Genomic DNA, 57,671 nt, shown 5'->3' with positions numbered 1-57,671 from the left:
TTATCCCAAAGCTCATAACCGCCTTGATCCATAACTGTTTTCGTTAAGGTTGCAACTTCCTGTAAATAGGCGTTTATTTTACCAGTATCGAACCCAGCGCTGCCAGCTCCCGTGCTAATACCATCACCATCCGTACTATCACCTACATATTTCATCCAAGTTGCTTCATGTAATAGAACTTCTGCTTTAAAAGCCATGGCAGCCCATTTACTAATCTTTCCTTTATCAGAAGAGCTAATTTCCTGTTCTGAAGGTAACCCGGCTATAGCATCATCCAAGTCGGCTATTATTTGAGCAACAACTTCATATCTACTATTGCGTGTCCCATATAATTCTTCAGAATCAACATCTAGAGGTTGAGTAACCAAAGTAACTCCTCCAAAACGCTGTACTAAAAAGAAATACTGCCAAGCTCTATGAAATTTAGTTGCTGCCACATATTCTCCAATAGTTCCTTCTCCATCATAAGTCTCAGCTCGTGCAAGTAAAAGGTTCATATCTCTAATAGCCGAATAAGCGTCTGAATAATAATCATCAGCTTCTGGCGCCTGAGTGTCTCCCCTACTATATTCCTGCATCTCACTGTCTTCGGTATACCCGACCAAATCGGAACCGTGATCTGCATATACTCCTTGGTCCCTCCATCCTATTAAGTTTGTATAAAACCTGTTGGAGCCTGTTAAAAAATGCTCCGCTTCGGTATAATAAACTTCATCCGTGATGGATGCTGGCGGTGCTAAATCTATAAATTCGTCTGCACATGATGCAAAGAGTACCATAACACATGGTAGTACTTTATATATTAATTTTTTCATTTGAATGTTTTTTAATTTAAAATATTAAATAGCTAAACCTTAAAGGGATACTTTTAAACCTAAGGCCCATGTACGCATGAATGGATAGGCGCTGTTATTAGAACTACGCTGAAATTCGGGGTCATATCCATCTTTTACACTGGTAGACTCAAACAAGTCATTTCCTGAGAAATAAATACGCACTGTATTAATAGGTGTATTTCCGATTTGTAATCCTTTAAAGTTATATCCCACAATAAGCGATTTTAATCTCACATATCTATTATTTTGTAAAATGTGGTCCTTACTTCTATAGTTCCATCTAGATAGTCCACGTTGGGTAGTTAACCTAGGAAACTCAGCATTACGGTTATCTTCCGTCCATGTTCTGCCTAACCACGTATTGGATTGGTTCTGCCATTCTGCTTGAAAAGGTTGTGCAAAATAACCTTCCCTATATATTTGATGATCAAGAGCCCCCTGGAAAAATGCGCTTACATCAAAATTCTTGTATTTAAAATCAAAATTCAATCCGTAGACATAATGTGGAGCAGCATCCCCTTTGTACGTTAAATCATCATTATCAAGGTTACCATCCCCGTTGGAATCTACAACAATCATATCTCCTGGTCGCAAGGCATCATTTGAGCTTTGTGATGGCAATATGCCTCCTGGGTTAAGACTGGCATAATAAGCGTCAACTTGAGCTTGAGAATCAAAATAACCATCAGTTTCCCATAAATAAAACGAGTTGATTGGTTTTCCTAAGATGTTTCTAGATCTATCAGTATCATTTAGGTTTTCAAAAATTGTTTGAGCCCCATCATATTCAGTAATTTCATTTCTGGAATCACTCATATTAGCACTTATAGTGAAGTCCAAATCACCCACTTTACCTTGCCAACCCAACATAGCTTCCCAACCTTTAGTTTCCAAGGTACCTATATTGGTAAACGGAGTCGCTGTTCCTAGCACATCTGGGGTAATACCTCTAACAAGCATCCCTACATTGTCTTTCTGATAAAGGTCTAATGAACCGAATACTTTGTTATTAAATAATCTAAAGTCCAAACCAATCTCTTTTGAAACAATACGTTCCCATGTTGTAGTACTACTAAATAAACTACTGGCTCTTGAAGTTGCTTGTTGATTTGCGTTTGTTTCACCAAAAACAGTAGTACCAAAGCCAACAGTTGATAAATACCCAAAATTACCAATACCGGAAGTACTACCTAATTCGCCATAACCACCTCTTATTTTTAAGAATGATACGATGTCGCTATCATTAAGAAATTCTTCCGCACTTAAAACCCAACCACCGGATACACTACCGTAGTTAGACCATTTGGCACCTTTTGCAAATCTTGAAGATCCATCTCGTCTACCTTGGAATTCCAATAGATATTTTCCTTTATAATCATAATTTACACGTCCGATATATCCGAAAAAGCCCCATGTATTACCACCTCCTGAAGTTGTAACAAGTTGATCTGTAGCGCCTAAGTCAATATCGTATACACCATAATCAACAAAGCCATTTCTCCTAATGTTATACTCATTTAGTTCATTTTTCTCTGCTTCTATTGCCAATAAACCAGAAATATTATGATCTCCAAAGCTATTCGTATAATTCAAAGCACCTTTATAGTTCTTATAGGTAATGTTGCCATCCTTTCCATCTGGTCCAGTTCCTTCTTGAATATAACTTGTATTATTTATATTATTGGAGAAACCTCCGTCCCAACTATAAAGAGGTACTGAAACCGCATATGCTTGATATTCGCTGTTTTGTCTACTAATGGCATATGATCCTATAAAATTTAAATTGTCAGTAAATTTATAGGTAGCCTGTGCAGCTATTTTTAACTGCTCAACGGCCTTATTTTCCCGGCCTCCATCTTTAACCTGTGCTATGGCATTTCTATCACCTGTAATATTAACACCCCCAAAATTTGCGTAATATTGTCCATCGGGGTTATAAGTCGGGAATAAAGGTGCATCCCATGTAGCTGCCTCCCTTGCCAAACCCGATGTTGGTCCAGAAAATTTATTATGTAAATAGCTTATATTGGTATTTAGACTTAGTTTATTACTTATATCAACACCATAATTTATAGAGAAATTATATCTATCAGCACTATCATCTGCTACTTTCAAACCACCAACATTTTCATCATAACCCGCAGAGATACGGAAATTACTTTTTTCAGTACCTCCAGATACACTTATATTATGTTGGCTAGAATATGAGTTCCCGAACATTTCATCAAATCGGGGCGCATTACCCAACCATATTCTACCATTTATGGGTAAATCGTAATACCCTTCTTCTCCAGCTGCTATTCTATCTACAGTTTCAAGGTCGCTCCAAAAGAAATAACGAGGAGGTTTTCCAGAAGCTAAATCTTCGCGAGCTGCCGCTGCATAAAGTTGTCCATATTGAGACATAGTTGGTGATGGTGGGCGAATCCCTATAGTACCCATTCGAGTAATTGTACTTATATCTACCTTAACATCTCCTTTTCCTTTTTTAGTGGTTACTAAAATTACACCACCAGCGGCACGAGAACCGTATACAGATGCAGAACCACCTTTTAATACACTGATACTTTCAATATCATTAGGGTTCATATCATTAAAAGAGGATGAATTTATAGCAGGAATACCGTCTATAACAATAAGGGGGTCTATGCCATTTATAGAAGAGGCTCCTCTAATAAGAAAATTAACCCCTTCGTCGCCTGGTCTTGACGATGTTCGAGTAACAACCAGACCGGGTGTTCTACCCTGTAGTGCCAAAGCTGGACTTCCTACTGCCAAATCTTCAAAGGCTTCAGCTTTAACCTGCTCAATAGAACCTGTTAGCGTTTCCTTTTTTGCCGAACCATAACCTACTACTACTACCTCATCAAGAGCACTTACATCGGTATCCAATGATATGTTTATTACCTTATTGGATCCTACCACCATTTCTTTGGTAGTATAACCCATGGAGGAAAACACAAGTACACTATTACTCGAGGGAACGGTAATGGCATAATTTCCATCAAAATCTGAGGTGGTACCACTATTGGTACCCTTTACTATTACATTGACCGCCGGAATTGGCATCCCGTCTTCGGAGCTGGTCACCGTACCGGTGATGGTCAACTCCTGATCCTTGTCCAATTCTAAAATTGGTACCCCCAAAACACTATTTGTGCCGGCTGCCATTAACCCAGTTGATCCACTGAGCAATAACCCTACTATTACCATAAATCCGGTAACATACTTTAAACTAAATTGTTTGTTTTTTTCAGTAATCATAAAAGTTTCATTTAAATGGTTGTTTATTGGTTAATTGTGAATGAATTTGCCAACAAATTAATACCACGTTCTTGGCGTTAATATTTGTTAAGGCAATGTTAAAAATAATTCTAGGACCAAGGTTTAAATTATGGCTCAAAGGGTATAAATTATCACTCCTTTACCGTCTAAATAGGCAAAATCATTACCCTGAAATGTTCATTAGTGTAAAATCATCCCCATTTTTATAATTTAAAAGTGCCCCCAAAATCAACCCTTGATCAGCTTATAAAAATGCACTTAACTCATCACGGATTGTACCGATGCATCAATAGTGTATATTTTATTAGTGTTCTCGAGGAATCTATGAGGTTGTAAAGGTTTTATTCTAAACCGTATTTAAGGATGCTGAATATTGGCAAGTAAATGGAAGAATAATTTTTTGACCCTGTAAAAAGGCCTGCCAATAGGGCAAATAAGTGCATAAAGAATCATAATTTATACCCTTTGAACCATACTTTATGATTACTTAATAAAACTCTAACTAAAATTGTAATACAAGAAAGTCCAGTTCTATTATGAACACAACACTGTAGAAATAATAGGCCTTAAACAACGGAATTTTGCTTTTTGCACCATTAGTTATTGCCAAAGAAAAATGAAATACGAGGCTTCCAACTATGGAGAAATTTAAACTTTATTATATGAGAATTTTTGTATTTGTTTTGGGGTTATGTTCCCTGATAGTAACATCGTGCAAATCTACCCCCAATTCCGTGAAGGTAGTTGACAAGTCCCGGCCCAACATTATTGTGCTGCTTTGCGACGATCTAGGTTATGGGGACCTTTCCTCCTATGGCCACCCTATTATTAAAACACCCAACCTTGATAATTTGGCCGAGACTGGAATAAAGCTTACTAATTTTTATTCCGCCGCTCCCGTATGTTCCCCTTCAAGGGTAGGGTTATTAACGGGTAGAAGCCCGAATAGGGCAGGCTTGTACGATTTTATTGTTGGCGGTCATAAGGAAAGGGACGATCTAAAGGATCTGGTTCATTTGCAAGCCGATGAAGAAACCATTCCTCAGCTACTTAATTCTGCTGGATATAGCACTTGTTTGGTAGGTAAGTGGCACGGCAGTTCTTTGTTCAATTCCGAAGAACAGCCACAACCGGACCACTTTGGTTTCCAACACTGGTTTGCTACCCATAACAATGCGTCTCCCAGTCATAAAGATCCAAAAAACTTTGTCCGTAATGGAGCCGAGGTGGGCAAATTGGAAGGATTTAGCAGTCAGCTTATCGTTGATGAGGCTATACATTGGCTCGACAAAAAAAAGGGGGACAATCCTTTCTTTCTGGAGGTTGCCTTTCATGAGCCCCACGAACCTATCGCATCACCGGAAGACTTGGTAGAAAAATACCTTCAATTTACTGATACGCTTGAAGAAGCGGAATATTTCGCAAATGTAGAAAACGTAGATATTGCTGTTGGCAGATTAATGGCCTATTTAAAAAATAACGGCTTGGATAAAAACACCCTTGTAGTATTTACCTCGGACAACGGCCCTGAAACGCTGTTGAGGTATAACCGGGCAAAACGTTCCTATGGTTCCCCCGGCAATTTAAAAGGAATGAAATTATGGACCAACGAAGCGGGCTTTAGAGTGCCCTGTATTATAAATTGGTTGGGCAAGGAGACCTATATCGGAACTTCGGATGCAGTAGTTTCGGCTTTGGATTTTTTACCCACTTTTTCGGAATTGGCCGGGGCTAGTTTACCAAAGAAGGAATTGGATGGTCAAACGATCACGTCATTATTAAACACGGGATCTGTTGCACGAAGCAAACCCTTGCTATGGGGTTTTTACAATGCACTTAACCAACATGTAATCGCCATGCGCAGTGGTGATTGGAAAATAATGGCCCGACTGAAGAACGAAGATGGGTATCTCCCTAAAATCCTAAATGTACATCGCGGCAACGAGGCTTTGGTGAAAAATGCAACGCTTACCGATTTTGTCCTGTATAACCTAAAACAGGATATAGCGGAAACACAGGACCTTTCAACAAAACATCCTGTGATTCTTGAACAGCTGAAAAAAGAGCTTCGCCAGGAATATAAAGCCCTTTTAAACGATAGTCACATTTGGGAAAGGAAGCAGGACAGCAAATAAAATATATATGAGAAATAAAATTTTTGTTTTTGCTACGATCGTCTTCCTATGTAATTGTGAATGGGCATTTGCACAATTCCTTTTTCCTGATTCCATAGAAAGGGCGCATCCTCGAATGTTGGTCCCTCATTTAAACAAGGACAACATCCTACAGAAAATTGAAAATTCAGAAGAAATTAAGTCGGCCTATACGGCATTTAAAAGTGGACTAATAAAGTATGTGGACCAATATAAGAAGAATCCGGAGTGGTTGTCTTCCCGTTTTCAAATGTATTGGAAATCGCATGCCACCGATGTGTTCGTGGAGGGGGAATTTTATTCCCACGCCACAGGTCGTGCCCCGGTACCTACTGTAAGGTTTACAGGGCAGAGAGATTATGTTACGGCCTATAAAACTCCCCAGCTACAGGATATAAAACCCTATTTGGAGGACAAAAGAGGCTTGTATTTACAAAACAAAAATACAAATGATTGGGAATGGGTGCCCCCATCCAAAACAGGAAGGATTATAGAAAACACCAATGAGAACATCATGAAAATAGCCCGCAATGCGGCCATCGTGTACTTTATTGAGCGCGATGAAGATTATGCCCAATTAGCGGCCCATCTTTTTGATGTGTACATGCAGGGGTTGTATTACAGGAAAGAGGTTGTAGATCTTCAGCATGGGAATGTACAGCGAATCATTGGTCTCACATCTTTCCAGGTCATCAAAGAAAACATTGTGGACGAACTGGCGGAAACCTATGGATTTCTCTACGATTATATTCAGGAGAAGAAAAAGCCTATGGTTTCCATATATACAGGGTCTCTAAAAAAATTGGCTGAAATAATCATAAAAAATGGGGTCCCCGATAATAACTGGAACCTCCATCAGGCTAATTTTGTAATACAACTGGCTCTGGCTTTGGATGATGATAAGGACTATGAAGGCGGCAAGGGCTGTCAATACTACCTGCATCGCGTATTTAACGAGACAGAAGCCAGACAATGGTCGGTTGCCGATGTTTTGGCCTATGGTTACGATCAGGATAATGGAGTTTGGAATGAAAGTGCCGGCTATGCCCTAAGTGTTGCCAAGGGGTATACCCATATGGCAAGGATAATCCAAGAAGCCGTTGGGGTAGATATTATGCCGGCCATGCCCATAATTCCAAAAGCAGTGGAGGTCATGCCGCAGTATTTGTTCCCCAACAAACATATAGTGGCCTTTGGCGACTCGCACTATGGAACCTTGGAATCAGAACCCTTTATGGATCTAGTGGCCAATGCCCAAATGTTTGGTAAATCCCAGCAAGAGGAGAAATTTACTTCCATGTTGTATATGCTCAACGGCAAGCAGGACATGCTTAAGGAAAAAAGGAGAAAAGATCCGTTTTTAGATTTTCTATTTAATACGGAAGTAGTGTTGGATACGGGCATCTCAGCTGCAAAGCAAGATCATTTTATGACCCAAACCTTTTATGCACCTAACGTTAGTTGGCTGACCATGCGAAACGGCCACGACCCCGAACACGGCCTAATGATATCACAGGTAGCATCCTTGGGAAACCATGCGCATTCCAACGGTATGGCCATGGAACTATATGGCAAAGGCTATATCCTGGGACCTGAAGGCGGTAGGGGCTCCAGTTATTTTCAGCCCGATTATCGCGAATACTATTCCCAATTTCCTGCCCACAACACGGTTTCCGTAAATGGAAAATCGGAATACGAAAAAATGCGGAGCTATTACCCTTTTCAGGTGAATAACCTATACCCGCAGAGCGAGAGGAAGACCGGGTACTACCCTTATATTGGGTTTTCCGATCTTTATTTCAACGAACCCAGCACCAAATCTGATCAAAACCGGGTAATGGCTATTGTTAGGACAGGAGAGAAGACAGGCTACTATATTGATATTTTTAGATCTAGAACAAAAGCCAATAATGCTGATTATCATGACTATTTCTACCATAATTTGGGGCAAGAATTACACTTCACAACTGAGGATAATCAACCATTAATATTAAAGCCTTCATCAAAATTAAACTCAAAATTGGGCAACATAAAAGCATATGATTATATGTTTGATGAGTCATCCGCAAGAATAGATAGTCCGTTTAAGGCAACATACAATCTTTCTATTAACGAAGAGAACATAAAGATGAATATGTGGATGAACGGGAACGAAAACCGAGAACTTTTTAAAGCAAAATCGCCCCATTCCGAGGCCTTCAGAAACATACTTCCAGAAAAAATAGAGAAAGCACCATTACTGACCACCGTGGTTAGGCAATATGGCGAAGCTTGGAAAAGACCTTTTGTTACCGTTTACGAGCCTTCTACTACCAAAGAACCAGCAACCATTACAGCGGTAAAACCATTTGCGGTCGCTAATGATAAGCCAAGTTTTGTGGGACTACAAATTGATAGTAAAACAGATAGAACGGATTATGTGTTTTCTTCCGAGGTCTATGATTCGTATCAACATAAATCAATTGAATTTACAGGAACCTTTGGGGTGTTGACCAAAGATGGCAATTCTGCAACACTTTTTATTGGGGCTGGAAAAGAAATGGGTTTTGATGGTTATACTATTGAAATACTAGGAAAAAAATCGAGCTCGGCCACCTTGGTTACAGGGCAGCAATTAAAGTTAACTTGTAACGACGCAATTTTATTGACCGTACCTGACAACTATAAAGAAGGCAAGGTGGTATTAAATATCGGATTTAAAGAGTTGCAAGGCGCAAGAAAAAATATAAACGGTAAAAAAGTAGTACAGTTTAAAGTACCCCCAACAAATTTTCAAAATATTTCAATTGAACTAAAAACAATAAATTAATGAACCCATTTTTAAAAAAGTGTAGGGTAGCACTCTTACTATTATTAAGTTTCAGTAGTTGTAAACAAACAGAAGTCATTGCATTGACCTCACCGGACGGATCAAAAAAAATAGTGTTTTTGGACGATGAAAATCAAAACGACCTTACTTTTTCGGTCTACTATGATAACAAGGAAGTTATTCAAACCTCAGTTTTGGAATTACTTTCAGAAGAATTGCATTTTTCAGGAAAAATCTCTGTAGAAAAAATAGAAAATACTTCGGAAAACGCTCATTGGAATTCAAGGTTTAGTGAATTGAGTACCATTCCAAATCATTACAATCAAACAAAAATACATTTAAGACAGGGTGAGGCGAAAGTCAATATAATAGCAAGAGCTTACGATGAGGGGATTGCTTTCGCTTATGAAATTCCTGAGCAAAAGGGATTGGAAGAAATAGGTTTAAGTGAAAATGTACACTACAATTTTTCTGAAGATTTTCCGGTTTGGTCCACCCCAAAACGTGAAAAAGGAGTACTTACGGCGCAAGGGGAATACAGAAAAATTCCCATAACGGAGTTACAAGAAGGGGCAGACCGTCCATTGTTGATTGAAATTGGTGATAGTATAAAAATTGCCTTAGCGGAAGCAGGATTGGTAGATTATGGCCGATTGAGTTTTAATAAAGGCAACTCATCCAAATACAGTATAGTTTCTTCGCTTGATGGTAAAGCAGGGGAGCAAAAACAAGACACCATAACGGGAGCTGTGATTGGCGAAAGTAAAATTGAAGGCGCCAAGGTGCATAAAAAACTACCTTTTCAATCACCATGGCGTGTAGTCATGATTGGAAGTAGTTATGGACAATTACTTGAAAATAATTACATAATTCAAAATTTAAATCCTCCTACGGAAATTGAAGACGAATCATGGATTACTCCTGGAAAGGTACTTCGTGAAAGCACCTTAACCACTCAAGGCGGTTTCGCTGCCATCGATTTTGTAGCCAGCCATAATATGCAATATGTGCATTTTGATGCCGGATGGTATGGCAACGAGATGGACAATGCTTCCGATGCCACAACGGTTACTTTAGACCCCAAACGCTCTAAAGGTCCGTTTGACATTGAGGCAATCTGTAAGTATGCCAAAGAAAATGGCGTTAAGGTTATGCTATATGTAAACCGTAGATCTTTGGAAAAACAATTGGACGAGATATTACCATTGTTTAAAAAATGGGGTGTTTCTGGGATTAAATTTGGCTTTGTGCGGGTGGGAGACCAAGATGCAACTACCTGGATGCACGAAGCCATAAAAAAAGCGGCCGAGTTTGAAATGGTTGTAGATGTGCACGATGAATATAGACCCACGGGCTTTTCTAGAACCTATCCCAATCTGCTGACCCAAGAAGGTATTCGTGGCGACGAGGAAACCGTACCCAATGAACATACGTTAATTACTATGTTTACCAGAATGTTGGCAGGAGCTGCCGATAATACGGTGTGCTATTATAACACACGTGTGGATAAAATGGGCTCGCAGGCATCTCAATTAGCGAAAACGGTATGCATTTTTAGTCCGCTGCAGTTTTTATACTGGTACGATAAAGCTCCGGCAGCCCCGGTTAAAGACGATGGGCTTTGGGGCGATACCAAGACCATTGGAAATGAGCCGGAGTTGGAGTTCTTCAATAATGTGCCAACAACTTGGGACGAAACAAAGGTATTGCAAGCTGAAATTGGAGAAATTGGTGTGATAGCCCGTAGAAAAGGGAATGATTGGTTCGTGGGAGGTATTAATGGCAAAACTGCACGGCAAGTAGAACTGAATTTTTCATTTTTAGAGTCTGCTACTACATATAAAGCCAAAGTGTATACAGATGATGAAACGGTTAAAACCAGAACTCAAGTTAAAATTGAAGAAATTGATGTCACCTACAATTCAAAATTAAATATAGACCTGAAAAGCAACAATGGTTTTGTTATTCATATCACTAAAAAATAATCAATATTAACCCGATGAGTAAAATATCCCAATTGAAATTACTGTCCCTTTTACAAGTAATAGGAATGGTTTCTTTAAAGTCAAAAAAAAGCGGAGTAAGCACAAAAAAAAGCTGATAGTTTACCAAAAAGAGCCACTGTTTTGTAAGTAGGGGGGAAATAGCCATAAAGAATCATAATTTATACCCTTTGAACTATATTTTATGTTATCCAATTCACATTCTGGCTAAACTTGTACTTGATATTTATGTGCATGTCCCCAACAGCTAATAATGTAATAAACGAGAACCTCGGATGATGGCACTCCATGGAACCAAGGTTCTATAAATAGAACAAAGACAATGAGATATATGAAAATAAGCATTGGAACATTATTGATAAAGGGCTATTTGTTGGTAGCTATGGTTGCCGTTTCCTGTAGTAATCCAACTGAAAAAGAAAAATTGACTTTACAGGTCAAAAATGGGCTTAATATTCCCCGTGCAGAAGTGGTTTCATTATCCACCCAAAAATTGAAAAATTTTCTGGAAAACGAAAAAAAGGAACACCTTAGAATCCGTAAAGAAGATTCCAATGACTATCAGAGAACCCAATGGATCGATTACGATCAAGATGGCACTGACGATGAATTGTTGTTTGAGGCCGAAGTGGCTGCCAATTCAGTATCCAAATACATTATTACCTTGGATAGTACCAAAATGGCCCAAGAATCTGATGTTGTTGCATATTCCCGATTGGTACCTGAGCGGACGGACGATTATACTTGGGAAAACGACAAAGTAGCCTTCCGCACTTACGGACCAACTGGTCAGAAAGAGGCTTTGGAAGGTGTACCGGGCAGTACGCTTTCCAGTGGAATTGATCTTTGGCTAAAACGAACAAAACAGTCAGTAATTAATAAGTGGTATTCCGAACACTTAAAAACACCCGGTTACTACCACATAGATCACGGAGAAGGATACGACCCCTACCATGTAGGCGGAAGTAGGGGTACCGGGGGAATTGGCATCTATAAAAACGACAGCATATATGTTTCCCAAAATTTTACCGAAGCCAGGACCATAGCAGACGGACCTCTTCGTACAGTATTTGAACTGGATTATGCCCCTTGGAGCGAATATGGCCTGAGGGAAACCAAAAGAATAAGTTTGGACCTAGGAAGCAACTTTTCAAAATTTGAAATTGTTTTGTCACCTGAAAAAGAAGTCCCCAATATCGCAATAGGCATTACGCTTCATGAAAACGAAGGGGAAGCCAAACTCAACGAGAACGAGGGTTGGTTCCGTTATTGGGAGACCATGGACGGCACCTATTTGGGCGAAGGCATTGTAATTGACACTTCGGTCGTAGATACAGCCTTTGTGCGCGAAAGCAAAATAACAGATCAAAGCAATTTGTTGGTCATCGCCAAACCCAAAGGTAGTTTGACTTATTATGCCGGGTTTTCCTGGGCAAAAAGCGGACAGATTTCAAAGGTTGAAGACTGGGATAACATTCTATCACAACAAGCCAAAATTATTGCCAACCCTTTAGATCTATCAATAAAAGAATAATTAAACAAAAAACTCCCGATTTACCAATGGCCAAAAAATTAAAACAATAATTACAATAGGTGTATAAATATCCCAAGGTCGTGACCGAATGGGAAACACATATTAACTGAACATCACAAATGACTAACCATTAAATAATGACAAATAAATTACAAGTTTTAACTTCCTTAGTTTTGATATCCCTTGCCATTGGTTGCGGCAATAAGAAACCTCAAAAAAGCAATAACCCTACCTTTGATATAGATAAGCAACTGGCATATTGTGAACAGCAGGCTACCAAGACTTTAACCCTCATACCGAACGATAATAAGAGTATTCCTAGAAATATTGCTCCGGAAAGTCAGGAATGGCGTTTTATAAACTACAAGGATTGGACAAGCGGATTTTGGCCAGGAACCCTGTGGTATCTATATGAAAATACCAATAGTGCAAAATGGAAAGAACAAGCCGACTCCTTCAGCAGGTATCTTACCCCTCTTTCGGTTACTCCTGCCCTAGATCATGATCTTGGCTTTCAGGTTTTCAACAGTTTTGGAAATGGATATAGGCTAACTGGCAATCCTGAATACAAGGAAATTATACTTAAAACCGCAGACACCTTGGCTACATTGTTCAATCCAAAAGTGGGAACAATCCTTTCTTGGCCCCGCGAAGTACCCAATATGGAATGGCCTCAGCACAATACCATTATGGACAACATGATCAACTTGGAACTTTTGTTCTGGGCGTCAAAAAATGGAGGTGATAAATCCTTATATGATATTGCGGTAAGCCATGCCGATGTAACAATGAAAAATCATTTTAGACCAGATTACACCTCGTATCATGTAGTAGTATACGACCGGGAAACAGGGGAAAAAATAAAAGGGGTTACACATCAAGGATATGCCGACGATAGTATGTGGGCCCGCGGACAGGGATGGGCCATTTATGGTTACACCATGGTATATAGGGAAACGGGTGATGCCAAGTATCTGGATCAAGCACAAAAAACTGCCAAAGTATATCTGGAACACCTACCGAATGATCTTATTCCCTATTGGGATTTTAATGCGCCAAACATCCCCAACGAACCAAGGGATGCCTCCGCAGCGGCCTTGGTTTCATCAGCGCTTTTGGAACTTTCTACCTTCACCAAAGATTCAATTCTGGCAAAAAATTATGCGGATAAAGCCGAAAAAATGCTTGTAGAACTATCCGATAACTACCAAAGCAAAGATAAAAATTCGGCATTTTTACTGCATTCCACAGGCCATAAGCCTAATGGCAGCGAAATTGATTATTCCATCAACTACGCAGATTACTATTACGTGGAAGCATTGCTAAGGTTAAAAAAACTAAAGGCTGGTAATTCTTTAACCAAACCCCTATCAACCGATATCAAACCAAAAGATTAAGGTACAAAACCAAACTTATGAACACTAAACTATTATATACCGCTTTTGTGGTGGCCATGGCCGGATTCCTTTTTGGTTTTGACACCGTGGTTATTTCAGGAGCCGACCAACAATTACAGAATTTATGGAAAACCTCCGATTTGTTCCATGGTACCTTTGTGATGTCCATGGCATTATGGGGAACTGTGATCGGCGCCATATTTGCACACATACCCTGTAATGGGATAGGGAGAAAAAATACTCTATTTTGGATCGGGGTACTGTATTTTATATCGGCCTTGGGTTCCGGCCTTGCATCCGACCCCTATACGTTCTCATTCTTCCGCTTTTTGGGCGGACTTGGGGTTGGGGCTTCCACAGTGGCCGCACCCACCTATGTTTCGGAAATAGCTCCCGCTAAAAATCGGGGAAAATTGGTAGTGCTTTACCAGTTAAACATTGTATTGGGCATCTTAATCGCCTTTATTTCCAATTATTTATTGAAAGATGTAGGTATACAACCATGGCGATGGATGGTTGGTATAGAAGCCCTTCCCGCATTAATTTATGTCATAGCTATTGCCCGTGTCCCAAAAAGTCCCCGCTGGTTATTGGATAGAAAAGGGGATGTAGTAAAGGCTAAAGAAATATACCTGGAACTTACCGGTACTGAAATGGACCTGACCTTATGGTCAACTCCCGAGCCTACCCAAAAGCCCAAGAAACATCTTTTCGACAAAAAATACCGATTTCCGTTAATCCTGGCCTTTTTAATCGCTTTATTCAACCAACTCTCGGGCATAAATGCATTTCTATACTATGCCCCTAGAATATTTGAATCTGCAGGTTTGGAAGCAAGTGCTTCCTTATTGAGCAGTATTGGAATTGGTGTGACCAATCTGTTGTTTACCCTTTTAGGCCTTTACCTAATTGACAAGCTTGGAAGAAAAACATTGATGTACATTGGTTCCTTTGGATATATTATTTCCTTGTCCTTAGTAGCTATGGCCTTTATATTGGATTGGGAGGGAATAATGGTGCCTATCTTTTTATTCCTGTTTATAGCCGCCCACGCTATTGGACAGGGTTCCGTAATTTGGGTGTTCATATCAGAGATATTTCCAACAGAGGTAAGGGCTCAGGGGCAATCTTTTGGTAGTTCTACCCATTGGGTCCTAGCCGCCTTAATAACCCTTTTTATGCCTTTGGCCATGGCCGGTCTTTCCAGTCCCGGATATGTGTTTTTGTTTTTTGCAGCCATGATGGTCCTACAATTATTGTTCGTAATTTTTATGATGCCTGAAACCAAAGGAAAAACCTTGGAGGAACTACAAGAAACTATATTGAAATAATACATAAAATTAAACCATTGAAAATGAAAACTTTTAAAAAATCTATAGTCGCCATCATAGCATTAATGGCAACAATTAATACTGGTTATTCCCAGAATACATCCGACATAAAAAAATTGTCCGATGACGAACGTATGGAATGGTGGCGTGATGCCAAATTTGGCATGTTCCTTCACTGGGGAGCATACTCCATAATCGGCGGCGAACGCGGAGACCAAATTGCCGGGGGCGGTGCCGAATGGGCAATGGACAAATTGGATTATACTATTGAGGAATATGAAAAATTTCCCAGAATGTTCGATCCCCAATTATTCAACGCGGATGATTGGGTAAAAATGGCCAAGGATGCCGGAATGAAGTATATTGTAATTACCACGAAACACCATGATGGTTTTTCTTTGTGGGATTCAAAAGTGTCGGATTACGATATTATGGATACCGCTCCATTCAAACGTGATATTATTAAGGAATTGGCAGAAGCATCAAGAAAACAAGGAATTAAATTTGGAGTATATCACTCTATTGTAGATTGGCACCATCCGCAGGCACAGGGAAATCTATTCCCCAACTACAATGCCGGGCAAAAAGACCAGACCGTAATTAATCCTGAATTTCCGGAGTATTATAAAAACTATCTAAAACCACAGGTAAAAGAGTTGTTGACCAATTATGGGGATATTGACGTGGTTTGGTTTGATGGGGATTGGATTGCCGATTATACCACAGAAATGGGCAAAGAGATGTATAGTTTCATTAGGGAGTTACAACCTAACACCATAATCAATAATAGGGTCGACAAAGGCCGCAAGGGAATGGAAGGTATGGATATGGAAGGCAATTTTGCTGGGGATTTTGGTACTCCTGAACAGGAAATTCCGGCTACCGGAATCGACGAAGATTGGGAATCCTGTATGACCATGAATGGTACATGGGGTTATAAACCGGATGATACCAAGTGGAAAACCAGTGAAGACCTTATTCAAAAATTGGTCGATATTGTTTCCAAGGGCGGCAATTTCTTGTTAAACATAGGTCCTGATGGATATGGGAGGTTTCCTGCCCAAAGTATTAGGAGGTTAAAGGCCATGGGAGAATGGACCGATGCCAACGGGGAAGCAATTTATGGCGCCACGGCCAGTCCATACGATATGCCCGAATGGGGCAGGTATACTAAAAAAGATGGAATAGTCTATGCCCATGTTTTTGATTGGCCTGAGGATGGCCAATTGGTTATCCATAAAAACATTAAATTAAAAAAGGCTACTTTATTGGTGGCATCCGAAACCGAAATCAGCACCAACAAAATAGCTAATGGTACTGTGCTAAAACTGCCAAAAGAAGCACCGGACCAATCGGTAAGTGTAATTAGATTGGAATTGCGATAAACCACTATTATCTATGTGCCATTATTAATTAGATCTTATTATAAACACTAGAACTAGCATGTTTAAAAAAACTTATAGCGCTATTACAAATACAGCAAAAACATGTGTTCTTGCCTTTGGTTTATGTCTGCTATCTTCTTTGGCCAGGGCGCAAGATAGTTCTGAAATTCCCTTGCCATCCAATTTAGTACAAGGGTATCCACGGCTATATATCACGGAATCGGGGAAAAAGGATTTGCAGAAAACCATTCAAAAAGAGCTGTGGGCAAAAGAGGTTTTACAGGGTATAAAAAAGCGCATAGACAAGCATGTAAAACGCCATGTTACAGATCCGGAGTGGATGGTTTCCCGACTACAAATGCACTGGAAAACCAAGGCGAAGAACATTTATGTTGAGGGTATTAACTATTCACACGCCGATGGAGAGGCCCCGGTTCCGACGGTGCGTTTTGTGGGATCAAGGGATTATACCACACCCTATGGAAAGCCAAAACTGGAAGATATTTTGCCGTATATGGATGACCCTAGAGGGTTGTATTTGCCTAACCGGTCCAAAGAGGGCAGTCCTTTTGAATGGGCTCAACAGTCCAAAACCGGCCGTATTGTTTATTCCATTAATGAAGAAATAATTGGCCTTGCCCGAGATGCAGCCTTCGTCCATTGGCTGGTAAATGAGAAGGAATATGCTAAATTTTCGTTCGATGTTTTTCATACCTATATGGAGGGCATGTCGTATAGAAGCGAACCCATTGACCAGCTAAATGGCCACATTCAAACGTTGGTGGGCTTTACCAATTTTCAGGTAATCCATGAAAATGTGCTCATCGATATAGCCGAACTTTATGATTTTTTACATCCGTATATAGAAGAAAATTATCCACAGCACATAAACATGTACGATACCACCATCAAGCGATGGACGGATCAAATCATTAAAAATGGTGTACCTCAAAACAATTGGAACCTTCATCAGGCCAAGGTTATTTTAAAAGCAGCTATGGTGTTGCAGGATAACAAGTTTTATGACGACAAAAAAGGCCGTGAATATTACATCGATTATATACTAAATGTTACCTCAGCTCGACAATGGTCACTAACTAAATTTATGGATTATGGTTATGATAAAGATAACGGGGTCTGGGCAGAATGTCCAGGATATTCCATAGGGGTCACCAAAGACCTTACGAATTTTATTGAGGACTTTAACAACACCTTTAACCACAACATATTGCCTTATTTGCCGGTAATGGAAAAGGCGGTTAAAATGTTACCACAATATTTATTTCCCAACGGGCAGACGGTAGCTTTTGGGGATAGCTACTATGGCCCATTAAGCACAGAGCCCATAAGCGATATGATACGTATTGCCCAGAAAAACAAGAATAAAGAACTCGAAGAAGACTTTACCGCTTTGTATAGCGTGTTGTCGGATAGTGAACGGACCGAACAAAACAGACGACCTAGGGTAGATATAAGTTCGTTTTTTGCGAGCAAACCCTTAGAGATCAATCCGAAGTATAAAAAAGGCGATTTAGAGGATTATATCACCCAAACATTTTACGCCCCCAATGTAAGTTGGCATGTACAGCGCATGGGGACCGGTAAAAATGGTATGATGGCTTCTTTGAACGCCTCTTTGGGCAACCATATGCATGCCAACGGAATAAACTTGGAACTGTACGGAAAGGGTTTTGTACAAGGTGCCGACCCCGGAAAAGGCGCAGGATATCTACAACCGATTTATTTAGAGTACTACTCGCAGTTTCCAGCTCATAATACGGTGATGGTCGATGGCGTATCTTCCTATACCGAAATGTTGAGTTACCATGCTTTTGATCTCATGGGTCAATACCCTAAATCCGGACAAAAAGAAGGTTATTATCCGGACATTACCTATTCTGATGTTTATTTTTTGGAGCCTGAAACCCGTAGTGACCAATCACGATTGGTGAGTATTGTAAAAACTGGAGAAGAAACGGGCTATTATATCGATATTTTCCGTTCAAAAAAACAACGCAAGGGCGATAAATTCCACGATTATTATTACCACAATCTGGGGCAGAGCATGAAAATCATGGATGCCGATGGGAGTTCTTTAGAACTTGCTCCAAGTGAAGAAATGGCTTTTGCCGGTGGCCACCTGTATTCTTTGGATTATATGTGGGATAAAAAATCGGTAAAGCTTGAAGATGATTATCAGGCGGAATGGAAGATAGATATGCCGGAAGGGGATGAGGATATTTATATGAATTTATGGATGAAAGGAACCGAAGGCCGTGAAGTGTTCTCCATCAAATCACCTCCCAACAAAGCTTTTAAGGGAGACCATGGCTTGCCCTATGACGTTGACAAGGCACCCTATTTAACCTTTGCAGCAAGACAACATGGGCCGGCTTGGGAATATCCATTCGTTTCTGTTTACGAACCTTTTACCTCGACCGAAGGAAAAAGTATTGAAAAGATTTCAAGTTTTGAAGACGAAAATGGAAATACGGAATTTGTGGGTCTTAACATTACCCATAAATCGGGCCGTGAAGATTTGGTTTTTTCTTCAGCCAACCATCAAAATGTAAAATACAAAGAGGTAACAACCGATGCCACCTATTCATTGATAGCTAGCGAAAAGAACGGGGATTGGATAATTTTTATAGGTAATGGAAAAGAAGTTACTGCCAAAGGATATACTATTTCAGCTCCTGAAGTAACTAATGTGGTACTGGAGTTTAAAGAAGGCCAACTTCAATTACATAACGAGGTAGCTGTGACTATCACCCACAAAAATTCAGTAAACAAATTCAATGCCGGGGCATTGCGTAAAATTGTATTGGAATAATTTAACTAAGATGAAAAAAGAAGAGCTATTTCGGATTCAATTAATTAAAACCCTAAGCGTAGCGTGTTGCTTCCTTGCACTCAGCTTGTTTTCTTATGGGCAACAAAAATCATCATTGACTATAAGTGATGGTTCCAATTTTAAAACAAAGGCCTATTTTCCAAAATTCAGTTGGGAAACAACACCTATGTACTATCATTTTGGTGATATTGACCGGGTTTTGTTACCGGAAGAGGTTAAATTTATTGCAGAAAGAACAGATTTTATATGCATAGAAAAATCACATGCATTCAACATGCTTGGTGACGCTGTCCTTGGAACAAAGCACGAAGTGGAAGCGTTTCATAAATTAAAACCTGAGTCTAAAATATTATTCTATTACAATTCCTACGTTGCATGGCCCTTTACGCAATTCAATAAGGATATTACCCCTGAAGGCATCGCCAAAAACAAAGAAATGGCCAAGTTTTTGGCCGTTGATCCAAAGACCGGGAAACTCTTGGAAAAAACCAATGGGCCTGCATTTTCGTACTATTTTGATGCTTTAAATCCTGAATTTCGTAAATGGTGGGTAGCATCGGCTGTTGAAGGGGTTAAAATTTCAGGTGCAGATGGTATATTTATTGATCGTATGAATGTTGACGAAAATGCAGATTACCCTATGGACGACTTAACCGAATTAGCCAAAGCCAAAGGAGAAATGATGGCCGCATTGAAAGAACAAATGGGTCCCGATAAAATATTGGTCGGTAACAATGCGGCCACCACAAAAGATGTTTTTCCCTACTGTGATGCTTTTATGTTTGAGCATTATAATGCAACAGTTACCAATAAGGAAAATCTACTTAAAGAATGGGACGATATGATTAGAATTGCCAAGGCGGGAAAAATATCAATTTATCGTTTCGGTGCTAAAGGAAAGGGTCGAAACGATATAACAATTGGAGCCACAAAAACAGATGGAATTGAAAAAAGATCTAAAGATCAATTGGAATATTACCATGCTTGTTTCCTTATTGGGGCACAACCTTATTCGTATTTTCAATGGAATTGGGGTTGGAATTTAAAGGATGGCAATCTAGTGGATTATCCGGCCTTAAAAAAACCACTTGGAAGCCCAAAAGGAGCCTTTAAACGTGAAAAACCTGATGGATGGATTTTTACACGTGAATTTGAGCATGCAAGTGTTTGGGTCAACACTGAGACGAAGAAAGCTAAAATTACGTGGCATTAAGAAACCTCTGTGGGCACTATTATTAGAACAAATTGTATCCCATGATGTTCCTTTTAGTTTGTAATATCTAAAATCCTAGTTGAACAATAGGCTTCCTTGGAATGTTGACGCACAAATAATTCCAAAATATTTAGAGCATAAAACCGATAACTATAAAATTTTATGAAACAAACCATACTATCAATTTTGCTGATTATGTTGCTCTCGGAAGCCTATCCCCAAAAAGTAAAGGATATGGTGATTAACGATACCCTTATCGTGAAAGCAACATTGCTCTATAAAGATAATTTCAAATACGGCCTGGATAATTGGAATGTGGAGCAGATGCCCGGAGGTATCGTTACCAACACTGATGGAAAACTGGAAATTACCGATGTGTCCGGTTGTACCATTTGGTTCAAAAAACAACTGGAAGGCCCTATTATGATCCAATATGATGCCTATGTAATAGACCAGGGCGGACCCCAGGACCGTGTTTCAGATCTTAATTGTTTTTGGATGGCCAAAGACCTTGAAAATCCCAATGATCTTTTTGCAAATTCAAAAAAACGTGGAGGTAAATTCAGCAATTATGACAGTCTGAGGCTTTATTATATGGGGGTTGGCGGACACGATAATACCAAAACCCGATTCAGACGCTATACGGGAACCGGGGATAGGCCCCTTCTGCCAGAGCATGATTTGGTACACCCTAAATTTCTTATCCAGCCCAATCAACTTACTAAAATAAAAATCATCGCTTATAAAGGCATCATACAGTATTATAGGGATGGGAATCTGATCATCGACTTTCAGGACCCCTCACCATACACCAGCGGGCACTTTGGCTTTAGAACGGTAAATAACCATATGACCATAGATAATTTTCAGGTATTCAGCTTGGCGGCTGCAAAATAGGACCTATTCCCCGAAAAACATTGCAACGAAAAATCCTTTGTGTAAATTCAGTCTATCACTCTATAAAAAAAATGCATTGTCTTCTTCAGTGCTTGGTAATCCTCATCTATTCTCCAGTAATAAGGGTCGTTCTTGCTTTTGAAAAACTATTTTCTGGAGCCGATTTAGGTAGGGTTTCTTGAAAAGTCTTTAGCTTTCCCAATAATTCCTTATGTTTATCAGGATTTTCAGCAGACACATCCTTCTGCTCCGCCCAATCCAAACCTATATTATATAGTTCTGTCCTTCCTAGTTTATCGTTGGTCAAAAGTTTCCAGTTGCCCTCTTGAACAGCTGCACTGGGCCAAAAATCCGTTCTGTCGCTCGAAAAACGCCAATCCCAATAAATTGGCTTTTGTCGGTTAAAAGTGTTGCCCGTCATAGCAGAAACAATACTCTCACCATCAGGTTGGTAATTCTCTGGATAGCTTGCCCCAGCCAGATCCAAAAATGTTGGCAGTAAATCTACGGCGGCCAGGTCGGTAGTATTATCAATCCTTCCTGCTGGCACTTTACTGGGCCAGCGCACCACAAACGGGATACGCACACCTCCTGCGAAAAGGGAACGCTTACGTCCTTTAAGTTCACCAGTCTCCCCAACGGAATAATAGGTTCCTAAACCAGGTCCGGTAGAATTATCCTCTGTTATTTTATTTTTACCGGTTATTTCGGGACCATTATCGGATGAGAAAATAACCAGAGTATTATCATCGATTCCCAAAGTTTTAAGAGTGGTAAACAATTCCCCAATACGGGCATCATACTCGGCCACAACAGCTGCATACACCTGTTGCTGTTCGCCTAAATGAGCAAATTGTTGCATGAACTCATCCTTAGGGTAATGCGGAGTATGCGTTGCATGAATCCAAGCATTTACAAAAAATGGCTTATCCTTATGGCGCTTTACAAAATCAATAGTTTTATATAAGGTAGAATCCGCATGCATTTGATGTAAGTTGCTCGGCAAATTAAATGCACCATACTCATCGTATCCGTATTCCAATGGAGAAGGTGCATCTTCAACATGGGTATTGGACAAATGCCATTTACCAAAATGGGCCGTGGAATATCCTGCTTCCTTTAACATTTTGGGAAGTAAGGGGGCTTGGGGGTTCAGCCAATCAGGCATATTTCTGTTAATATGTGATTCTACGGAAGCAAAATGCCCATGTACACTGTGTCTTGCAGGGTATTGCCCTGTCATTACCGCCACCCTGCTGGGTGAACAAACAGGATTAACCACGGAAAAGTTCTGAAAATCGATGCCTTCGGCAGCCATTTTATCCAGGTTGGGGGTTTTGCAAAAGCTACTTCCATGGATTCCCAAATCTGCATATCCCCAATCATCGGCAAATATGAAAATGATATTCGGTTGGTTTTTTTCCTCGGAAATAGGTTCTTTTTTTGTTTCTTGCTTGCCTCCACACGAAAGCATAAGTAAGGTGCCCAAAAAAAGCATTGTAGATCTTAGTTTCATTTTTTAAACTTTGTTTTAAGGTATATGTTCTAAAATCGGAACAAGAAATTGGACTTTGAAGGCGCCAAAACAGCTTCCTGAACAAACCTAAGGCCAAACTATAAAATTGTATTTCTCTGTTCGGTCTTATTCTTGCTTATTTCGATCAATAAAGAAAAATTGAATTTCCCCTGTATTTCGTTTTGATTGAATCTAAGATTTAACCCATTTGGGCAAATCCCAATTCTCCTTAACATATGCTTGAGGCATTCCGGCCGTTGTTCTTCCGTCCTTTATGATATTGCTTATCTTTTTGGTAAGTCTTTTCACGACATCGGGATGTTTAAAATAGAGGTTGTTGGTCTCACTTGGGTCTTCCTCCATATTATAAAGTTCAAAGACGGCTTCTCCTTCTTTAGGTTGAATAAATCTAGGTTCCAAGGAACCCCCGGATCCACGTAGCATGTTCAATTTCCATTTTCCATCCCGTATGGCAAAATCGCCTGTTACGGAATGATGGATTACCGGCCCTCTAACTTTTTCATTATGTGTCTCCCCTTTTAAAATCGGCAACAAGCTATAACTATCTTCACCCGCATTATCAGGAAGCTTTATACCAATAATTGCTGCAATTGTAGCCAGATAATCTGTTTGGCACACTGGTACATCCGATTTTAAACCGGCCTTGATTTGGGCCGGCCAACGCATTAGGAATGGCACGCGATGTCCACCCTCATATATGTCGCGTTTACCGCCTTTAAAATTAAAACTACTGTAGTGCCCATATACATCGCGTTGATAAACGTAGTTGGTTTCTGCACCGTTATCCGAAGAAAAGATAACCAAGGTGTTGTCATCAATACCATTTACTTTTAAGGCCTTCAATACCTGTCCCACCCTATAATCGGTTTCTTCCATAAAATCGCCATAATTGCCACAGTTGCTTCGGCCTTGAAAATCGGGGTGGGTACTATGTGGCAAATGCGGACTGTTCAAGGGAAGGTATAGAAAGAAAGGCTTTCCGTTTTTTGCCTCTTTGGAAGATTCATTAATATATTCCACTGCCCTATTGGCCAGGTTTTCCAGTACAAACTCATCATTGAAGGATGGAGCCACCTCCACCCAGCCCCTACCACCTTCTTTTTCATAAGGGGGGGTCATCCTATAGGGCTTAGGGGTAATATCATCGCTATAGGTTCTGGGGTTGGTGGCTGGCTTCTTTTTGGTCCATAATACCGGAGGATCCAAAACCCTATCATTTTCCAAATAGGTAAGTATGCCGTAGTTCATGGATGCGGGAATCCCGAAAAAGTAGTCGAACCCCTTCTCAATAGGACCATCGGTAAAGGGTTTGGACCAGTCACGATCCTTGCCCAGACTTCCTTCAAACTCCATTTGAAGATGCCATTTCCCCACCATAGCGGTATTGTAGCCATTATCCTTCAGCAAGGAGGCAATGGTCATCCTATCCTTCTCTATCAAACAGGGTCCATCGGCTCCAAGGACTCCTTTTTTTAAGGAGGTCCTCCAACTATATCGCCCGGTTAATAAGGAGTATCTAGAAGGCGTACAGACCGCATCACTGCTATGCCCATCCGTAAAGATAATCCCCTCATTCGCCAATATGTCCATGTTGGGAGTCTTAAATTTAGCATCGGGGTTAAGAGCTGCTACATCCCCATAACCCTGGTCATCGGTATAAATAATGATGATATTTGGTTTTTGAATGCTTTGTGCAGCTGTAGTTATTGAAAATAACAGAAGTAAAATCTTAAATAACTGTTTAAATAAATGCATAGTCTCTTTTAAATTAATGTGTATAAAATCTATTTCCCGCGGATAGCCTGACTAACCTTTCGCAATAATGCCCTTGACTCCGGTGATACAGAATCGTACTTTCTATAAATCGTGTTTTCCCAATAAATTAAAATTCCATTCTATATTTATTCATCAATAGGAATCTCATTATCCGTTCTAAAGGGATAGGCAGGTAAATCTGCATCATTGACCAAATTTACATCCGGTTTTCCGGCAAAGGCATATCGCACAAAGAGCGGCTTTTTTATTTTATCATTGGACAGTACTACCGTTTCCCCAACAGTTTTCGCTTCTGCCTTTTGCCATTGCATAGATCCATCAGAAATCCAGAATCCCTTTGGTGCTTTTCCATCGACTGTTTTTAATCCATGGGCATTCTTAAAATATACTACAAGTGTATTGTTTAGTGGCTTTACTTCCTTAAAAATGGGGCCTTCTGCCACCACATCCCTATCAAGGGTATATTTTTCCGCAGCCAGTGCCAGTCTAATCCCTATAGGAAGTTTATCCTTGGGATGTACATTTTTTTCATCCCCTAGATCAATGGTGTTGACAACACTGGTATAAGGAAGGTCCAATACCTTCATTTGCGACTCACGCATCCACGCCCAAGACATGGCGGTTGGACTCTTGGGGTCGATATCTGGATTATTGTTCGTGCCTTTTCCATAACCGGGAAGCATTACTAGAGAGAAGTGCATCTTATCATTTTTCCATTCCTTTCTATACCGCCTGATCCAAGATTGAAGCACATCGCCATATTCCTTCATCCCTATCACCCTATGGAACCAATTGTCCTCGTTTACCTCGGGTACCCCGGAATAGTAACGTGTGTTTCGCTCCCCTTGGTACCAAACCAAGCCTCTACAAGCATAAGGCGTTATAGGGTTCATCATAGCATTATAAAGAATATTGGGTTGCCTACGCATAAATATATCCTCTTCGTTAGACCAACCTTCCGAGGAAGTAATCGCGGTGTTGATTCTATTCCTAGTTAATGTATCGGCATCAAAGTCGTCCATTATAGCCTTGAAATAAGGAAACTCTTTTGCCATATCGCGCGGCATCCAGGCTTCCAGGGAAGAACTGCCCCAAGAGGCATGTATTATTCCAATCGGAATATCGGCGGACTTCTCAAGGAAGTATGCAAAACCAAATGCTACGGCACTGCTTGGGGGGGCATCTTGCCATTTTCCATTAACATTGTCTTCTTCGTTAAAGGAAACCGTTCTCTTCACCTCAAAACTTCTAATATTCTTTGAAGAAGCCAACAGTGCTTTTGTTTCAGGGACGTTGGTAACCGAAAATTGCATGTTGGACTGTCCAGAGCATATCCAAACTTCACCCACTACCACATTGGACAAGACTATTTCCGTTTTTCCGCTGATAGTCATTTCCCGAGGAATTTTCGAAGCCTGCATGGGCTCTAATTCAACCATCCATATACCATCTTTCCCTGCTTTTGTTGAGGTGGTCTGGCCAGCAAATTTTACCGTTATTCTTTCCTTAGGCGCTGCAAGGCCCCAAACAGGAACTTGCATGCCACGTTGCAATACCATATTATCGCAAAATAAATTGGATGGTTTTAATTCCTGGGAATGTGCAACTGATATATAAAATAATAGAAAAACAAGCTGTACTAAAATGAATGGCTTTTTCGTCATTCTTCAAAATTATAGGTTTTATTCCATACTTCCCTCAGGAGTCAATCGTATTTCTTTGAGACTTGCACCTTGCCTATTTCCATCTACCAAAGACACGGTTATGGTATGCTCTCCCGGCTTTTCAAATTTCAAAAGTCCCATTTCATAATAATTGTAGACCTCTGAAGAGTTTTGCTGGTTCTGAACAACATTTCCCTCGTCCGAAGTAATGTTCCATACCAAGCGGCCCGATCCCGCATAATTGAGTTCCGTTTGATAGTAACCGGGTTCTTTCACCACTACCTTCCAAGTCACTTTACCCTTATCTGTCCAATCTTGGGCCTGTTCAATATGCTTCCACTCCCCAAATTTTTCCATCCACCTTTTTTCTGAGATGGCAGCACCTTCCGCTGTGGCAAAATCCACAGGAAGTACTGTAGCAAAAATGGGGTCTAGACTGGAGCTGGTGCTTACCTCCGGACGGCCGTCTAGCTCAACCTCTATAATGGAAATCAAACTTTCTGGACGTTTGGCCGGAAGAATTAATGCGGCCCAATCCCCATCCCTGCTGGTCTCCAATTTTAGCTGTTCTCCGTTTACCCAAAGCTTTGCGGAAGTTATATTATTCTTTAGGCCTGGAAGCCACAATTTACCATCCAAAGGCCATTCATAAACGCAGAGGTTCAACTTGCCATCTGAGGCTATGGTAGCATCTCCCCAGGGCAACTTTCGTCCCCAAGGTGAAGCCCCAGACTTATAAATTACCTGCGGGTATCTACCGATCCACTCTCCAGAAGCCCTTAACGATTCCTGCGCCTCAGTCGGAATACTTCCATCAGGTGCCGGCCCAACATTCAACATATAGGTGCCCCCGCGGGCCACTGTAGAAATTATACTCTTCAATATACGTTTAGGGCCTTTCCAATTCTGATCGTACCAGGCATAACCCCAAGAATCGTTGGTAACATCTACCGTTTCCCATAGACCCCCTATATTTTTAACTGGAATATTCATATCCCCCAAGGATTTATAATCTCCCAACCCGTGGCCCGCCCTACCAGAAATCATGGCATTGGGTTGGTGCTTGCGGACTACATCTACCAATTCAGCTACATATTTTTTCTCCATATTCCCGGGAGTATCAAACCAGACCATGGCAATATCCCCATATTCGGTCACGATCTCCTTTACCTGAGGAAGACATTTTTTCTTAAAGTAATATTCGAAATCTACCTCTTTACCTTTTTCATTGACCTTGGGTCCGCCATTGCCCCCCGGAAAGGTCCAGTCCTGATTGTGCGAATAATAAAAGCCGAATCCAAGCCCCAATTCTTTACAGGCCTTGGACAATTCTTTCATGGGATCCCTGGCAAAGGGAGTGGCCTTTACAATATTGAAATCATTGCTTTTGGAATTATACATGGCAAAACCGTCATGGTGCTTGCTGGTAACAACAACATATTTCATTCCTGCATCCTTGGCCAGTTGCGCAATAGCCTTGGCATCAAAATATACCGGGTTGAAGTTTTTTGCCTCTGCCATATATTCATCTACCGGAATATTGGCCCTTCTAGGATTCATGATCCACTCACTAATGCCGTAATAGGTACTATCCTTCCATTTGTTGGCAATGTTGGAGTAAATACCCCAATGGATAAACATGGCATAATTGCCATCATCAAATAGTGCCGTCCTGGAGGCGGGGGCATCCGCTCCCAAAGTGTTCTGTTCGCCCCACATTTCGTCCATCTCGCCCCCATTCTTTTCCTGTGCATAGGAAGTTCCGACCCAAATAGTAAACATTATTGGGATTACCTTTTTTAAAGTTGTTAGCATATTTTAAAATATAAATTGTGATTCTTTACGAAATTATGTAAACGTGTCACTAGCATCTTTCTCTATTCGCTTAAAGTATTGCTTATTTCTATTGATGGATATGAGTATTGTTAAATACTTTATTTTCAGATATTTGCCTTTTTAATTTGCTTAAATCGCCCCTCGATTAAAATGAATAAATCAGTTAATTATTGCGGTAATTCATTCGTAAAGTGTATATCACATTTTATTTTTAAGCGCTCATTGGCCTATTCCACCTTTTCCACATCTATATAAAAAGCATTGCTCTGGGTTCCATCCGCCAAATCAAAATAGGCCATTAGTTCTGTTTCGCCCTGCTGCACATCCATTTCCAAAGTAGCGGCTCCTGCCTTGTTATCTACCGCAACATCAATACTTTTTTCTCCAATATTTAGGTGTGCTTTTTTAAATAGCATTGATTTTCCGGCCACCTTGCCTTCTGCATTAAGAGTGGCTGATATAGCATCGTTGATTTCAGCACCAAGAGCCAAATTACTTTCAGACGGCCATCTCCTGAGGTGGAACCTATACTTGCCAGCGGAAGTAAAGTTTACCGAAAAGGGGGCGGGTTTCATAGGTTCTCCTGCACGGATCATTTGTTGGTTCCATGGCGGGTAGTACCCTATGGTGCGGGCATCATGACAGGTAAGTACATCTGTTTCCCCAACGCCCAAATCAATCACGGAATATTTGGTTTCCTTAATTATATCATCCCACCAACTTTCGTAAAATGCATTCATTGCCTCCACCCTTTCCGGGTGTTGGTCCGCAACATTAATTTCCTGCCCAGGATCAAGGGCTATATTGTATAATTCCGTACCGTTTATCAAACGCCATTTACCCTCCATTACACAGCTGTTCTTCCCTTTAATAGGCCAAGGCACACGCTGGGTATCCGTTACCAGGTACCTATTGGAAATGTCTTCTTTTCCTAAGAGGTAATCACTTACATCCATACCATCCATGGTTTTGGTGGGCGTATAAGGCTGCCCTGTTAGTTTCATGATCGTTGGCAATACATCTACATGGGCCACCAAATCTTCAAGGGTCTTGCCTCCGCTTAGTCCTCCATTTGGCCATCTTACAATAAAAGGAACCCTATGGCCCCCATCATATTCACTCCCTTTAGTGCCCCTCATACCTGCATTGTAACCTTGAACTTCATTAGTCTTGGCATCTATAGTATACCCTTGGGCAGTACCATTATCGGTAGTAAATATCAGGATGGTATTATCGGCAATGCCCAAGGCCTCCAACTTCTTCAATAGTTTTGAGAAATTGTCATCAATATTGGTGATCATACCATAAAAACGCTTTTGCTCTTCCGATATGCCCTTTGCATCCTTATATATATTGTAGTATTCTTCGGGTACATTGTAAGGGCTGTGGGGCGCATTTAAACTAAGATAACAGAAAAAAGGCTCTTCCTTTTTAGCTTCAATGAAATTCATTGCTTCATTAAACCATACATCGGTACAATATCCTTCCTTCTTTTCCGGTGTCCCATTTCTATAATAAGTATCATCAAAATAGTCGTTATCCCAATAATCCGGTGTTTGCCCAACACCACCACCACCGTGATAAAAAGCCACATCGAACCCTCTTTCCTGAGGTGCAAATGGATGGTTGTCCCCCAAATGCCACTTGCCGAACATGGCGGTATTATACCCATTCTTCTGTAGCTCGTCGGCCATGGTAATTTCTTCCCTGTTTAGCAAGGAAGCTCCCATTATGGTATGCCAAACACCATTTCTATTGCAATTCCTTCCCGTTAGCAATCCGGCCCTTGTGGGAGCGCAAGTGGTCCCTACATGATAATTGCTAAGACGGACGGACTCCGCTGCGAAATTGTCAATAGCAGGGGTTTTTATACTTGCATTTCCATTTAACCCAAGATCTCCGTAACCTTGATCGTCCGTTATGACTACAATCACATTGGGTTTGGCTTTTGGACTATCCATCCCCACTTGCTTCTCCTTACATGATGTAAAAATAAATGGGGTAATTAAGAACAAGATATATTTTCTCCCAAAAGACCCTTTTTTGTAATATTGTTTTTGTGCCATATTAATTAAATTCTCTTTGTTACTTATTACATTTAAAATTGTTCCGATTGAGCTACAGACCTTAACTTCCCAGACCATTATTTTTATGGTCGGCTACACACCGTAAATTGCCATGGCATAGTTTTGCCATCGCATTCCTTTTTATTGATCAGTAGCCTATTACAACTTTCATTTTAGCTAATTGATATTTATTCCCTGCCAATTATAGGCATTTTGAAAATATTAACGGGTGTCAAAATTCCTATCGTAGTTTTTATGCTCCCTTAAAAATGTAGAGGGCGAGCAGTTCATTATTAATCGGAATTGTCGGTTAAAGTTGGAGATATTATTAAACCCGGATTCATAGCACACCGTTGAAATGCTACTTTCCCCTTCCAATAATAGTTTACATGCATAACCAATTCTAATTTCCGTTACATATCGGGTAAATGTTGTGCCTTTTACTCTTTTGAAGAATCTACTGAAGGCAGAAGTATTCATATGGGCTATTCGCGCCACTTCCTTCAGGGTAATGGTCTTGTAAAAGTTTTTAAAGATATAGGCATGAATATTGTCTAAATTTTTGTTTTCAGATAATTCATAGGTATTTATAAATCCCTGGCTGGCCAATAATTTGAAACTCCTGTGCCTAGACAGTTTGTTAAGTATGGTTAAAAAAGCTAGCGTCTTATCAAAACCCTTCAATTTCAACATGTTCGTAACCTCCTTGATCAGCTCCTTATCTATATTAAAAAACTTTATTCCATTTCTAGCTCTTTCAAACAGTCCATAAATATGCTGCATTTCCGGAGTTACAAAAAATTGACTTCCTAAATAATCAGTTTTAAAATGCATGACACAGGCTTTTGCAGATAAGTTGGGATTAAACTGAAAATAGTCCTCATCGCTCAGCCACATATGCGGTAAATTTTCACCCAGCAGTACAATTTCCCCCGCTTGGAATTTTTCACTACAATCGCCCACAAAACAAGTTCCTTCACTTTTTAAAATAACCACTAATTCCAATTCGGGATGATAGTGCCATATTTTTAAAAAATAGGGATACTCATTCACCTTGGTAGTAAAGGAGCTGTTGTTAAAATTACTTCTATCCGCTAATTGAAGTTTCATGTTTTAAAGAATTACCATAAACATAATACTAAAAATTCACAATCCACATACTAAAATAGCTATCGGCAAAAAAAGTATTGTAATTAGTCATATTATAGGTTGGAAACCTGTCTAAATTAATGAAATTTTGTATCGAAATAATTTTTTTCTTGATTTACGCAAACGATTTCGTAAATAAACTACTAACGCATAAGGTGTCATGAAAAATCAAAAAAAGTATATCCAGAAACTGAGTGAAGTTGGCATTGACGACTTACCAAGAGTTGGTGGTAAGAATGCTTCACTAGGTGAAATGATTCAACATTTAACAGCTCAAAACATCAAAGTTCCCAACGGATTTGCAGTGACAGTAGATGCCTACGATGCTTTCATTGACGAAAACAATTTGAAGGAAAAAATCAATGCGGCATTGGATGGTTTGGACACCACGGATATTATTCAACTTCGTAAAACAGGTTCCAACATTAGAAAGTTGATTTCCAATGGTAAATTTCCTGTTTCGGTCGAAAAGTCGATCTTGGAATCCTATTATATCCTGTCCGAGGATTATGATCAAGAAGCTACGGATATAGCCGTGCGTTCCTCGGCCACAGCAGAGGATCTACCGGACGCTTCCTTTGCAGGACAGCAATCCACTTATCTGAACATTCAAGGAGGAGAAATGCTGTTAACGGCAATAAGAAGTTGCTTTGCATCCTTGTATACAGACCGTGCCATTTCGTACCGTTCTTCCCGAGGTTTTGATCACTTTTCCATAAAATTATCGGTTTGTGTACAAAAAATGGTACGCTCGGATCTAGGCTCCTCAGGCGTTGCCTTCTCTTTGGATACGGAAAGTGGGTTCAAGGATGTAGTTTTAATAAACGGGGCCTACGGATTAGGTGAACTGGTAGTTGGGGGTGAAATTTCCCCAGATGAGTTTATAGTCTTCAAGCCTACCTTGGAAAAAGGCTTTAATGCCATTATCGATAAAAAACTCGGCAAAAAAACCCATAAAATGGTATATGGAAACAAGCCATTTGAAACCGTAAAACAAGTTCCCGTAGATCAAAAAATCCAGGATACATTTTGTCTTAAGGATACTCAAATCATACAATTGGCCCAATGGGTCCAAAAAATAGAAAACTATTACACTAAACTAAGAGGGTCCTGGTGCCCTATGGATATTGAATGGGCCATAGACGGCCTTTCCAATGAACTCTATATTGTACAGGCCCGGCCTGAGACCATACATTCCCAGGAACAGACCGATAGCATCAAAGAATATGAAATTGAGGATGAGGACCAATTGGCGGACAAGCTTATTTTATCGGGAGTTGCTGTAGGTGATAAAATTGGGACTGGGAAGGTACATCGTATCTTTTCCCTGGATGGAAGGGATGGTAGTGCAGATGAGACCGACTTTAAAGCGGGCGATGTACTTGTTACTGAAATGACCGATCCAGACTGGGAGCCCCTAATGAAAAAAGCTTCGGCCATCATTACCGAAAAGGGGGGAAGAACCTGTCATGCCGCTATTGTGGCCCGTGAAATTGGTGTCCCGGCAATAGTGGGCGCCGCACATGCCACTTCCATACTTGAAAATGGACAGAATATAACCGTTTCCTGCGCCGAGGGCAGTATTGGAAAAGTGTACCAAGGAAAAATAAACTATAAACTACACGAGACTGCCTATACGGAATTCCCAAAAACCAAAACTCCCGTTCTAATGAATATTGGATCCCCAGAATTGGCGTTCCAATATAGAAAAATTCCAAATGGAGGAGTGGGTTTGGCACGGGAAGAATTTATAATCAACAACTACATTAAAGTACATCCCTTGGCACTATTAAGGCACAGGGATCTTAAGGATCCCGCCCTATCAACGGCCATCGGAGAATTAATTAAAGGATATGAATCCGAAGAAGCATTTTTCATCAATAAATTGGCACAGGGCATCGCCAAAATAGGGGCTGCATTTTATCCAAATCGAGTGATTACCAGATTATCCGATTTCAAAACAAATGAATATTTCAATTTATTGGGAGGGAATCATTTTGAGCCTAAGGAGGAAAATCCAATGATCGGATGGAGGGGAGCTTCACGTTATTATTCCGAGACTTTTAGAGAGGCCTTCGTTCTGGAATGCAAAGCGCTAAAAATGGTACGGGATCAATTCGGCCTTGAAAATATTACCGTTATGATTCCCTTTTGTAGAACACCACAGGAATTGACCAAGGTCTTGGACATCATGGAAGAAAATGGCCTTAGGAGAGGGGAAAGAGGACTGGAAATTTATTTAATGGCAGAATTGCCCTCCAATGTAATTCTGGCCGATCAATTCGCACCTATGATCGATGGTTTTTCTATTGGATCCAACGATCTTACCCAGCTTGTTTTAGGATTAGATCGTGATTCCAGTTTGGTAGCACATTTGTACGACGAACGCAATTGTGCCGTAAAGAGCATGATAAAAATGTTGATTGCCACGGCCAAAATACATAAGACCAAAGTGGGGATATGTGGTCAGGGACCTTCGGATTTTCCGGATTTCTCCAAATTTTTGATAGAGGAAGGTATAGATACCATTTCGGTAACTCCAGATTCTATGTTAAAGACTTTAAAAGTAATACAGGAAATAGAAAATTAAATTATGAGTAATACCATAGAAGACATCTTGTACGATGCCCATAAGCAGAACAAAAGACTGGAATTGTTGAACTATTTGGAAACCATACGCAAAAAACATCCAGATAGGGAACTAATAGATTTATACCAAATGGCACATGAACGCATTATAAAGTCCTAAACGCTACAATAACCAGCCTTTCAGTGTATTTAGGTGATATATAAGGTGAGTCAAAAATGGCTATTCCCTGTAGATTCTTAGGATGATTTTGCCTTGGTTCAATTTTATTCTATCCATCTATACAAAAGTTTAACAAAAAGCCCCTTAAACTTAGTGTTTACGGGGCTTATAAATACTATCCAATAATAACTCCAGGACGTTTTGGTACACTTTTCTTTCTTCAACCAAGAAGCCCTCATTCCTTTTTTTGGGCAAAAAGCCATTCCAGCAATCCAGGAGTGTTGTATACCTTATTCCAAATATCATGGCCCGACGAATATTCGGTATACTTTGGACTTCCCCCTGCAACCCTAATGGCTAGGATCACGTTCCTTGTCAAATGCACAGGGACGTTATTGTCATTTTCACCGTGAAAAGCCCAAATAGGTACGTTGATCATATTATTGGCCATGCCTGGATCACCTCCCCCACAAATGGGAATGGCCGCCGCAAACAACTCTGGTCGGGACCCAATAAAATGCCAAGTGCCATAACCTCCAAGGGACAACCCCATTACATAACGTCGCCTTTCATCTATATTAAACTCTTCCTCCACGGTATTCATGGCCTCATAAATTAAATCAGAAATACCCTGATGTTTGGGAAGTTCCCTAAAACTAGAGTTCTTAGGACATTGAGGCACTATAATAAAAGCTGGATATTTTTTCCTATTTTCATCGGTCGATAATAGCTTGGACGGTTCGGCTGCGTCTAATTGTATTAGATTGTCGTTCCCCATTCCTGCCCCATGGTGTAGATCTACCACCAAAGGGTACTCCTTGTTAATATCATAATCTTTAGGTTTCAATAAGCGATATCTAAGGGTATCATTTTGCCCGTTCACGTAAATTCTTGCCTCAAAAAGTTGTGCCAACTTCATAGATCTTTCCGCTTTTCCATTTTGCCATACATAGCTTTTTATCCCTTGATTTAAAACCAAAAAAATTGCGATTACCGAAATCACCCCAAACAAGTTCATGGTAGCGGTCAATAATTTGGATGGAATGAGCTCGTCCTTGTTGTCCAGGGAGTTCAACTCATCTTTGAAATTCAGGGTATAGAAAAAAAGTGTAAGGCTTCCAGCCACCGATAACCAGGGTATGGCCATTTTAATGCCCCCTTGAATAGCATCGTTCTGGGTATTCATTCCCCAGAGATACAGCGCAATTAAAATACACTGAACTAAAAACCCGCTGATTCCTGCCCAAAACAACCAAAATCTATGTCTCGTCCCTGAAGTAAAAAGGCATAACGAATATATAGAACCTACAAATAACACCATTACATATGCCCCGGCAACCATATTTTGCAAAAACCTATTCGTCAATGCTAGATAAAAAAATAGGCCATAGGCCAATGTAGCAACAAGGGAAACCAAAATGCCCAATAAGGCAAACCTGAAGTTCTTTATTCGATAATACCAAATTAACACCAGTTGAAGCGCAACAGCGCTTATAACTATCAAAATAAACCAAGGAACAAAATAACCACTGAAATAGATAAACGAGCTTCCCCCAAGGGAGATTACAATTATATGGGCTATGGAGAGTAGCATTTGGAGCCCAACTATGAAGATGGCAAAGTGATAAAGATTTCTGTGGTCTAAATTAGTTTTCATTTGAACTAAGTAATTGTTTGTTAAAACTTCAAATGCTAATCGTTGACCATTTGAATAATGAAAATCCCTTCATTCCCAAGCAGTTTATAAGTTTATTTACTCTAAATCAAATACTTAATATTATTTAAATATACGGAAATTAGGAAAAGGATTGGGTTAGTCTTAGAACTTCCAATCCCATCGTTAATGAAATTCCAGAAAGATGTATACGCGGTGTTCAAATGTCCGAGACCGTACAGGCAATAGGGAAATATTTAGGCTTGGGCGGGAACGGCAGGTACAAAAATGGAGGTTAAATTTACTTGGTTCGTGTCATAATGAAAAACGGATTCAACTTTCCGAAGTTGAACCCGTTGTAATTATATTTTCACAGAATTATGGTTAACCCTGATCAAGATTAATACGGACTTTTTAGTTTCACCTTTTTTCCAAGTTTATAGCTCATGCCAACATTGAAATACCAACCATTGGCCAGGTCAAAATCGTAAATCTCCTCATTGTCATAGTTTTGAACTTCCATATGATTGTAAAGGGTATATCCGCTCTTTGCATTTAACTGAAAATTGCGCCAGAAATTGAAGTTATACGCTAATCCACTTACCACACTGGTTTGTCGTAAGGTTCCCACATAGTCCTCCTTATATATCTCTATATCATCATTAATATTGCCACTAAAGCCGTCCAAAGCAGCAAATGCCTCAAAATTACTGTTTTTGTTCCAGGTCCATTTTACTCGGCTATCAGGCACACCCAATTTATAAGCCCAAAAATCATTGATTCGTTTAGTGTACGAAACTGTGGGTATGGGAAAGTAAAGTCCGTACTGGGCATCATTAATGACTCCGAAACTCCACATGGATCTTTTTTCTTCATTTAATTTGTCAAATATTAATGCTCCGTTAAAGAACAAGTCTTTTTCACTAAAGTCCATTTCATCAAAATTTGAGGAAATTTGGGATTGAGCCATTAGCGTTATTCCCCAATTGTTCTTGAGTAGGCGATTATACTGCAATTTTAGTGCAAATGTATGAAAGCCCTCTATCTGATCGGTTTCGAAAGGTACATCCTTATCCACATAACTCAGGTTGGTGCTTTGGTATGAGGCCCCAACACTAAAACTCTCTTTATCATAGCTGTTAATAACGGGAATGTCTACGCCTATTGTTGTCTTGGAAACATCGCCAACTTCTGAATTCGGAAAAAATTCATTATTAAAATAAATAGTATTAGCTTCTTGGGCATAAATCGCACTGCCCAATGTTAACAATAAAACAAACGAAAATCTTTTCATAAATAATTCTTCAATAACTAGATAATTGCACTATGGGACTATCCCATTCCAGCAAATACAAATGTGTTCGTAAAAATGGCTGTTCCCAAACGAAATAGATTAGCATTTAATTTTCCTATATGAAAGAAGGATTTTAAGCTATGAACCACTATTTGTTAAAGCTTTGGAAAATGAAAATAGTAGCGCTAATTGATGAAATGATAAAGTAGCAGCATATAAAAGGAAGATGAATTCTATGGTAATGACATAAAAATTCTATCAAAACGTCCGGTTATGCCAATTGTCTATAGCAAAAAGGAATTGTTACCGATATTATCCGTGAATCTATGGGTCATCAAAATTTAACAGTTACACAGGCCTAGTTAAAGAAGTTGGATCGTTCCATTTTGGACGAGGCGAGTGAATTAATACTTCAATAAATTCTAAAATCCATCCAACCTGGAAGGTAATATGTTTAAGAATTAAAACTTTTGTTTTAATTCCATTCCAAAAAGCAATAGGAAAATTCCTTTCATTTTGCCATCAAGAGATTTCCGTAAAATGGTAAAAGCCTTAGTAATATGACCTTCGACCGATTTTGTAGAAATATTCAAATACTCCGCAATTTCGATATTGGTAAGTCCGTCCTGCTTGCTCAACAAAAAAGCTTGTTTACATTTGGGAGGTAGGTTCTCAATTTCTTTTTTCACTTGAGAAATAAGTCTTTCCAAGGAATGTTCCGAATCCTCCTGTACGAATGCTCCAAGAGTATCTATATGAATTTTTTCCAATGAAAACACAGGCCTAATTTTTCGGTATTGATCAACAAACCCATTATATACAGATTTATATAAATAATTTGTTAGGTCCACATCGTCCTTTAACTTTTTTCGTTGTTTCCAGATTTTAATATAGACGTTCTGAACTATATCCTCGGATGAATCATTATCGCCAATTAGTCCGTAAGCATAGGTGCATAGCCTATGATGATAATTTTCAACTAAGTATTTATAGGCTGTAGAATCACCATTTTTTAGGCCTTGAACAAAAATAACTTCGTTGATATAATCAATTTTCATTACGGGAAATTTTAAATATTCAAGTAGAAGTTTATGAAATTAGAAAATTAATTCTTAAAAAAGCAAGGGTTGCTTAAAATTAATGCGTTTAAATAATGTAGATCAATTTAGAATGTCAATAAAAATTCAAAATCTAATTGCAAAATACTTTACTAGACAAGCGTCCCTCTCTGAGTTGGATCAGCTTTCTAAATGGATTGATGACCCTGCCAATAAAGAGGAATTCAAGAAATTTGTAAAAATCAACCATGTAATCGATTTGAATGTGAAAAAATTTCGCGCGGAAGGTTCCAAAAAACAGTTACTACAATTTATCGAGCGGGAAAAAAGGGCTCATAAAATGCGCAAAGTCCGAAATATTGTACGATATGCTGCAGTAATTCTTATGATTCTGGGTATTGGGTATCTTTTCCAAAATAAGGTAATTGATAATGGGTCGGATACTTTAGTCCCTAAAACAGAGACCCCAGCAGAGATAGTAAATAGTATCCAAACAGGGACGGACAAGGCCATCCTTACTTTGGAAGATGGTACAAGTATAGATTTGGAAAAAGGAAAAACAATACAAACTAAAAATATAAAAAGTAATGGGGAAGAATTGGTATATGATTCCTCCAATAAAATAACTACTGAGATAGCATATAATTACTTGACGATTCCTAGAGGGGGGCAATTTCATATAAAATTGGCAGATGGAACATTGGTTTGGCTTAACTCTGATAGTCAGTTAAAGTATCCTGTTGCCTTTGTGGAGGGAAAAACAAGAATTGTAGAATTGGTCTATGGAGAAGCTTATTTTGAAGTTTCTCCAAGTACGGAACATCTTGGAGCAAGGTTTAGAGTTTTAAACGTATCCCAGGAGATAGAGGTTCTGGGAACCGAGTTTAATGTCAAAGCCTATAAAGACGAAACTAATATCTATACCACGCTGGTAGAGGGTATGGTAACTATAAGTACTGCTACATCTACTCAGGTGCTAAAACCCAATGAGCAGTCCAAATTAGACCTTAAAAACAATACTATCAGTATCAACCCTACAAATGTAGGTCAGGAGATTGCATGGAGAAAGGGAATCTTTAGTTTTAAAGGCAAATCTTTACAGGAAATTGCCATGGTATTATCACGCTGGTATGACGTGGATATAGCGTTTTCAACACCTGATCTTAAATATGTGAAATTTAATGGCGTATTGAAGAAAGAAGAAGCAATCGAAGAAATATTAAACAGTATCTTAACTACTAATTCCATAAAGGCCTATGAAATAAAGAACAAAAAAATTATAATAAAATAAAGAAAGGGAACAAAGTTTATACCTGGACAGTACTGTGCTTTTGTCCCCTCTTTGCATCAATTGATTAATAATATTAACCAACTAATACTCAAATTTATGAAAATTAAATTTACTAACGCTATTTTCCATCAGCGGAAAGAGCTACTAAAGTTCATTATGAGGACATTCATTTTTTTGCTTTGTTCCACTGCCTTTGGATTTACTTCTAGTGATATTTTCTCACAGAACACTAAAATTCATATTGACAAGGATCAGGTGGTATCCATTGATGTGGTATTCGACTTATTAAGAAATCAAACAGAATACACGTTTATATACGAAGAAAATCTATTTAAGGATACACCTAAAGTTCACCTTAAAAAAGGCACAATCCGTGCCAATAAATTACTTGAAACATGTTTTTCGGGTAAGGATTTTAAATTAAATTTTAAGGACAATAAAATAGTCATAATTGCAACGGAGCCCACAAGCGCTGATTTGCAAACTTTTACTGTGTCTGGTTCGGTTTTGGATGTTGATGGACAACCTTTACCAGGTGCCAATATTATTGAAAAGGGAACAACTAATGGTACACAAGCCGATTTTGACGGTAATTTTTCCATTTCAGTAGCAAGTGAAACTGCCGTTTTAGTGGTGTCCTATCTTGGTTTTGCCACTAAAGAAGTTAATCTTGGTGGGCAAACCACCATTACCATAAATTTGGTAGAAAGTACCTCAGGCTTGGAGGAGGTAGTCGTTACTGCTTTGGGGATAAGGAGACAGAAAAAGTCGCTAACTTATGCCACGCAAAGTGTTGAATCTTCTGAATTAACTGGTGTCAGGGATCCAAATAATCTCATAAACTCTTTTCAGGGTAAGATTGCCAATGCACAAATTACACAAAGTGCTGGGGGTGTCGGTAGTGAATCTGAAATTATACTCCGGGGTTCTCGTTCCCTTTCAGGTAGCAACTCAGCGTTGATAGTAGTTGATGGGGTACCAAACATCGACAACAATTCAACATCTAATATAAATCCAGATGATATTGAGTCGGTAAGTGTCCTTCCTGGGGCTTCTGCAGGTGTTTTGTATGGGAGTCAAGCAGGAAATGGAGCTATAATAATAACCACAAAGAAAGGGTCAAAGGGTGGCGATGTATCCGTAAATGTAAATTCGAGCCTTGTTGTTGAATCGCCTTTTGCATTGCCCATGGTTCAAAACATTTATGGCCAAGGAAGTGCTGGTGTCTTAAATGCCGCATCCGGAGAAAGTTGGGGGGCTAAAATGGAAGGTCAGGAATATGTAAATTATTTGGGTGAATCAAGACCCTATTCGGCTCAACCCAATAATATAGAAGACTTCTTTAGTAATGGAATTAGCTCCACTAACTCCATAAGCGTCTCTGGTGGTTTGGAAAAAGCACAAACGTTTTTGTCTTACACCAAAAAAGATATCCAAGGTATTATTCCATCAAATAATTTGACAAGTCATAATTTCAATTTCAGGATATCAAATAAAATTGGAGATAGAATTACAATTGATTCTAAAGTGAGTTATCTGACCCAGATTATTGAAAATAAAACCAGAGCAGGTGAAGCTAATAATACGCCTGTTATGAATATATATCAAATACCTAGGAATGTTAGTGATGCTGATGCCAGAAATTATCAAGAATTGGATAATGTTGGTGTTTATATGCCCACTCCGTGGCCATCAACATTGGCCTCTAACTATCAAAACCCATATTGGATAACAAATAAGGATATTCTTGAAGGAAAGAAGGATCAATTGTCTGGATTTATATCTGCTAAACTCGATATAACAGACTGGTTAAGTGTAGCAGGAAGAGCTAATTTGTCCAAGTCTTTTGAAGAAGAAAAACAAAAGACAAATGTTGGTACCGTTTTATTCGCAAGGAATAAAGGCGGGTATTATCGTGAGTCGGGCATTACAGGCATTCAAAAATGGTTTGATCTAATCCTCCAAGGGAATAATAAAATAAGTAAAGATTTTAGTGTAGATTATTCTGTTGGCGCCATATATCAAGACAGACAGTTTGGGGTAAAAAATGATATAGCCGATGGATTAAATGTAGCCAATAAATTCAGTTTAAATTTTGCTACCAATCCACAGTTTAATTCAACGCAAACTCAAATACAAACGCAATCTGTTTTTGGAGATGTCAATTTATCCTTTAAAGATAATGCCATAACTCTTAATGGTAGTTTTAGAAACGATTGGGATTCACGTCTCCCTGCTCCACACTCATTTCAATATTTTTCTTCGGGGCTTTCAGGAGTCTTGTCCGATTTAATAGAACTACCTGAATCTATATCATTCCTAAAGGCTTATGTAACATATGCCGAGGTAGGTAATGGCGGACAGTTTGGACTGCTTTCCTCTTCTTATAATTACAGCCAAGGTGCTGGTAATGGATACTTAAGCAGAAGCAATGTGCTTCCTTTTCCAAATCTAAAGCCAGAGATTGTAAAAAACTGGGAAGCCGGATTACAATCAAGGTTCTTTAATAACAGAGCTGGGATATCACTTGCCTATTATAAGAGCAACGCGATCAACCAACTAATTAGAATTTCACTACCTGTTGCCACTGGCTACTCTCAGAGATATATTAATGCCGGTAATATTCAGAACGAAGGTTTGGAAATGGTGTTGAATGGTTTTCCCATATTTACTGAAGATTTCAGTTGGGAAATTGATCTGAATTTTTCATTCAACGGAAGTAAGGTTATAAGTTTAACAGATGACCTTGATACTATTTACTTGGGTAGTTTTGGTAATTTTGGGGCTGTTCCCCAAGCAAAAATTGGTGGTAGCTACAATGATTTGATAGCTGACCAATGGCAAAGAGATGAAAATGGCAACTTTATAGTTACTGCTGCCGGTCTTCCATTTATTACCAGTCAATCCGGTCTAGATCCAGAAGTAATAGGTAATGCCAATCCAGATAAAATATTTGGGGTAACCAATACTTTCAAATACAAGGATTTTTCCTTGAGGATGCTGGTTGATGGAAAATTTGGAGGCGTCATGGTTTCAAATACCGAACAGAACTTGTCTTTCAGCGGTATTACAGAGGCCACTGCCGATTATCGAGAAGGTGGATGGAATTTAGGAGGTGTTGATTTGGATGGAAATCCTGTTTCTGCAACCATTTCCGCTCAGCAATTTTGGCAAACCGTATCCGGCAAACGCTCAGGAGTTGGAGAATTCTTCGCCTATGATGCCTCTAACGTTCGATTAAGAGAAGTATCATTAGGATATGACATTCCGTTACCCTCTAATCTATTCATTAAAAAAGCCAGTTTTTCGCTTATCGCTCGTAATCTATTTTGGATATATCGAGGCAGTTCCCTATTGGATATTCCAGGCCTGGAGAAACGGAAGATGTGGTTTGACCCTGATATGGGCAAGTATGCAGATGGAACCGAATATGGTGCAATTCCCTCAACACAGAGTTTTGGATTTAATCTTAATCTAATATTTTAAAAAAATAATCATGAAAGAGATAACAATAAAATTAAGTATGTGCCTTTTGGTAGCCTTTAGTCTTGTACTACATACCGCTTGCACTGATGATTATACTGAAATTAATACGGACGCAAACTCGATTGCCACAGTAGGCGCCTCCGAGTTGCCGTTTCTATTCTCAAAAGCACTTACGGGTGTTCCTATTGGAGGACAAACTCCGGAAAACTTATTTGCTGCTCAATACGCACAATATTTTGCCAACGTAACCTCCTATTTCCCAACTGATAGATTGGTTATACGAATGGATTGGCTTCGAAATGCCTTTAACCCTATTTATGTGGAAGTAATGCCGCAGTTACAGACTATTTTGGATAATGCGGAAGTAGGCTCAGCTGAACATGCACTTGCTGAAATATGGTGGGTTTTTGCATTTCACAGGGTTACAGACTACTGGGGGCCTATCCCGTATTCAAAAGCTGGTGAAGCAAGCACCGGCATTCCATATGACAGCCAAGAAAGCATTTATAATGACTTTTTTGAAAGGTTGGACAGGGCTGAAGCGGTGCTTAAGGCATTGCCAAGTGATCAGAGACCCTTTGGGTCTTATGACTTAATGTATGAAGGGGATATTACTAAGTGGATTAAGTTTGCCAATACCTTAAGACTGAGATTGGCCATAAGAATATCCAAAACCAATCCAACATTGGCTAAAGTTCAGGGGGAAGAAGCATTTTCGAACACTGTTCTTGAAACAAGCCCGGATGATGATGCATTAATTCAACAAAATACCATTGACATAAATCCTATTTCACAAATGTCTGAATGGAATGAATTTAGAATGAGTGCTGCAATGGAATCTACTTTGGTAGGATATGATGACCCCAGAACTCCTGAGTACTTTTTGCCAGCAGTCAATACGGGTCAATATGATGGCCTAAGAAATGGATTAAGCGTGGAACAATTGTCAGATGCAATGAATGTTGCCAAATCAAATTCACATGTTGGCCCTCGTTGGACCGCTCCGGTTTCAGGTGGCATAGACGACTACTTTTCTACCCCATTGAATGTAATGTCTTCTGCCGAAGCTTACTTTCTAAGGGCTGAAGGCGTTTTATTAGGCTGGGAAATGGGCGGATCTGCCGAAGAATTGTATAAAAAAGGAATCGAAAACTCATTGATGCAATGGGGAGTTACTGATGCTACGGTCATAGATACCTACATTAACAGCAATGCTACTCCTGTAGCTCCCAATGATTTTCTTGATTCACCAGCTGTAGGTAATATTCCAGTAAAGTTCGATACGACCGATGAGGACGTGCAGTACCAACAAATATTTTTACAGAAATGGCTTGCTTTATTTCCCGATGGTGTAGAGGCCTGGGCTGAATATAGACGTAGTCGTGGATTGCCTTTATACCCTGTAGCCAATTCCGATAATATTGAAATTACTGATCCAACCACCGAATGGATTAGAAGGGTACCTTTCCTTTTATATGAAAAGCAGTCCAATGGTGAGGCTGTTGAGGAGGCCATAAATTTATTAGGAGGGCCCGATTTAATTACCACACCCTTATGGTGGGATAAGAATTAAATAAAGGATAGAAATATACGAATCCAATGTACATTCCTTTTTGTACATGGGCAATTTTTCAAATGAAAGGTATCATTGTTTTTGTTTTCATAAGAAAATGTACATTGGATTTTAAACTTTTAGAATTGAATAAATTTCTAGGAAAAATAATCCGTTGGAAGTTATTTTTATTCCCCAGAAATATGCCAAGATTAAAACTTTTTTGATGGTTTTTTTAGCGACTTATTTTCCTAATGGATTGCAGCAAGTTTTTGTTTATTGAAATAGCCCTAGTAAAGTCTCTCCCAGATTTTCGGAACATGATATATGTAGAAGGGCAAATCAACTTTGTCCATTGCCCTTATTGCTGCAATGTATCAAAGGTTACTATCAGGAACAATAACGGCCATCAAGACCTTTTGATTATAGGTAATGACTAAAAAAGGACACTATCTCAATATAGGAAAAATCAAATTTGAAGATATAGACCTGAAGTTGGTATTGAATAAAAACAAGGTTAGCTTACTGGTGTCACACTGGTAGCTATAGTATATTATGGTTGGAACATTTGTAAATGAGGGGGTATAATTCTTAATCTAGAAAATAATCTGGCAGATATAAAGAAAGCCTTGTTTTTTTTACCCATAAATAATTGGGAAGGATCTTTTTACTATGCTTTTCAGCATATCAGTGGTTTAAAGGTGGGAGCCTTGAAAATGTTGTCACAGGAAATAATGAGTGTAGTGTTGCCGGATAAATGATAGCATGGCAGGATTACTTGAAATCTAGAATTAAATTGGTTTTTTGTTTAAAAAAATGGAAATGACGAAAAAAAGAAAAGGAGGACTATTGTTTTTTTATTATGAATACATGTACATCCACCAGAGAGCGATGGTTATATTTCTGTTGCTTACAGTTGGAATAAATACCTACGGACAAGAGCAGTTAATGGAAATAAGAAACAATCCCGAGTTTATCAGTTACCCTGATTTTCCAGAAGCTCACTCCACATGGGGAGATATTGGTTACAATCCAGTATATAACAAAGTTTATATAGGCGTAACCAATCATTTGAATAAAGTTGGCCTCTATGAATTTGATATTGCCAGTAACGAAATGAAATTGAATGGGTTTATTGGAGATATGGCCAATTTAAGACCGTTTCAATGGCAGGGAAAAATTCATTCAAAAATAGTATTTGATAAAGAAGGTATTGTTTATTTCTCGACAGATGGAGGAGATTATAGGCATTTGTATTTTATGGATGGCCCTCTGGGTTATGTAGGTGGGTATTTTATGAAATGGAATCCAGAAAATAAGAAATTAACCAATTTAGGCATGGGACTACAATATGAGAGTACCAAAGACCTGGATATTGATATAGAAACAGGGAATTTGTACGGTACTACCTTTCCGCAAGTTCATTTTCTCATCTATGACGCTAAAAAGAACGATTTAAAGGATTTAGGCAGATTGGGTTCAGGACATGTCCCTAGAGTACTATTTACAGATACTTGGGGCAATTGTTACTATGTAGATTGGAGGCAGCGACTTGTCAAATATGAGAAGAGCGAGGAAAAGCTCATTTTTGCCAAGGAAAGCCTGCCAGCCTTTCCCGGAACACCAGGCTATTCAATAATAACAGGAATTACCGCCTATGCCAAGGATACCGCTAACAACATTGTTTATTTAATTACCTATGGCGGGAAAATAATAGCTTATCACCCCCAAGAAAACGGGTTCGGAAAAGTGGAAGATTTAGGTGGGGTATACAATGCTGAAGGAAAAGAAAAATGGAACTATTATGTCCCTAATCTAGCGATGGGGAAAAACGGAAAGCTCTATTATTTTGTAGGTGGACATGGCATCGAAGCCGTTAAAAATACTACGTTGTTTATTGAATTTGACCCCAAGACACGGGAACGGAAAGTATTGATCCAATATCCTACATCGGTAGTACATGAAGCAACTGGTGCAGATGTTCACGATGAAGACGGGAATATCTACTTTGCCGGCAGAAAGGGTGACAACCATAATTCTACTCCCTTTATGATCAAATTTAATCCTGACAAGGATCTCAAATTCTAAATACTTTATTAAATGAAAAATAAAATAAGAGTATCATTGTTGTTATTGGTCTTCTTTTGTTCAATGAATGTACACACACAAGAGAATAAAAAACCAAATGGCTTTGCCATCGAGCTTTCTTTAGAAAATACCGACTTAAAAAGACTGCCCATTTATAGAAATTCTATTACCTCACTACATGTATCTGGTGATTATATAATAGGTGGTACAACTGCCAGTGAGGGACTTTCCCCCTTTATATTTACTGCCTCATTAAGTCAAAAAATGCCAATAGATTTCAAGGATATCGGTAGCTTGGTACTGGGACAAGAAAGTATTCAGTCGGGTTTTGGAAAAGGCAAGAATGGTTTACTGTATTGCGGAAGTATGTCCAATTCCAAGGAAAACAATACCGATGGTGGACATCTCTTCCAAATCTCAATTAATAAAAGTGGCGCATTAAAAATAAAAGACCTTGGTGTTCCAGTACAGGGTGAAGGCATTTTTACCTTGGTCGGCGACACGGATGGAACAAAAATTTATGGAATAAGTTATCCTAAGGGGCATTTATTTGCGTATGATAATGCAAGTGGCAAGACCAAAATATTTGATGCCATTATTCCTTCTGAATATGATCTTAAAGAATATAAAACGTATGATCTACGTCCTCAAGATTATCTATCCAGAAGCTTGACACAAGGCAATGATGGGAAAATTTATGGCAGTGCTCCCATGAATAAACTATTCTCCTTTGATCCAAGTACCGAAAGTTTTAAGATACTTGATAATACGTTGCCTGTTGTATGGAAAAGAAACATCCTTGGCAGAGTTGATTCTTGGGCTAAAGACAAAGAGGGTATTCTTTATGGAGGCAATTCTGGCGATGGACAATTGTTTACGTTGAATCCTACTACAGGTGTGGTAAAAAACCTAGGTAAGCCAATTACATTGAATCGCTTGAAGGGACTAAGTTTTGGAAGAAATGGTAAACTATATGGAGTTGCAGGTGGCACACCGGGCTACGCCCACCTATTTAGGTACGATTCAGATTATGGATTTTATGATTTTGGAAACCCCAAATTTACAATGGTAGCGCCAGGCATTGAGCAGGGAATTAGTTGGAGGTCCTTTAATATAGAAACTGTTACATCTTCGGAAGATGGTAAATATATTGTGATGGGCGAAGGAGAATCCCTTAGTCAAATTATGGTATTGGAGGTTCCTCAAAATTAAACGGTCTGAAAATTCTGCCAAGTAGTATAAGGCATGAAAAGTGACCGTTAAAATTAAATACATACGGGATACAAATGGAGCCAATTATTGAATTTTCCGTTCCACAGAAAGAAATAGCAGACAATAATCCGCTTTAAAATTAAGAAAAGTTTTAGTGCAGTTTGTTTTAGTTAGTAGTTAGTTGAATATAGGTTGGCTATTCTTATAACCAACCTTTATTCTCTAAAGCAATCTCCTTTTTAATCAATAAACCTAGCCGAAATTTTAAATTGAAATAACTATTGTGGTCCTGTATCGACTGATTTTCGTGTTAAATTAGTTATGGAGGGCATCAATGACGAAGGTTGGTATCCCATGGGGCAAATTAAAATAAGATAAAAATTAGAAGTATGAGATTTATTCACAAAATAGCCAGTATTATTTTATTTCAAACAGCATTCCTATCATGTGTTGATTCTACTGTTGATAAAAATAAAACCTTAGATAATGTGACCTCGACAAACTGGACTCATATGGGGCCAGGTGGTGGAGGCTCAACTTTTTTACCCACATTTTCATACGCAAGCACTGATGATTTTCTAATACGCTGCGATATGACAGGCGCATACTTAACCAACGACGGGGGAGAATCATATGCACAAATAAATTATCCAAATGGTTCCACTTCGTTCGCCTATGACCCCTTAGATAAAAACACGGTTTATATTGGCGCATCGACTCTAAATAGGTCAGAAAATGGCGGCAAAACATGGGAAAGGATTTTCCCGAAACAAGAGGATATTATTAATGAAGTTTTTATGGGGGACCATGCCAATTATTCCATAAAAGTAAAGGAAAACTCTTTATACGCCAGTATTGGACAAGGAATAAGAATAAAAAATATTAAAGCAGACCCTTATGATCCGGGCACCATTTATTTCAGTGTTAAAGAAGCTTTTTTTTATTCAACCGATAAGGGCGAAGTATGGAATAGAATAGAACTGGAGGATGACATTAAATTCATATACACAAATGCCCAATATCTGAATGATGCAGTATATCTTTTTACAACAAATAACGTCATTAAAATAAATAAGGGCACATGGACACCTAACACCTATCCCATCCCAAATGAAATGAAACCGGCCTTTTCCTATACCGGAGGCAACATAAAAGATACCGGAGATTTTATTTTCTATGCTTTACAAAACAATGCGGGTAATGACAGCAGACCAGATGCCGTAGCCAAAACCTCGTTATGGACAAGCAACGACTTAGGCCTTACTTGGCAACTGAGCAAAGATCCCACATTTAATAATTTACAATCAATAGCCCCAACGTATAAAAGTATATCCGCGTCAGAAAACGATGCCGAAAATGTGTATGCGGTTTCCTTGTCTTATAAGGAAAAAACCCAAGACAATGGACTGTCCCACTGGTATGGAACCCTAAAGTCTGAAGATCAAGGAAAATCATGGAATTGGGTCTGGAAAGGTGGTGGCGGCATTGGGCAATACGGTGTACGCGACGGTAAAGATGCCCCTAACTTAACCGATTCATGGGTGCAAGAAGCTTTTGGGGGCGAGTTTATTCTTATTATAGATGTGGGTGTTTCTCCTATCAATTCAGATGTGGCAGTAATTACAGATTGGTATCGCACCATGAAAACCATGGACGGAGGAAAAACATGGACGGAGATATATAGTAGTAAGCAAAAAGATGGAAGCGTTAAAAGTCGTGGTGTTAATGTCACCACCAGCTATGGTGTCCATTTCGATCCCTTTGATCAGGATCATATTGCGATTAGCTTTACAGATATAGGCTACCACCATTCGTACGATAGAGGAAAAAGCTGGTTTAGATCCACCAAGGGTATCCCTATTGAATGGCAAAATACCTGTTATTGGATGGCTTTTGATCCAGAAGTAAAAGATAAAGTTTGGTCAGTTTGGTCCGGATTACACGATTTTCCTAGAGGGAAAATGACGAGAAATCCCAAATGGAAGGAAAAATACTATAAAGGAGGGGTAGCAGTTTCTGTTGATGGGGGTAAATCTTGGACACCCACTATAGAAGGTCTTGGCCCTGACACGCCAACCACTTCAATTGTACTGGACAAAAACTCTCCTGTAAACAATAGAACACTTTACATAACAGCCTATGGAAAAGGGGTCTATAAATCTATTGATGATGGAAAAACTTGGAAGCTTCACAACAACGGTATTGAAGGCAGTTTAGCCGCTTTTGAACTTACAATTCAAGACGATGGAACTTTATTTTTAATTACCTCACCCATACCACAACATAAGGACGAAAAAGCTGGTAGGGAGGTATTTATGGGCAATCTATACAAGTCTATCGATGGGGGGGATTCTTGGCAAGCACTAGACCTTGGCGATAAGGTTAAATTTCCTAACGGACTCACTTTTGATCCCGAAAATCCAAATAGGCTTTATCTAGGTTCTTGGTCAGATATTCATTTAAGTGATCTAATTGGCGGTTCACTTGCCAATGCCACTGGCGGTAATGAATTAATGGACTTAGACGGAGGTATCTTAGTATCTGAAGACGGAGGAGATACTTGGAAGCAAATTTTTGATGAAAATCAATATGTCTATGACGTAACCGTAGACCCTTATCATCCAGGGCGAATTTATTGCAACACCTTTAATCAGGGTGCGTATAGGAGCGATGATTATGGAAAAACATGGAATAAGATCAAAGACTATGATTTTCACTGGGGACACCGTGTAATAATTGATGAAAATAATACAGAAAAGATATTTCTAACTACATTTGGATCTAGTGTTTGGCACGGATCACCAAAAACAAAGTAAGCAAGTATACTATGAGAACAGATTACAACATAGGCTCCTTACCCATTGTTTGTAGTTCTCCTGGCTCTAACAACGGTTAAATAATCTTTTAATGCAATTAAAGTCACGTACCATGAAATACGCTGTCAAATTCTTACTCCTTTTCTGTATTCTAACACAACAGGTTGGTGCTCAAGAAGATTTAAGCTTTTTTGAGTACTGGAAATCGTATTCAGACATTGAAAATTCCCTATTCAAACACTTTAGCTCTATAGCGTATGGCCAGCTGGAACAAACAAAAAGTGAAGCTAGCAACCTACAATCCCCCGAAGACTGGCTAGAAAGGCAATCCATCGTAAAAAACAAACTGTTGGAGGCCGCTGGTCCATTTCCAGAAAAAACACCCTTGAATGTCCAAATTACCGATGTTTTAAATAAAGATGGATTTAGAATTGAAAAAATCATCTACGAATCGGTTCCGAATAATTTTATTACAGGTGCCCTATACGTCCCAGATGGCGTTAAAAAAAATGCACCTACAATATTTTATGCGTGCGGCCATTCACGAGAAGGGTTCAGGGTAGAAATATACCAGCATATTATTATCAATTTGGTCAAAAAAGGGTTTGTGGTATTTACAATCGACCCCATGGGGCAAGGCGAACGTTACGAATATTGGGATGAACAATTAAACCAATCCATTTTACCGATTCCAGATCACGAGCATTCGTATGCTGGAGCTCAATGTTTAATTTCTGGGTATTCTACTGCATGCTATTTTATTTGGGACGTTATTAGAGGCATCGATTACCTCCTCACTAGAAAAGAAGTGGACCCTAATAGACTGGGCATGACCGGAAGGTCTGGCGGTGGAAACCTAACGGCCTATATAGGCGCCTTAGATGATAGAGTCCTTGCCACTGCGCCAGAATGTTATATTACAAGCTACGAATACCTATACCGATCTAGAGGCCCGCAATGTGCCGAGCAAAATCTATATCAAATGGTCGGAAAAGGACTTGACCATGCAGATTTCATTCAAGCAAGAGCCCCGAAACCAACCTTTATAATTAGTACCACCCGCGATTTTTTCAGCATACAAGGCACACGAGAAACTTTTCAAGAAGTCAAAACTACTTATGCCGCCTTAGGGAAACCACAAAACCTTTCAATGATCGAAGATGATGCGATACATCAATCAACTAAAAAGAACAGGGAAGCCATGTATGCCTTTTTTCAGAAAGAATTGGACAACCCTGGATCTAATGTAGATATGGAAGTTACGATTCCTACAGTCAAAGAACTCCAAATAACCAAAACAGGCCAGCTAAATACCTCTTTTAATAAAGAGACCATATTTTCACTGAATAAGGCCAAGGTTGATAAACAAGAAGCATCCCTATTAAAGCAACGGAGCGATTATAGTGCACACCTCAACAAAATTATAGTGGATGCGAAACAAATCTCCGGGTTTGAAGCGCCTAGCAAGTACGGAAACACCATCTTCTCTGGAAGAAACATAGACAACCGCATACTTGAAAAGTACTTGGTATCCGGTAGTGGTGATTACAAGCTTCCAGTAGCCTTATTAAAACCACTAACAAATACAAAAAATGAAGTGGTACTATATTTTGACACAAAAGGTTTAGAACATGCTATTCAGCAAGACAGCATAGTATCTGGGATTCTAAACAAAGGATACACCGTATTGGTCGCCGATTTACCCGGAATTGGAGAGCTTGGTCCTGGATATCTAAAAGGAGATTCCTATATTAATGAAGTCTCTTACAACCAATGGTTTGGTGCCAATCTAACAGGAAATTCTTTTGTAGGGCTGAGAACGGAAGATATTTTAAGAGTCTTACATTTTGCCGAAAACGAATTGAACACTACTAACATTGCTGCCATTTCCAATGGCGCACTGGGTAGCGAACTACTTCATGCGGCTGCGTTTAATAAAAACATAAAGAAGGTCGCGCTGATCTACCCTTTCCTTAGCTACATAGACATTGCAACCACAAAACTGTATAACTCTTCTTATATTCCGCACACCGTTTCGGGAGCGATAGAAAAATATGACTTGCCCGACTTAATGGCCTCGCTGTATCCGCGTAAGGTACTTATAGTTGATCCCAAGTCTGGTGACGGAAAGCCGGCAAGTAAATCAAAAATTGAATATAGCTTGAAATTTCCTTTAGAAGTATACAAGAAAAAAGGAGATGACAATAATATGGTTATAAGTAATAATGTGAATGAAAACCAGCTTATAGTATCTAAATTACTTACATGGTTAGAGTAAAAAACTATACCTAAAAGTGTAGCAAACTTTTTAGGCTGCTGCAAGAAATGTGGCACTAAAGCACTAGGGATCGGATAGTAATGTATAAGGCCCCTAACACCAAACTAGCAAAAGAGGAAACTAATAGAAGATAGATATGGAACGAAGAGAAGCACTGGTTAATATATCGTGGATGCTGAAGTCGGCTTTTTTAGCCCCCACACTATTGACAGCCTTGCAAAGCTGTCAGGAAGAAGTTTCAAAAACTAACACCTTATTGGTTTTAGATGAGTATCAAAATGAGTTAATAAAGTCAATTGCGGATGCAATTATACCTAGTACAACAACTCCAAGTGCGTCAGATGTTAAGGTTAACTATTTTATAGATCTATTGCTCAAAGATGTATTTGAAGTAGACGTTCAACAAAAGTTCTTAAAAGGATTGCTGCAATTTGATGAATCTTGTGAATCAAATACAGGGAAAAGCTTCTTAAAACTTACAGAAAAGGAGCAATTTAGTTATTTAAAGCAAGTTGATGAAGATATTATGAGTAAGGAATATGGTGATTTGGTCCCTTTTTATTTTTCGTTTAAGGTGCTGACCATAAAGACTTACTTTTCTACAAAAGAGGGGGCCATAAGCAATCTAAATTATAATCCGGTGCCAGGTCCATATCAAGGGGAAGTGGCACTTAACAAAGAGGATAAAATAACTATAGGAAACAGGATGTAACGGTTATGGAAGAGAAAAATACATATGATGCTTTGGTTGTAGGATCAGGAATGACTGGAGGCTGGGCCGCAAAAGAGTTTACAGAGAAAGGGTATAAAACACTGGTGCTCGAGAGAGGACGGGAAGTTAAACATATTGAAGATTATACAACAACAAATAAGGCTCCTTGGGAATATAAATATCATGGCCATGATTCGCTTAAAGATAAAGAGCAGTACCCCATACAAAGTATAAAATACAATTTTGATGCATCGAGCAAGCATTTCTTTGTAAATGATAAGGAACACCCATACTTGAATCCGCCAGATAAGCCTTTTAGATGGTTTAGGGGGTATCAAACAGGTGGTAGGAGTTTAATATGGGGCAGGGGTGCCTTTCGAATGAGTGATCTTGAATTTGGCGCAAATCTTAGGGATGGTCATGGAGTAGATTGGCCGATCCGGTATAAAGATATAAAGCCTTGGTATGATTATGTTCAAAAATTTATAGGAATATGCGGAACGAAAGAAAACATTCCGCATTATCCAGATGGGGAATTTCTTCCTGCCTTTGAAATGAATACAGCGGAGAAGGTGATCAAAGAGCGCTTAGAGGCGCATTATCCAGACAGAAAGATGACACCTACCAGAGTGGCGCATTTAACCAAAATAAAACCCGGACAGTTTAAAGGTAGGTCAGAATGCCAATCAAGGGATATGTGTCATACTGGCTGCCCCTTTGGGGCATACTTTAGCAGTAATAGTTCTACGCTTCCAGCAGCTAAAGAAACCGGTAATCTGACCCTTAAATCCAATGCCATAGTAGAGTCTGTAATTTATGATGCGGAGAAAAATAAGGCAATCGGTTTAAAGGTAATTGACGCACTAACCGGTGAAACTAAAGAGTACTATGCCAGGGTCATTTTTCTATGTGCGTCGACTTTAGGTTCCACAGGAATTTTACTTAACTCTAAAACACCTGGTTTTCCAAACGGACTGGCAAATTCCAGTGGAGTACTTGGACGCTACTTAATGGGACACCATAAAAATATTGGAGGAGAAGGAATTCTAGAGGGGTATGAAGATAAAATATACAAAGGGCATCGACCATCGAATTTAGTAATTCCTACCTTTCGTAATGTAAAAAAGCAAGAAATGGATTATTTCAGAAGTTACGGTGTTTCTGTTTTAGCAGCTAGACAGGGTGTAAACCCTACACAAATTGGTATAGGGGCCGAATTCAAAGAAAAATTAACAAAACCAGGCCCTTGGGAAGTGAAGCTTAGTGCGTATGGTGAGTGTTTGCCCTATGTTGATAATAAGGTAGAACTGGATGCTACCAGAAAAGATAAATGGGGACTTCCATTATTGCATATTTCAGCCGAATTTAAGGAGAATGAAATGAAAATGAGAAAAGACATGAAATCTCAACTTGCTGAAATATTGGGGGTTATGGGAGTGAAGAATATAAAAGTGCATGAAGGTTCACATATAATCGGCGATGCCACACATGAGATGGGAACGGCAAGAATGGGGAATGACCCAAAAACATCGGTGCTTAATAAATACAATCAATGCCATGATGTACCTAACATTTTTGTAACAGATGGGTCGTGTATGCCTTCTTCAGGGTATGCGAGTCCTTCGTTTACGTATATGGCACTCACAGCAAGAGCATGTAATTATGCATCTAAACAAATGGAGAAAGGAATGTTTTAATTCTTTTCCATTTGGGTTGATTTGCAATAAATAATTATGCCTATGGCGGCCTAATCGTTAAACCAAACAAAGTGTCAGAACAAATAATATGAGGCTTACATCATTAGATTTTTTTAGGGGAGTAACCGTTACGGCAATGATAATGGTTAACGATCCAGGGAGTTGGCAAATAAAATATTATCAATTATCGCATGCTACTTGGGAAGGGTGTACAATTACCGATTTAATATTTCCTTTCTTTTTGTTTATTGTTGGAGTGTCTATTGCCCTTGCCTTCGGAAAAGCATTAACTAAGGGAGCAACCAAAAAACTTTTACTTAGGAAAACTATAAAGCGAGCATGTATTATTTTTTCACTTGGATTGTTTCTTAACCTATTGCCTAATTTTAATTTTAACGAAATAAGGATTCCAGGGGTGCTACAGCGAATAGCCTTAGTATACCTGTTTTGTTCAATTCTTTTTTTATACGCCAGTAAAAAAAGCCAATTAATTTGGTTTGGAGGACTTCTAATAGGGTATTATATTATGATGATGTATGTTCCAGTTCCTGGTATTGGACCGTCAAATTTAGATCCTATTACTAATTTTTCGGCTTGGTTTGATCGACTAATATTGGAAGGATATATTGGAAGTCATGGACAAGGACAATATGATTCAACAGGGATTTTCACAACGATTCCTGCCATAGCTTCTGGATTAATGGGTGTTTTCATAGGTCATTTGCTTGAAAGAAAAAATATTGAAATTGAAGTGAAGCTTATCTGGATGTTTATAATTGGATGTACATTTTTGATGCTAGGCTGGGCATTTAGCTATGAATTTCCAATGATTAAAAGATTGTGGACATCATCCTATGTGTTATTTACTTCTGGTATAGCTGTTATTTGTTTCGCTGCATCCTATTGGTTTCTAGATGTTCAAAAATATCAAAAAGGAATAAAGCCTTTTATTGCTTTTGGCACCAATGCTTTGACAGCTTATTTTGTAGCAGGTATTTTTGGTAAGTTATTAACCAGTAATCAATTTATTTCATTTAATGGTGGTAAAATTAGCCCTAAGGAATGGTTGTTTAATGATGTTCTTACTTCTGTGTTCAACCCATATAATGCCTCTTTTGCATATTCAATATTAAATACATTACTGATTTTTATTCTTATTTGGTATATGTACAAGAAGAAGGTATTCATCAAGGTTTAAGTAACCTGAAGGATTGTATTAAAAACAATATGGTTTAGCGTTTTTCAAACGGTATTTATATGGTAGTTGTAATTAGTTTGTCAGAGTGTGGTTAAAGCAATAGGTCTTAATTCATATTGCCATAGTTAAATTGTAACCTTCACAAATTGAATTATTTCCTGTTTTTTAATAGGATTTGTTTTACAAAAAAAGTCCTAGCTTTCGCTAAGACTTTTCCTTACCACTTCGTGGTCCCACCTGGGCTAAGCTAGTTTTTTAATAAAATTTAATATACATTAACACCTGTTAATCAATTTATTAGAAATACTCTTTAATGGAGTTTAATGAATTTTAATGGGCTTTAATTTGGTATATACCCACTATTCAACCCCCTCCTTTTTAAAAGATAAAAAATGTACAAAATCAATGAATTATTATTTTGAAAAAAGACGAGACAAAAAAGACAAAAACGGGCTATTTCCTATTAACCTAAATTCGACGTAAGAAAGTAAGGTTTTTACAATAGAAATAGCGGAAAATTAGGTATATTTAAGTATCTGAAATTCAAATATTTAACCAACTTTCCGCTTATGATTTCCAAGGATAAAATTACTGAAATTTCCTGTTCCATAGATGAATTTTGCAAAGTTTTTGAGCCCGCCTTCCAAAAGAAGCTCATTTCCGATGGGAAAAAGCAAAGGAACAGGCCTTTTAGGATGTCACAGAGCGAAATCCTGACCATTACCGTACTTTTTCACATGAGCGGTTACCGGACCTTCAAACATTTTTATCTTTATTATGTCAAGGAGCATTTAAGGGACGAGTTCCCCGTTACGGTCTCCTACAACCGGTTCACCGAACTGATGCAATCCAATATGCTGC

Annotated in this window: 33 protein-coding genes and 1 pseudogene (1 of these 34 running past the window's edge); 23 read left to right on the top strand and 11 right to left on the bottom strand. The window is 39.1% G+C overall.

The genetic code is table 11. The features are described 5' to 3' along the window. Positions 1–815: the beginning of a RagB/SusD family nutrient uptake outer membrane protein gene (locus tag MWU78_RS13820; RefSeq protein WP_246998683.1), read on the bottom strand. 970 nt of this gene lie to the left of the window's left edge; only the first 815 of its 1,785 coding nucleotides appear in the window; it begins with the start codon at positions 813–815; its stop codon lies off the left edge, out of view. Positions 816–854: 39 nt separating this feature from the next. Further along, the gene (locus MWU78_RS13815; RefSeq protein ID WP_246998681.1) at positions 855–4,100 is read right to left on the bottom strand and encodes a TonB-dependent receptor; all 3,246 of its coding nucleotides are present in this window, start codon (positions 4,098–4,100) and stop codon (positions 855–857) included. Positions 4,101–4,783: 683 nt separating this feature from the next. On the opposite strand from MWU78_RS13815, the gene MWU78_RS13810 reads away from it, so the two are divergent. From MWU78_RS13810 to MWU78_RS13765, 10 genes are all read left to right on the top strand, one after another. Next, a complete protein-coding gene (locus MWU78_RS13810) occupies positions 4,784–6,256 on the top strand; it encodes a sulfatase-like hydrolase/transferase (RefSeq protein ID WP_246998680.1) in 1,473 nt (490 codons plus the stop codon). Positions 6,257–6,263: 7 nt separating this feature from the next. Further along, positions 6,264–9,083 carry a heparinase II/III family protein gene (locus tag MWU78_RS13805; protein WP_246998678.1) on the top strand — a complete coding sequence of 940 codons (2,820 nt, stop codon included), beginning with the start codon at positions 6,264–6,266 and terminating at the stop codon, positions 9,081–9,083. Beyond that, a complete protein-coding gene (locus tag MWU78_RS13800) occupies positions 9,083–11,068 on the top strand; it encodes a glycoside hydrolase family 97 protein (protein WP_246998676.1) in 1,986 nt (661 codons plus the stop codon). The genes MWU78_RS13805 and MWU78_RS13800 overlap by 1 nt, the downstream gene beginning before the upstream one ends. Positions 11,069–11,417: 349 nt before the next feature. Next, positions 11,418–12,620 (top strand): DUF4861 family protein, encoded by a 1,203-nt coding sequence (locus MWU78_RS13795; protein ID WP_246998675.1) that lies wholly within the window; start codon positions 11,418–11,420, stop codon positions 12,618–12,620. Between the two features lie 137 nt (positions 12,621–12,757). Further along, entirely contained in the window at positions 12,758–14,017 is a 1,260-nt protein-coding gene (locus tag MWU78_RS13790) for a glycoside hydrolase family 88 protein (RefSeq protein WP_246998673.1), read from the top strand. A 17-nt stretch (positions 14,018–14,034) separates the two neighbouring features. Next, positions 14,035–15,348, top strand: a complete 1,314-nt coding sequence (locus MWU78_RS13785; RefSeq protein ID WP_246998671.1) for a sugar porter family MFS transporter — start codon at positions 14,035–14,037, stop codon at positions 15,346–15,348. A gap of 23 nt (positions 15,349–15,371) precedes the next feature. Continuing rightward, the gene (locus tag MWU78_RS13780) at positions 15,372–16,733 is read left to right on the top strand and encodes an alpha-L-fucosidase (RefSeq protein WP_246998668.1); all 1,362 of its coding nucleotides are present in this window, start codon (positions 15,372–15,374) and stop codon (positions 16,731–16,733) included. A gap of 58 nt (positions 16,734–16,791) precedes the next feature. Beyond that, a complete protein-coding gene (locus MWU78_RS13775) occupies positions 16,792–19,566 on the top strand; it encodes a hypothetical protein (protein WP_246998666.1) in 2,775 nt (924 codons plus the stop codon). A 10-nt stretch (positions 19,567–19,576) separates the two neighbouring features. After that, the gene (locus MWU78_RS13770) at positions 19,577–20,800 is read left to right on the top strand and encodes a putative glycoside hydrolase (protein ID WP_246998665.1); all 1,224 of its coding nucleotides are present in this window, start codon (positions 19,577–19,579) and stop codon (positions 20,798–20,800) included. A 162-nt stretch (positions 20,801–20,962) separates the two neighbouring features. After that, positions 20,963–21,697 carry a DUF6250 domain-containing protein gene (locus MWU78_RS13765; RefSeq protein ID WP_246998663.1) on the top strand — a complete coding sequence of 245 codons (735 nt, stop codon included), beginning with the start codon at positions 20,963–20,965 and terminating at the stop codon, positions 21,695–21,697. A 106-nt stretch (positions 21,698–21,803) separates the two neighbouring features. Here the strand turns inward: MWU78_RS13765 and MWU78_RS13760 are convergent, their stop codons facing one another. From MWU78_RS13760 to MWU78_RS13735, 6 genes are all read right to left on the bottom strand, one after another. Continuing rightward, positions 21,804–23,213, bottom strand: a complete 1,410-nt coding sequence (locus tag MWU78_RS13760; RefSeq protein WP_246998661.1) for a sulfatase-like hydrolase/transferase — start codon at positions 23,211–23,213, stop codon at positions 21,804–21,806. A gap of 192 nt (positions 23,214–23,405) precedes the next feature. Next, on the bottom strand, positions 23,406–24,989 hold the full coding sequence (locus tag MWU78_RS13755; protein ID WP_246998659.1) for an arylsulfatase: 1,584 nt from the start codon (positions 24,987–24,989) through the stop codon (positions 23,406–23,408). A gap of 146 nt (positions 24,990–25,135) precedes the next feature. Next, positions 25,136–26,674, bottom strand: coding sequence for a sialate O-acetylesterase (locus MWU78_RS13750; protein ID WP_246998657.1), 1,539 nt, complete (start codon positions 26,672–26,674; stop codon positions 25,136–25,138). An 18-nt stretch (positions 26,675–26,692) separates the two neighbouring features. Then, complete coding sequence (locus MWU78_RS13745) at positions 26,693–28,489, bottom strand: alpha-L-fucosidase (RefSeq protein ID WP_246998655.1); 1,797 nt, start codon at positions 28,487–28,489, stop codon at positions 26,693–26,695. A gap of 248 nt (positions 28,490–28,737) precedes the next feature. After that, a complete protein-coding gene (locus MWU78_RS13740; protein WP_246998653.1) occupies positions 28,738–30,576 on the bottom strand; it encodes an arylsulfatase in 1,839 nt (612 codons plus the stop codon). Between the two features lie 222 nt (positions 30,577–30,798). Next, positions 30,799–31,686: an AraC family transcriptional regulator gene (locus tag MWU78_RS13735; protein ID WP_246998651.1), complete on the bottom strand. Its 888-nt coding sequence runs from the start codon at positions 31,684–31,686 to the stop codon at positions 30,799–30,801. Positions 31,687–31,885: 199 nt separating this feature from the next. Here MWU78_RS13735 and ppsA point away from each other — a divergent pair, with 199 nt between their 5' ends. Then, on the top strand, positions 31,886–34,315 hold the full coding sequence (ppsA, locus tag MWU78_RS13730) for a phosphoenolpyruvate synthase (RefSeq protein ID WP_246998649.1): 2,430 nt from the start codon (positions 31,886–31,888) through the stop codon (positions 34,313–34,315). A gap of 3 nt (positions 34,316–34,318) precedes the next feature. After that, positions 34,319–34,474, top strand: a complete 156-nt coding sequence (locus tag MWU78_RS13725; protein WP_246998647.1) for a hypothetical protein — start codon at positions 34,319–34,321, stop codon at positions 34,472–34,474. 235 nt (positions 34,475–34,709) lie between these two features. Here the strand turns inward: MWU78_RS13725 and MWU78_RS13720 are convergent, their stop codons facing one another. From MWU78_RS13720 to MWU78_RS13710, 3 genes are all read right to left on the bottom strand, one after another. Further along, entirely contained in the window at positions 34,710–36,131 is a 1,422-nt protein-coding gene (locus MWU78_RS13720; RefSeq protein WP_246998645.1) for a prolyl oligopeptidase family serine peptidase, read from the bottom strand. A 397-nt stretch (positions 36,132–36,528) separates the two neighbouring features. Then, on the bottom strand, positions 36,529–37,422 hold the full coding sequence (locus tag MWU78_RS13715) for a DUF6268 family outer membrane beta-barrel protein (RefSeq protein ID WP_246998643.1): 894 nt from the start codon (positions 37,420–37,422) through the stop codon (positions 36,529–36,531). Between the two features lie 461 nt (positions 37,423–37,883). After that, positions 37,884–38,480 carry a sigma-70 family RNA polymerase sigma factor gene (locus MWU78_RS13710; protein WP_246998641.1) on the bottom strand — a complete coding sequence of 199 codons (597 nt, stop codon included), beginning with the start codon at positions 38,478–38,480 and terminating at the stop codon, positions 37,884–37,886. A gap of 82 nt (positions 38,481–38,562) precedes the next feature. On the opposite strand from MWU78_RS13710, the gene MWU78_RS13705 reads away from it, so the two are divergent. The 11 genes and pseudogenes from MWU78_RS13705 to MWU78_RS13655 all read left to right on the top strand — a co-directional run. Then, positions 38,563–39,771 carry a FecR family protein gene (locus MWU78_RS13705; RefSeq protein WP_246998639.1) on the top strand — a complete coding sequence of 403 codons (1,209 nt, stop codon included), beginning with the start codon at positions 38,563–38,565 and terminating at the stop codon, positions 39,769–39,771. A 156-nt stretch (positions 39,772–39,927) separates the two neighbouring features. Further along, complete coding sequence (locus MWU78_RS13700; RefSeq protein WP_246998637.1) at positions 39,928–43,257, top strand: SusC/RagA family TonB-linked outer membrane protein; 3,330 nt, start codon at positions 39,928–39,930, stop codon at positions 43,255–43,257. Between the two features lie 10 nt (positions 43,258–43,267). Beyond that, complete coding sequence (locus tag MWU78_RS13695) at positions 43,268–44,830, top strand: SusD/RagB family nutrient-binding outer membrane lipoprotein (protein ID WP_246998635.1); 1,563 nt, start codon at positions 43,268–43,270, stop codon at positions 44,828–44,830. 801 nt (positions 44,831–45,631) lie between these two features. Then, a complete protein-coding gene (locus MWU78_RS13690; protein WP_246998633.1) occupies positions 45,632–46,897 on the top strand; it encodes a hypothetical protein in 1,266 nt (421 codons plus the stop codon). A gap of 12 nt (positions 46,898–46,909) precedes the next feature. Then, positions 46,910–48,109, top strand: a complete 1,200-nt coding sequence (locus MWU78_RS13685) for a hypothetical protein (protein ID WP_246998631.1) — start codon at positions 46,910–46,912, stop codon at positions 48,107–48,109. A gap of 389 nt (positions 48,110–48,498) precedes the next feature. Beyond that, positions 48,499–50,925 carry a sialidase family protein gene (locus MWU78_RS13680; protein ID WP_246998629.1) on the top strand — a complete coding sequence of 809 codons (2,427 nt, stop codon included), beginning with the start codon at positions 48,499–48,501 and terminating at the stop codon, positions 50,923–50,925. A gap of 91 nt (positions 50,926–51,016) precedes the next feature. Further along, on the top strand, positions 51,017–53,203 hold the full coding sequence (locus MWU78_RS13675) for an acetylxylan esterase (protein WP_246998627.1): 2,187 nt from the start codon (positions 51,017–51,019) through the stop codon (positions 53,201–53,203). A 136-nt stretch (positions 53,204–53,339) separates the two neighbouring features. Further along, the gene (locus MWU78_RS13670; RefSeq protein WP_246998625.1) at positions 53,340–53,915 is read left to right on the top strand and encodes a gluconate 2-dehydrogenase subunit 3 family protein; all 576 of its coding nucleotides are present in this window, start codon (positions 53,340–53,342) and stop codon (positions 53,913–53,915) included. 5 nt (positions 53,916–53,920) lie between these two features. After that, positions 53,921–55,612 (top strand): GMC family oxidoreductase, encoded by a 1,692-nt coding sequence (locus MWU78_RS13665; protein WP_246998623.1) that lies wholly within the window; start codon positions 53,921–53,923, stop codon positions 55,610–55,612. Positions 55,613–55,700: 88 nt separating this feature from the next. Continuing rightward, complete coding sequence (locus MWU78_RS13660; protein WP_281503847.1) at positions 55,701–56,810, top strand: heparan-alpha-glucosaminide N-acetyltransferase domain-containing protein; 1,110 nt, start codon at positions 55,701–55,703, stop codon at positions 56,808–56,810. Between the two features lie 569 nt (positions 56,811–57,379). Continuing rightward, positions 57,380–57,671, top strand: a pseudogene (locus tag MWU78_RS13655) (IS982 family transposase); the annotation flags it as partial.

The sequence above is a fragment of the Arenibacter sp. F26102 genome (genome assembly GCF_023015865.1).
Classification (GTDB): domain Bacteria; phylum Bacteroidota; class Bacteroidia; order Flavobacteriales; family Flavobacteriaceae; genus Arenibacter.
Note: the sequence above shows the minus strand (reverse complement) of the source record. Positions and strands in the feature narration are given on the sequence as shown.

Excerpts from the sequence above, each read along its gene's own strand:
- MWU78_RS13815 (WP_246998681.1), bottom strand. The coding sequence starts at position 4,100 with ATGATTACTGAAAAAAACAAACAATTTAGTTTAAAGTATGTTACCGGA.
- MWU78_RS13810 (WP_246998680.1), top strand. The coding sequence starts at position 4,784 with ATGAGAATTTTTGTATTTGTTTTGGGGTTATGTTCCCTGATAGTAACA.
- MWU78_RS13805 (WP_246998678.1), top strand. The coding sequence starts at position 6,264 with ATGAGAAATAAAATTTTTGTTTTTGCTACGATCGTCTTCCTATGTAAT.
- MWU78_RS13800 (WP_246998676.1), top strand. The coding sequence starts at position 9,083 with ATGAACCCATTTTTAAAAAAGTGTAGGGTAGCACTCTTACTATTATTA.
- MWU78_RS13795 (WP_246998675.1), top strand. The coding sequence starts at position 11,418 with ATGAAAATAAGCATTGGAACATTATTGATAAAGGGCTATTTGTTGGTA.
- MWU78_RS13790 (WP_246998673.1), top strand. The coding sequence starts at position 12,758 with ATGACAAATAAATTACAAGTTTTAACTTCCTTAGTTTTGATATCCCTT.
- MWU78_RS13785 (WP_246998671.1), top strand. The coding sequence starts at position 14,035 with ATGAACACTAAACTATTATATACCGCTTTTGTGGTGGCCATGGCCGGA.
- MWU78_RS13780 (WP_246998668.1), top strand. The coding sequence starts at position 15,372 with ATGAAAACTTTTAAAAAATCTATAGTCGCCATCATAGCATTAATGGCA.
- MWU78_RS13775 (WP_246998666.1), top strand. The coding sequence starts at position 16,792 with ATGTTTAAAAAAACTTATAGCGCTATTACAAATACAGCAAAAACATGT.
- MWU78_RS13770 (WP_246998665.1), top strand. The coding sequence starts at position 19,577 with ATGAAAAAAGAAGAGCTATTTCGGATTCAATTAATTAAAACCCTAAGC.
- MWU78_RS13765 (WP_246998663.1), top strand. The coding sequence starts at position 20,963 with ATGAAACAAACCATACTATCAATTTTGCTGATTATGTTGCTCTCGGAA.
- MWU78_RS13760 (WP_246998661.1), bottom strand. The coding sequence starts at position 23,213 with ATGAAACTAAGATCTACAATGCTTTTTTTGGGCACCTTACTTATGCTT.
- MWU78_RS13755 (WP_246998659.1), bottom strand. The coding sequence starts at position 24,989 with ATGCATTTATTTAAACAGTTATTTAAGATTTTACTTCTGTTATTTTCA.
- MWU78_RS13750 (WP_246998657.1), bottom strand. The coding sequence starts at position 26,674 with ATGACGAAAAAGCCATTCATTTTAGTACAGCTTGTTTTTCTATTATTT.
- MWU78_RS13745 (WP_246998655.1), bottom strand. The coding sequence starts at position 28,489 with ATGCTAACAACTTTAAAAAAGGTAATCCCAATAATGTTTACTATTTGG.
- MWU78_RS13740 (WP_246998653.1), bottom strand. The coding sequence starts at position 30,576 with ATGGCACAAAAACAATATTACAAAAAAGGGTCTTTTGGGAGAAAATAT.
- MWU78_RS13735 (WP_246998651.1), bottom strand. The coding sequence starts at position 31,686 with ATGAAACTTCAATTAGCGGATAGAAGTAATTTTAACAACAGCTCCTTT.
- ppsA (WP_246998649.1), top strand. The coding sequence starts at position 31,886 with ATGAAAAATCAAAAAAAGTATATCCAGAAACTGAGTGAAGTTGGCATT.
- MWU78_RS13725 (WP_246998647.1), top strand. The coding sequence starts at position 34,319 with ATGAGTAATACCATAGAAGACATCTTGTACGATGCCCATAAGCAGAAC.
- MWU78_RS13720 (WP_246998645.1), bottom strand. The coding sequence starts at position 36,131 with ATGAAAACTAATTTAGACCACAGAAATCTTTATCACTTTGCCATCTTC.
- MWU78_RS13715 (WP_246998643.1), bottom strand. The coding sequence starts at position 37,422 with ATGAAAAGATTTTCGTTTGTTTTATTGTTAACATTGGGCAGTGCGATT.
- MWU78_RS13710 (WP_246998641.1), bottom strand. The coding sequence starts at position 38,480 with ATGAAAATTGATTATATCAACGAAGTTATTTTTGTTCAAGGCCTAAAA.
- MWU78_RS13705 (WP_246998639.1), top strand. The coding sequence starts at position 38,563 with ATGCGTTTAAATAATGTAGATCAATTTAGAATGTCAATAAAAATTCAA.
- MWU78_RS13700 (WP_246998637.1), top strand. The coding sequence starts at position 39,928 with ATGAGGACATTCATTTTTTTGCTTTGTTCCACTGCCTTTGGATTTACT.
- MWU78_RS13695 (WP_246998635.1), top strand. The coding sequence starts at position 43,268 with ATGAAAGAGATAACAATAAAATTAAGTATGTGCCTTTTGGTAGCCTTT.
- MWU78_RS13690 (WP_246998633.1), top strand. The coding sequence starts at position 45,632 with ATGACGAAAAAAAGAAAAGGAGGACTATTGTTTTTTTATTATGAATAC.
- MWU78_RS13685 (WP_246998631.1), top strand. The coding sequence starts at position 46,910 with ATGAAAAATAAAATAAGAGTATCATTGTTGTTATTGGTCTTCTTTTGT.
- MWU78_RS13680 (WP_246998629.1), top strand. The coding sequence starts at position 48,499 with ATGAGATTTATTCACAAAATAGCCAGTATTATTTTATTTCAAACAGCA.
- MWU78_RS13675 (WP_246998627.1), top strand. The coding sequence starts at position 51,017 with ATGCAATTAAAGTCACGTACCATGAAATACGCTGTCAAATTCTTACTC.
- MWU78_RS13670 (WP_246998625.1), top strand. The coding sequence starts at position 53,340 with ATGGAACGAAGAGAAGCACTGGTTAATATATCGTGGATGCTGAAGTCG.
- MWU78_RS13665 (WP_246998623.1), top strand. The coding sequence starts at position 53,921 with ATGGAAGAGAAAAATACATATGATGCTTTGGTTGTAGGATCAGGAATG.
- MWU78_RS13660 (WP_281503847.1), top strand. The coding sequence starts at position 55,701 with ATGAGGCTTACATCATTAGATTTTTTTAGGGGAGTAACCGTTACGGCA.